Below are 56,371 nucleotides of genomic sequence, written 5' to 3'. Positions count from 1 at the left end.
GATGTCCGGCATGGACTCCTGACGGATGAGCGTGAGCTCGTCCTCGACCGTCAGCGGGTAGTGGGTGCGGATCTCGGCGCCGAACCGGTCTTTCAGCGGCGTGATGATCCGGCCCCTGTTGGTGTAGTCCTCGGGGTTGGCGCTGGCGATGAGCAGGATGTCGAGCGGCAGGCGCAGGTTGTAGCCGCGCACCTGGATGTCGCGCTCCTCCAGCACGTTGAGCAGCGACACCTGGATGCGCTCGGCCAGGTCGGGCAGCTCGTTGACGGAGAAGACGCCCCGGTTGGTGCGCGGCACGAGCCCGTAGTGGACGGTCTCGGGGTCGCCGAGCGTGCGCCCTTCGGCGATCTTGATGGGGTCGACGTCGCCGATCAGGTCGCCCACGGAGGTGTCGGGCGTGGCGAGCTTCTCGCCGTAGCGCTCGTCGCGGTGCTTCCACGCCACCGGCAGCTCGTCGCCCAGCTCCCGCGCCAGCGTCTGGCAGCGCGTGCAGACCGGCGCGTACGGATGGTCGTTGATCTCGCACCCCTCGACCACCGGCGTCCATTCGTCGAGCAGACCGGTGACGGTGCGGATGAGCCGGGTCTTGCCCTGGCCGCGCTCGCCGAGGAGGACCAGGTCGTGCCCGGCGAGGAGAGCGCGCTCCAGGTGCGGCAGGACCGTGTCGTCGAACCCGACGATCCCGGGGAACCTCGGCTCGCCCGCCCGTAGCCTGGTCAGCAGGTTTTCCCTGACCTCGGCTTTGACGGTGCGATGAACGTGGCCGCTCTCTCGCAGTTCGCGGAGAATTCGTGGCTGTGGCTGATGCACGGGATCGAGACTACGTCCCCTGCGTGGAATGTGGCAGAGAGTTTCGCATCTGGCGGAGATTTCGGATCTTGACTATTGCGTGACGGTTCGTGCGCGTGCTTGTCCCTTTAGTGGGGAGAATCGGGCCTAGGGAACTTGGACATGTCGAGGGAGGCGAGACGCGTGGCCTTGATGACAAGCCGCTTCGCCGACGGCCTCGCCGTGGGTTCCGACCTGGTGGAGGCCGCGCAGAACGCCGTCGGCCAGGCACTGTCGAGGCTCAGCGGCCAAGCCGACCTGGTCTGCTTCTTCATCTGCGGTGACGATCCCGAGGACGTCGCGAGGGCCGGACAGGCCGCGATGAAACTCGCGCCCGAAGCGCACGTGATCGGATGCAGCGCCACCGGAGTGATCGGCGACGGACAGGGAGTGGAGCTGACGCCTGCCGTGAGCGCCTGGGCGGCGACCCTGGAAGGGGCGCGGCTGACCACGTTCGCGCTGGAGACGCTGGCCGCCGAGGACAGATTCGTGGTCGTCGGGCTGCCCGAGCGCAGCCCGGATGATCACGTGGCGATCCTGCTCGCGGATCCGTACACCTTCCCGACCGACGCGTTCGTCGAGCGCTCGGTCGACGTGCTCGGCGAGCTGCCGCTGATCGGCGGGCTGGCCAACGGGCTGCAGGGGAGGGGCTCCGTACGGCTCTTCGCCGACGGCGAGATCTACACCGAGGGTGCGATCGGGGTGCTGCTCAGCGGCCCGCTGAAGGTCAGCACCGTGGTCAGCCAGGGTTGCCGGCCCATCGGGCCGAGCATGGTCGTCACGGCGTCGGAGGACAACCTGTTGCTGGAGCTGGCGGGCCAGCCCGCGCTGGCTCGGTTGGAGGACATCGTCAGCGAGCTGGACGAGGACGATCGCGAGCTGGTCGCCGCCGGTCTCCAGATCGGCGTGGCCATGGACGAGTACGCCGAACGCCACGAACGAGGCGACTTCCTGATCCGCGGCGTCATCGGCATCGACCCCGAACGCGAGGCCGTGGCCATCGGCGACATCGTGGAGATCGGCAGGACCGTGCGCTTCCAGGTTCGCGACGCGGCCACCGCGGACGAGGACCTGTACGACACGCTCGACGCCCACCGGGAGCGGCTCGGGAAGGTGGACGGGGCGCTGCTGTTCTCGTGCAACGGGCGGGGCTCGGCCATGTTCGGCACCGCGGACCACGACCCGGTCGCGCTGCGGGACACGCTGGGGCCGATCGGTGTGGCGGGCTTCTTCGCCGCCGGCGAGGTCGGCCCGGTCGCCGGTCACAACCACGTGCACGGCTTCACCGCCTCCGTCCTGGTCTTCTCCAGCACCACGGGTACGGCGGAGCGCCCGTGATCCTCGCCATCGACGTCGGCGGCACCAAGATGGCCGCCGGCCTGGTGACCCACGACGGCACGGTGGCGCGTTCCGCGCGCGTCGCGACGCCGCAGGGTGCGGACGCCGAAACGCTGTGGAAGACGCTTGCCGCGCTCGTCGAGCCCCTCGCGGAGGGCGTGGACGGCGTGGGGGTGGGCTGCGGCGGGCCCATGGCCTGGCCCGGCGGCGAGGTCTCGCCGCTGAACATCCCCGGCTGGCGCGGCTTCCCCCTGCGCGCCCGGCTGGCCGGGCGTTTCCCCGGTCTCCCGGTACGCCTCCACAACGACGCCATCTGCCTGGCCGTGGCCGAGCACTGGAAGGGGGCCGGGCAGGGGAGCGCGGACATGCTCGGCATGGTCGTGTCCACGGGCGTGGGCGGCGGTCTGATCCTCGACGGGCGCCTGGTCAACGGCGGGACGGGCAACGCCGGGCACATCGGGCACGTGGTGGTCGAGCCGGAGGGCGGGCCCCGGTGTGGCTGCGGCGGTCACGGCTGCCTGGAGGCGGTGGCCCGCGGCCCGGCCCTGACCTCCTGGGCCCTGTCCCAGGGCTGGATCCCGAGCACCACGTCCTCCCCCGAACCGGCACCGATCTCCCCGGCGCCTGCTGCGACGGCGAGGGCGGTCGCGGAGGCCGAGGCGGGTGGGGCGGCGCCGACCGCCACCCTTCAGGCCGCCCCTGGGACGGCCCCGCACTCCGGGTCGCCCCTTGCCGCGCATGCGATGCCGGGCGCCGCCCCGCAGCCCGCGCCGGGGTCGGAGGTGCGTGGTGAGGCGGAGGTTCAGGACGACGGCGCGTATCGGGGCGAAGGCGTGTATCAGGACGACGAGGCTTACCGGGAGGATCGGCCTGTTACGGCGCGGATGCTGGCGGCCGACGCGCGGGCCGGGGATCCCGCCGCGGTGCGGGCCATGCGCAGGGCCGGGCGGGCGCTCGGCATCGCGATCGCCTCGGCCACCCACCTGTGCGATCTCGACGTGGTCACCATCGGCGGCGGCCTGTCGCAGGCGGGCGAGCCGCTGTTCGGCCCGCTGGACGAGGCGCTGCGGGAACACGCCAGGATGGGGTTCGCCCGCCGGGTCAAGGTCGTGCCCGCCGCCCTGGGCCAGGAGGCGGGTCTGATCGGCGCCGCGGCGCTGATCCTGGCGGGGGAGAGCTACTGGACCCCGGCCCGCGACCACTGAACCCGGACGCGCCCCCTGAACTCGCGCGCGAAACGGCGAAGGCCCGGCGCCGCTGCTCCGGATGGAAACGGCGAAGGCCCGGCGGCCCCGCTGCTCGGGAGGGCCGCCGGGCCGTGCGGGCCGGCGATGCGCGACGTGAGGAGGGATCGCCCGCCCCAGGAGTGCTACTGGGTTTGCTGGTTCAGGCTGGGACCGGTGTCCTCACCGTCCGTCTTGGAGTCGAGCCCGGACTCGGGGGCGCCGTCGCCACCGCGGCCATCGGCCGGCGGCTGCGGCACCGCAGTGACCTCGCAGTCCGCGACCGCCCCCTTCACGATCTCCAGCGACATCGCGAACGGCGCTTTGTCGTCACCGTCCTTGCTCTTGGACACGGCCAGGACGAGCGTCTCGCCCGCCGGGACCTGACCCTCCTCGATCTTGAACGAGATCCCGTTCGCTTCCTTGGTGAGGCTCGTCGAGAACTTCCCGCTCGCGCTCCCCTGCTGACCGCGCGGCGACTTGCAGATCTGCCCCTCGGGCAGGTAATCCACGACCGCCTTGACGCCCGCGTCGGCCAGCTCGGCCTCGAGCCCCTCGGGATCGGTGAACGCGTTGATCTGCACGCTCACCGAGCCGTCCGTGCTCTTGGTGACCGCGTACGCCGGGGCGCCGGCGACCCCGTTGAGCACCACCACCGCGGCCGTGGCGGCCGCCGCGACCCCCGCCGCCGCGGCGGACAGCCCTACGAAGCGCCGCCGTCGCGAGCCGCGCTGATCCGGTGTCACAGTGGTCGTCATCCTGTCCTCCGCCGTTCTCGTCGTGATCTCTTCCTTGAGTGCACTGAGAAGGCGCTCTTCGAAATTGCTCATGCCTGTCCTTCCACGTACACAGCTGCCGGCGAAGCGACTGTCTCCAGGGTTTTCCGGGCTCGGTGGAGTCTGACCCGCGCGGTGACCTGCCTGATGCCCAGGGCCGCGGCGGCTTCGGCGACGGTGAGCTGGTCGATCGCCACGAGTTCCAGCACCGCGCGCTCGCCTTCGGGAAGCTCGGCCATGGCCTCCAGGGCACTGCGCATCCGGCGCTCGGCGTCGATCCGCTCCTCCATCCTGACGAGATCGTCGTCGTCCATCAGCCGGCGACCCGCGACGCGGCCGGTGGCCCGCGCCTCCCTGGCCGCTTTGCGGTGCTGGGCCGACACGACGTTGCGCGCGACGCCGTACAGCCAAGCGATCTCGCTGCCCCGGCCGGGGACGTAGGTGTGAGCCGAGTCCAAGACCGCCAGGAAGATGTCCGCCGTGAGGTCCGCGGCGAGATGAGGGTCGCTCACCCGCCGGGCCACGAATTTCAGTACGGCATCAACGTGGCGGCGATAAAAGGCCTCAAAGGCCGCAGGGTCTTCGTTGAGGCGCATCGCCTGCAATCCCTTTCGTCGTTCGCCTTACACCCCGTACTTGGACCGAGCGACGAAAAGCGTTTCCGCACGGGTCAGGACGGCTTGCGGGGCTGGAAGAGCCAGGCGTCGAAGAGGGCGCCGAGCTCCTTGCCCGACATGCGCTCCGCGAGCTCGATGAACTGGTCCGTCGTGACGTGACCGTAGCGGTGGTCGGCGGCCCATGTGCGCACCAGCGCGAAGAACGTCTGGTCGCCGACGGCCTTGCGCAGGGCGTGCAGGGTCATGGCGCCGCGTACGTAGACCGACTGGCTGAACAGGTCGTGCGGCCGGGCCCGGCCGGGCGGATAGGCCCACATCGGGTCGTCGGCCGGGCGCTTGGCATAGTCGTCGAACGTGGCCTGGGCGGTCTTCCTGCCCTTGTGCTCGGCCCACAGCCACTCCGCGTACGTGGCGAATCCCTCGTTGAGCCAGAGGTCCTTCCACAGCTTGATGCTCAGGCTGTTGCCGAACCACTGGTGGGCCAGCTCGTGCGCGATGATGCTCTCGTCCGGGTGGAAGCCCCCGTAGAGCGGCTTGGTCTGGTTTTCCAGCGCGTATCCGGCGGCGAAGTCGTCGATCACCCCGCCGGTCGACCCGAACGGGTAGGGACCGAAGACCGTGGCCCAGTGGTCGGTCACCTCGGCGGAGGTCTTGTAGAGGCTGTCGAGCGAGGACTTGAACCTGGGGTCGGCGGCCGCCAGGTTGGGGATCCCGCCGGGCGTGCGGCCCTCGCGCAGCTCGAACTTGCCCAGCGTGGCCGTCGCGAGATAGGTCACCATCGGGTGCCGCTCGCGCCACCGGTAGGTGGTCTTCCCGCCCGAGCACGCGGGCCGCCCGGCCATCTCCCCGTTGGCCAGTGCGGTCACCCCGGCGGGCACGGTGATCGTGAAGTCGAACGTGGCTTTGTCGGCGGGGTGGTCGTTGCTGGGGAACCAGGTCTTGGCGCCATTGGGCTCGGCCGCCACGAAGGCGCCGTCGCCCGTGGGCATGAAGCCGTATGTGCCCAGGCTGCCGGCGTCCTTGATCGGCTTCGGTACGCCGGAGTAGGACACTTTGACGGAGAAAACGGCGTCGTCCGCGATCGTCCCGGCGGGCCGCACGGTCAGCTCGTCGCCCTGACGGCTGAAGGTGGCGGAGGCGCCGTCCACGGTGATCGCATGGACGTTGAGCCCGGCCAGGTCGAGGTTGAACGCCGACAGGTCCTGGGTGGCGGCGGCCCGGATGGTGGTCACGCCCACGAGCCGCTTGCCGGCCGGGGTGTAGTCGATGGCGACGTCGTAGTGGGCGACGTCGTAGCCCCCGTTGCCGTCCTTGGGGAAGTCGGGATCGCCGATGCCGGGCGCGCCCACCATGGGCTCGCTCGCCGCCGATGAGCAGCCGAACACGGTGACCAGCGCCGCCAGCGCCGCAAGCCGGCGCCTGTTGGAACGCATTGGCGAGAACAGCCCCCTTCGATGAGTGACCAGAATATTACGCTGGGTCATGCTCTCACGACGAGCGTCCTCACGGGCGCGCGGCGGCGGCGCGTCCAGGCGAAGGGGCGGAGACGAGGCTGATGACCAGCCCCGGCCGCCCCGCCGGCTCCGGTGGTGGCGATCCCATGATGTCCTGATCGCCCCCACCGAGTCGGAGCAAACTAAAGGTTGCCCCTGCGTTCCTGCTCGCGCTCGATCGCCTCGAACAGGGCCTTGAAGTTGCCCTTGCCGAATCCCAGCGACCCGTGCCGCTCGATCAGCTCGAAGAAGACCGTGGGCCGGTCCTGCACCGGCTGGGTGAAGATCTGCAGCAGGTAGCCGTCCTCGTCCCGGTCGACGAGGATCCTGCGCTTCTTCAGCTCCTCGATCGGCGCCCGCACCTCTCCGATGCGCGCCCGCAGCTCGGGATCGTCGTAGTACGAGTCCGGCGTGTCCAGGAACTGGACCCCGGCCGCCCGCATGTGGTCGACCGTGGTCAGGATGTCGTTGGTGGCGAGCGCGATGTGCTGCACGCCCGGCCCGCGGTAGTACTCGAGGTACTCGTCGATCTGCGACTTCCGCTTGCTCACGGCCGGCTCGTTGAGCGGGAACTTGACCTTCCGCGTCCCGTCGGCCACGACCTTGGACATGAGCGCCGAGTATTCGGTCGCGATGTCGTCGCCGATGAACTCGGCCATGTTGGTGAAGCCCATGACGTTGCGGTAGAACGCCACCCACTCGTCCATCTTGCCCAGCTCGACGTTGCCCACGCAGTGGTCGATGGCCTGGAACAGCCGCCCGCCCTTGGTCGGCGGCGGCGCGACCAGCGGCTCGGCGGGCACGTACCCGGGCAGGTAGCGGCCGCCGTAGTTGGACCTGTCGACCAGCGTGTGCCGCGTCTCGCCGTAGGTGGCGATGGCGGCGAGCTGCACCTTGCCGTGCTCGTCCTCCATCGTGTACGGCTCCGCCAGTCCCTTCGCCCCGTGCGCGACGGCGTGGGCGTACGCCGCCTCCACGTCGGGCACCTGGATGGCCAGGTCGATCACCCCGTCACCGTGCTCGGCCACGTGCCGCGCCAGGTCCGTGCCCGGCCGCAGCGAGGCCCGGAACTCGAACGTGGCGGCGCCCGAGGTCAACACGTACGCGGCCTGGTCGCGGCTGCCGTTCTCCGGCCCGCGGTAGGCCACCAGCTTCATACCGAAGGCGGTCGAGTAGTAGTGGGCCGCCTGCTTGGCGTTGCCCACGGCGAACACCACGGCATCCATGCCGTTAACCGGAAAGACATCACTCATACCTCTAACTCTCGATTTTCCTGGACGAGTTGCGCAAGAGTTACTTCAAGCAGTGCACAATCTGCCTAGTAATCGCGCGAAATATCAGGTACTTCTGTACAGCATGACGATCGACGATCTCGACGCCCGGCTGATCTCCCTGCTGACCGCGGAGCCGCGCCTGGGCGTGCTGGAATGCTCGCGCCGGCTCGGCGTGGCCCGCGGCACCGTCCAGGCCAGGCTCGACCGGCTGGTCGCCAGGGGAGTGATCACCGGGTTCGGGCCCGACGTGTCGCCCGCCGCGCTCGGCTACGACGTCACCGCGTTCGTCAGCATGGAGATCAGGCAGGTCGCCGGGCACGACCCGGTGGCGCACCAGCTGGCGCGCATCCCGGAGGTGCTGGAGGTGCACACGATCACGGGCGACAGCGATCTTCTTTGTCGAGTGGTGGCCCGGACGAATGCCGATCTGCAGCGCGTCATTGATCAGATGGTCGATGTTCAGGGCGTGCTCAGAACTAATTCGATCATCGCGCTCGACACTCCCGTTCCCTATCGGGTGCTGCCGCTGGTCGCCGATGTACCGCGCCGTGAGAGGCGAGCGCCGTAGTATCGCTAAGGGACGAGGCACCATGGTCGATCCTTTACCCTTGGCATTTGCCCAGCTCGCGGGGTTGGACGACGTTTGACGAGGGGGGTCGAGGGTGCGAAGCGGCGGTGGAAAAGGGATGAGAAAGCGGCGGATTCTCCGACTTCTGCTCATTGCCTTCGGCGCAGGAATCCTCGTGCTGGTCGGCCTTTTCGCAGTCGCGTGGGCCATGACCCCCATTCCCGACACCACCCAGAAGCAGGCCACCGCGCAGGGCTCAGTGATCTATTACCGCGACGGCAAATCCGTGCTGGCGCGCAAGGGCGTCGACCGGAAGGTGGTCGAGCTGGCCAAGGTGCCCATGCACGTGCGCCAGGCGGTCATAGCGGCGGAAAACCGCTCGTTCTACGATGACGCCGGCGTCTCTCTCAAGGGCACCATGCGGGCCGTCTGGTCCACCGTCTCCGGGCAGCAGCTCCAGGGCGGCTCGACGATCACCCAGCAGCTGGTCCGCAACTACTACAGCGGTCTCAGCCAGGAGCGCTCCGTCACCCGCAAGTTCAAAGAGATCCTCATAGCGATGAAGGTCGACCAGTCCAAGTCGAAGGACTGGGTGCTGGAGCAGTACCTCAACACGATCTACTTCGGCCGCGGCGCCAACGGCATCCAGTCGGCCGCCCGCGCCTACTTCGGCAAGGACGTCGGCGAGCTCACCGTGTCCGAGGGCGCCTACCTCGCCGCGGTGATCCAGCAGCCCAGCCGCTTCGCCGACCCCAAGGGCGCCGACCTGGCCGCGGCCGAGCAGCGCTGGCAGTGGGTCATCAACGCGATGGGGCAGACGGGCGCGCTGACCCCCGAGCAGGTGGCCGCCGAAAAGTTTCCGCAGCTGGCGGCGCCGAAGAGGCCGTTCGAGCTCAAGGGCCAGGCCCACTACATGGTCGAGCAGGTGACCGCCGAGCTCAACCGGCGCGGCTACACCGACGAGGACATCAACGGCGGCGGGCTCAAGGTCGTCACCACGTTCGACAAGAAGCTCATGGCGGCGGCCGCGCGGGCGGTCAAGGACGTGCTGCCCGACGACACGCCGAAGAAGGTCCGCACCGGGCTGGCCGCCGTCGACCCCGCCACCGGCGAGGTCGTCGCGTTCTACGGCGGCGATCCCGACCGCTACGAGTACGACAACGCCTTCTCAGCCAAGGTGATGGCCGGCTCGACGTTCAAGCCGTACACGTTGGCCGCCGCGCTCGACAACGGCTTCGACCTGTCCACCAGGGTCAACGGCAACTCGCCGCTGCGGGTGGCGTCCGCGCCGGAGGCCATACCCAACGACAGCGGGCGCTCGTACGGGCCGATCGACCTGGTGCGGGCCACGCAGTACTCCGTGAACACCGCGTTCGTCGACCTCGGGCAGAAGGTCGGGCTGGACAAGGTGGCCAAGACCGCCGAGGCCGCGGGCATCCCCGCCGACCAGCTCACCCAGCAGACCGCCGCCTCGTTCCCGCTCGGCGTGTCCTCCGTCAGCGCCGTCCAGAACGCCTCCGGCTTCTCCACGTTCGCCAACAAGGGCGTCCACATGGAGGCCCACGTGATCAAGTCGGTCACGGACGCCGCGGGGCGCAAGGACGTCATCAAGCCGGCCTCGACGCGGGTGGTCAGCGAGCAGGCCGCCGCGGACACCACGTACGCGATGCAGCAGGTCGTGAAGTACGGCACCGGCACCGCCGCCCGGCTCTACGACCGCCCCGTGGCCGGCAAGACGGGCACCACGGACCTGTCGAAGTCGGTGTGGTTCAACGGGTTCACGCCGCAGCTGGCGGTGGCGGTCGACATGTTCCGCGACGACAACAAGACCGTGCGGATCCCGGGGTACGGCACGCAGTTCGGCGGGTCGCTGCCGGCGCAGATCTGGCGGGCGTTCATGACGGAGGCGATGGCCGGCAAGCCGGTCGAGGAGTTCCCGAAGCCGTCCGACTACGGCTACGGCTACTCGCCGGACTACTCGGCGCCGGACCGGGACGTGCCGCAGCAGGAGTACACCCCGCCGGCGAACCCTGACGAATGGGACAACACGCCCCAGCCTGAGTCCACCCAGCCGCCTCTCACGGATCCGCCGGTGACGGACTCGCCGAACGACAACCCCCGGAACGACGGCCAGCCCCAGGAGACGGGCCCACCGGTCACCCAGGAGCCGGCCCCGCCGTCCACGGATCCCGACACCAACGGCGACACCGACACCGGCCGCCGATCCCCCACGGGCTGACCCACCCGACCGGCCCACCGCCTCTCAGAGAGCCCGGCGGTGAGCCCCGCCCTGGGCTGTCCATCCTTCCGGGGCAGGCGCGCCCTTGGAAGCAAGAACTGCCCCACGGAGCTTTGTCCGCCCGGAGCCTGCCCGCCGCGGTAGGCCCGTCCTCACGGGGAAATGCGTGCTCGAGGGAGGCGCGTCGCCCGGAGGGAGGCAGGGCCTTGGGGAGCCGCGCCTGCGAGCGACGGTGTCCCTGGGAGCGCGCCATGCGATGGCCCGTCACGGGCGCGGCCCGTCGTGGGCGGCCCATGGCCGTCAGGGTGTTGTCAGCTCGGCTCGGAGCGCGTCGACCGTCGTGACCGGCATCCGGCAGGTGAAGCCCCTGCACACGTACGCCGCCGGCGCGTCGCCGACCGTGCCGCGGCCTTCGAGCAGCGCCGGGAACACCCCGTCACCGGGAACGAGCGGATCGCCCGAGATCCCCCGGGTCGCGGCGTCGCCGGAGCCGAGCGCGACCACCAGCCCGGGCACGTCCGCCAGCAGCGCCGCCCGGTGCAGCGCCGCCGTGCGCGGGTCGTCGGGCGGCCCGACGACGGCCACCTCGACCGGCCCGTCCAGCGCCGCCCGCGCCACGGCGAGCCCCCAGCCGGCGAACCTGGCATGCCCCCTGGCCAGCACGGACACGGTGCCGAGCGCGGCGTGGGCGGCCTCACGGTGCCTGGCCGAGCCGGTCAGCGCTCCGTAGGAGAGCAGGGCGCCCGCGGCCGCGTACTGGCCGGACGGGGTGGCGTTGTCGGTGGGGTCCTGCGGCCGCTGGAACAGCCGCTCGGCGTCGTCCGCCGTGTCGTAGAACCCACCCGCCCCGTTGGCGAAGCGGTCGAGCACGACGTCCAGCAGCGAGCCCGCCAGCCGCAGCCACCGGGCCTCGCCGGTGACGCCGTAGAGCGAGATCAGCCCTTCGGCCAGGTTCGCGTAGTCGTCGAGCACGCCGGCGTTCGCGCCCGCCCGGCCGTCCCGCGACGTACGCAGCAGCCTGCCGTCCACCAGATGCGTCCCGGCGAGCAGCTCCGCCGCGTCAGTGGCCGCCGCCACGAGGTCGGGCCGCTCGAAGACCACGCCGGTCTCCGCCAGAGCGGCGATGGCCAGGCCGTTCCACGAGGCCACGACCTTGTCGTCGCGCCCGGGACGTACGCGCCGCTCCCGGGCCCCGAGCAGCCGCTCCCGGACGCTCGCGTAGCGTTCGGCGTCCTCGGGGTCGCGCAGGAGCTGCAGCACGGACGTGCCGTGCTCGAACGTGCCGGTGACCTCGAAGAGGCCGGCCGCCCAGCGCCCGTCGTCCGCGCCGAGCACCTCCTGCAGCTGCTCGGGCGTCCAGACGTAGAACTTGCCCTCCACGCCCTCGCTGTCGGCGTCCAGCGCCGAGGCGAACCCGCCTTCCGCGGTGCGCAACTCGCGCAGCATCCAGTCGGCCGTCTCCAGCGCCACCCGGCGCGCCAGTTCGCCGCCGCCCGCCTTCCACCAGTGGGTGTAGACCCGCAGCAGGAGCGCGTTGTCGTACAACATCTTCTCGAAATGCGGCACGACCCATTCCGCGTCCACGCTGTAGCGCGCGAACCCGCCGCCGATCTGGTCGTACATGCCGCCGCGGGCCATCGCCTCGAGCGTCTTGCCGCTCATCTCGCGCTCGCCCGAGCGCAGCAGGAACTCCAGCACCATGGACGGCGGGAACTTCGGCGCTCCGCCGAACCCGCCGTTCACCGGATCGAAGGACTCCCGCAGGTTCCGCATGGCCAGGGCCAGCGTCTCCTCGCTCGGCAGGGGTCCGCTGGGCAGCATGGTGTGCGCGTTGAGCGCCTCGACCACCTTCGCGCCCTGCTTCAGCACCGACTCCCTGTCGCCCCTCCACACGTTGTGGACCTCGGTGAGCAGCCGTTGGAAGTGAGGGCGCGGGAAGTAGGTGCCGCAGTAGAACGGGTGGCCCTCCGGCGTCGCGAACACCGTCATCGGCCAGCCGCCCTGGTTCGTCATGGCCTGTGTGGCGCCCATGTAGACGGCGTCCACGTCGGGCCGCTCCTCGCGGTCGACCTTGATGTTGACGAAGTGCTCGTTCATGAGGCGAGCGGTGTCGGGATCCTCGAAGCTCTCATGCGCCATGACGTGACACCAGTGGCACGCCGAGTAACCCACGCTGATGAGCAGCGGCACGTCGCGGCGCCGGGCCTCCGCGAACGCCTCCTCGCCCCACGGGTGCCAGTCCACGGGATTGTCCGCGTGTTGGAGCAGGTAGGGGCTGGTGGCGTCTTTCAACCGGTTCATCACGACCTCCTCGATCCACCCTAAACCGCCCGCCGGCCTCGCCCTCCAGCCAGGTGCCCGGACCACACGGCACATCCGCCGGCCGGTCCCGCCCCACGGCCCGTCGACGTGCTCCGCCCCCATCTCACGCGACGGGTGCGCGTGCGCCGCGGTCCAAGGGGACGGCGGGACGCGTTCGGGGGTGATCTACCGGGCCTCCGGCTGACTTGGCGGGGTGGGACGGCGTAGGTTACGGAACGTGGATATGCAGTTCGTCTGCGCCCACGCCGGGCGACCGGCGACCGCCCTCACGCGCAGGGACGTGGCCAGGGCGCTGCTCGACGTGCCCTCGGGCGTGGCGCTGGTGGCCCTGCCCGACCTGCGGCGCGCCATGATGGCGGCGGGCAACCCGCTCTCGCTCGCGTTCTGGGAGTCGGCCAAGGCGACGCTCCGCTCCATCGAGGCGGGCGTGGCCACGGTCGGCGACGTGCAGCGCTGGGTCGAGTCCACCGGCACGGAGCCGATCCTCATGACCCCCGGCTACTTCGTCTGGCCGGAGGAGGACGAGCGCGGGCCGGTGGCCGCGGAGATGTTCGCCCGACTGGTCGCCTACCTCGAGGAACGCGTGCGATCCGGGGAGATCGACCCCGACGCGCTGGCGGGCGGCGACCCTGAGGCGCGCCATGCGTACGAGGAGCTCCAGGAGCGCTGGCTCGCCACCCCGCTCCCCGACGGCCGGATCCCCGGCCAGGCGGTCAACGAGGAGCAGGACGAGGAGCTGTTCGCGGCGTGGGACGAGGAGGAGGCGTTCGCGCTGTCGGAGCTGCGGCGCATCGTCGCCGAGCTGCCGAAGCAGCCCGCGCTGCCCGCCGCCGAGCTGGAGGCGGCCGCGGCGCGCCTGCGGGCGCTGCTCGCGCTGCCCGGCTACCCCGCCAGCGTGCTGCGGGCCTGCGCCGGGTTCGACGACCGGCCGATGCCGGACGACGACGAGGAGCTGTGGCTTGCGGTGGCGGCGGGCATCGCGGGGCCGATCTCCGACCTGACGGAGAACGGCGACGTGCTGGAGGAGTTCGCCGACCTCGAGAGAGAGCTGAGCGAGGAGGACGCGGCGCTGGCCAACCTGTGCGCGATCCAGCACGCCGATTGGCTGGCCGCCGTGGCGGCGCTGGCCAGGATGGGCCCCGGGGTGCTGGCCTCGCCGGAGCGGATGGCGCGGCTCATCGCCGAGTCGGAGGACATCGAGATCGACGACCAGGACCAGGACGACCTGGACGCCACCGAGGGGTTGTTCGCGTCCGTGGTGGCGCTGTGGAGCTGTCTCGGCATCGTGGACGAGGACGAGGTGCTCACGCCCTTGGGCTGGTGGGGGCTGCCGAAGGCGCTGGAGCGCGCCTGGTCGCCAGCTCCCGAGTGATCACTCCTCGGTGGAGTTGACCAGCTCCTGGAACTCCGGGTGGCGTTCGATGTATTTCGCGACGTAGGGACAGACGGGCACGACGCGCAGCCCGGTGTCGGCACTCGCCTGGAGCGCGTGCCGGACCAGCTTGCTCGCCAGCCCCTGCCCCTCGTAGTCGGGCAGCACCTCGGTGTGCGTGAATACGATCTTGGTGGGCAGCAGGCGGTAGTCGGCGAACCCGGCGACCTTGCCGTCCACGAGCACCTCGAAACGGCTCTCCGTCGAGTTGTCGACGATCTCGATCGCCATCTACTCGGCCTTCTTGTCGTCCGCGTCGCCCTCGTGCGGCACCTGGATCTTCGACATCTGCTTGTTCATCGACTTGATCAACAAGTAGAGGGCCAGCCCCAAGAGGGCCACGACGACGAAGCCGAGCAGTCCCGGGCTCACATCACCAGCTGCTAGAAGGGTCACACCTCCAGTTTGCCACCGGGTTCGCGTGGTCCCGTCAGTGGCAGGCGGGGGAGACGTCCTCGGCGTGGATGCCGGCGAACAGGTCGTCCTCGGGGAGCTCGGTGTCCACCAGCGAGCGCGCCAGGTGGTAGTCCTCCGTCGGCCAGATCTCCTGCTGCAGCTCCCGCGGGCAGACGAACCACCAGCTGTCGGGGTCGACCTGGGTGGCGTGCGCCTTCAACGCCTCGTCCCGGATGTGGAAGTACTCGCCGCAGGGCACCCGCGTGGTGACCGGCCACTTGGCCGGGCGGTCCTCCCAGCGGGAGATCCAGTCGGCGTACGGGGAGCCGAGCCCTCGCTCGGTCATGGCCTCGTGCAGCGCCTCGAACCGCTCCTTGGTGAACCCCATCTGGTAGTAGAGCTTCAACGGCTGCCACGGGTCGCCGGTGCCCGGGTAGCGGTCGGGGTCGCCGGCCGCCTCGAACGCCTCGACGGACACCCGGTTGGTCATGATGTGGTCGGGGTGCGGGTACCCGCCGTCGTCGTCGTACGTGATGATCACGTGCGGCCGGAACTCGCGCACCGCGGCCACCAGCGGCCGGGAGGCGTCCTCCAGCTTCTGCAGGGCGAAGCAACCCTCCGGCAGCTCCTCGTCCTCGTTCTCCGGCAGCCCGGAGTCGACGAAGCCCATGAAACGCTGCTCGACGCCGAGGATCTCGCGGGCCCGCGCCATCTCCGCCCGGCGGACCTCGGCGATGTTGGCGACGATCTCAGGCCTGTCCATCTTGGGGTTGAGCACGGAGCCGCGTTCACCGCCCGTGAGGGTACACACCAGCACTTCCACGCCTTCGCGCACGTAACGCGCCATCGTCGCGGCGCCCTTGCTCGACTCGTCGTCGGGGTGGGCGTGGACGGCCATCAGCCTCAGCGGTGCACTCACGGGCTCGATGTCTCCTCAGTCGGGCGGGTCACTTAGTTTGTCTGCGGGCGGTCGTGAGGGTCAGGTCTTGTACCGGGACCCCCGCGGGCGACAATTGTCTCGGATAACGCCGAGGGAGTGCAGGGAGATTCCGCCATGGTCACCAGAGATGTCGAGAACGGACCCGTTCTCGGCACACCCGATGACTTGCCCGATCGTCCGCGGCGTGGCGGCAGGCTCGTCGTCCACGTGGTGATCGGCGTGCTGGTGGCCATCATCGCCGGTGGCTGGGGCTACGTGATGTGGTCGATGACGGCCGGCGGCTCGGAGGCGCCGGCGCAGGTGGTGACGTTCAGCGTCGAGAGCCCGACACGGGCCGAGATCACCTTTGAGGTCTACAAGCCAGACGATAGGGTGGCTGTCTGCCGCATCAGGGCTCTGGACGCCAATCATGCGGAAGTAGGCAGCAAGGAAGTAAGAATCCCGGCTGGTGGGGGTACGAAGCAGCTCAAGGAAAACCTCGACACCAGTGGTCAGGCCTCTTCCGTCCACGTCCAGTACTGCAATCTCGTATAGTGAGACATTTGGGGAAGCGTTCGAGCGGTTAAGTTGTTAGCCTTTCGCAATTCAACCGTTGGAAACCTCAAGTGATCTCAGGGCCCCCTAGGCAAGCAAGGAGAACCCGTGGCCGACTCTCGCGATGAGAACGTCACATGGCTGACGCAGGAGGCGTACGACCGCCTGAAGGCGGAGTACGAATATCTCTCTGGCCCCGGGCGCGTCGACATCGCCAAGAAGATCGAGGCCGCCCGTGAAGAGGGTGACCTGCGCGAGAACGGCGGCTACCACGCCGCCAAGGACGAGCAGGGCAAGATGGAGGCCCGGATCTTCCACCTCCGGCAGATCCTCGACAACGCCCAGGTGGGCGAGGCGCCCAAGGCCGAAGGGGTTGTTGGCCCCGGCATGACCGTGACCATCCGGTTCGTCGGCGACGATGACGAGGTCACCTTCCTGCTCGCCTCCCGCGAGGAGAGCGGAGCGCCGATCGACGTCTACTCGCCCAAGTCCCCCCTCGGGGCGGCGATCAACGGTAAAAAGATCGGTGAGAAGGCGACCTACTCCCTTCCCAACGGTCGCCAGAACACCGTCGAGATCCTGGAGGCAGTGCCGTACATCGGCAACTGACACCCTTGGACAACGACCGCCGGGCCCACGCTGGCCCGGCGGAATTCGTGCATGGCTCCGGAATCCGACAAGACCTCAGTTTTCTGGTCAAGTCGCCTAGACGGCGTGACACTTTCAAACTGGTGCCGTTCATCGTGGTGGCGCTGGTCGCGGTGCTGACCGCCGACGTGCTGCTGCTCGTGCAGTCCGGCGAGCGGCTGCGGCCCGCCGCCACGCGCCCCCAGCCCACGCCGAAGCCGTCGCTGATGGCCCAGCACCAGCAGCAACAGCGGCCGGCCGAAACGGCCGAGCCGGTGGCGCCGCTGAAGAAGCTGCACAAGCCCCATCTGTTCGTGCTCACCCGCAAGCCGTTCACCAACGAGCTGTTACAGAAGGTGGCCAAGCTGCGCGGGGTGCGGGCGCTCGAGCTGGCCGACGCGGCGTCGATCACGCTCGACGGCAAGCGGGTGCAGACGCTTGCGGTCAACCCGTCCACGTTCCGCGCCTACACGCCCAAGGTGACCGCCTCGTCCGACGCGCTGTGGCAGAACGTCGCGGCCGGCGACGTCGCGGTCTCCTTCGTGCTGGGCAACGACGGCGGGCTGTCCCTGCACCGCAAGGTGGCGGGGCCGGCCGGGCCGCTGCGCATCGGCGCGTACGCCACCACCGGCTTCGGCGCCGTGGACGCCGTCGTCTCCAAGGACGTCGGGCGCACGCTCGGGCTGCCGCACGACAACGCGCTCATCGTCAGCGCCCCCGACGTCGACTCCGAGGCGCTCCGCAAGAAGATCCTCCGGGCGCTGCCCAAGGGCACCCAGGTCGCTCCGGTCAACCCGGTGCTGCCGCAGCCGCAGCAGAAGGTCGTGCAGAACTGGCCGGCGGGCTCGTTCATGACCGCCGACCAGATCACCGTGGCGCTCAAGGCCGCCGCCTCCAAACTGGGCCGGCCGTACGTGTGGGGAGCGGAGGGCCCCGACACGTTCGACTGCTCGGGGCTGGTCCAGTGGGCCTTCGCCCAGGCGGGCGTGCGGATGCCCCGGGTGACCCACCAGCAGTGGGTGACCGGCCCGCAGGTGCCCCTGTCGCAGGCGCAGCCGGGCGACCTCATCTTCTGGCGCCTCGACCCGACGAACCCCGGCTACATCTCCCACGTGGCGATCTACTGGGGCGACGGCAAGATGATCCAGGCCCCGCGCACCGGAGACGTCATCAAGATCTCCCCGGTGCACACGCGCGGCTTCGCCGGCGTCGTCAGGGTCAGCCCGATCGCCGCGGCCAAGGTCCGCTAGCCCTCAGCCGGCCGCCTTCTTCAAGCGGCGCCTTCGACCACCGCCTTCGCCGAAGCGCCCTGCGCCGGTCGCCGCTTTCTCCGAAGTCTCCAGAAGGCCCCACACCGAGCCACCCCCGTCTCCGGAAGGACCCACGCCGAAGTGTCCGCGGAGAGGAACCCAGACCGGGCGCCGCGACGCGCGGAAACCGGGGCCTGGCAGTGTTCCTTCACGCGACACCTTCCTTCCCCTCGGTAGCGCTTGCGGTGCAACTATGTAATGTTGATTACATGACAACAGACGAAATGGCAGCGCAGGTCCGCGGCTGGTTCACCGGACGCCTCCCGGAGGGCTGGTTCACCGGCGCCCCGGAGATCATCAGGGACCGCGAGGAGATCGCGGTGCTCGGCGCGCTGCCCGACCCGCCCGAGGACGTCCCCGAGGCCGAGCGGTCCGCCCTGATCGAGGGCCTGGCGAGGAGGTTCAGGGAGGAGACCCGCGAGCGGCGCATCGAGATCGCCAGGGAGGCCGAGCGCAAGTTCCGGCAGAAGGTCTCCTGGGGCGTGGTCTGCGGCGGCGAGACTGTGATGTTCACCACACTCTCCGTGCCCGTGATGACCCGTTTGCGCCAGTCTGAGCGGCAGGTCCTCGACACCCTCGTGGCCGCGGGAGTGGCCAGAAGCCGCAGCGACGCGCTGGCCTGGTGCGTACGCCTGGTGGGCAAGAACGCCGACACGTGGCTGGCCGAGCTCCGCGACGCGCTCCAGCACGTCGACAGAGTTCGCTCCACGGGGCCCGACGTCAATTCCTGAGACCACGCAGCCAAAACGGCGCGCGCAATGGACTAAACCACTGCGAAAATTGGTTTAGACCACCTTAATTGGACTGGACCACTCTGTGTTAAATCTCTTTTAAATCCGCTCGGCATGGGTAGGCTCCCCCAATCCGCAGGGCCTCTGCCTGCGACGACGGCCAAGCCAATAGGTCTATGCCAATTGGCTTTCCGGCCACTTCGTCGTTAATGATGACTGGGCCCTGAGAGAGTGGAGGAGTCACCGTCGTGTCCGTTTCCGTGGAAGTGCCCGCACCGACGAGCAATAGCGAATTGGCCGCCTGGGTCAACGAGATCGCCGCACTGACCCAGCCAGACCGGATCGAGTGGTGCGACGGGTCGGAGGAGGAGTGGACTCGCCTGACCAACCTCCTCGTGGAGCAGGGGACGTTCACACGGCTCGCCGCCCGTCCCAACAGCTTCTACGCCAAGTCCGACCCCAGCGACGTGGCCAGGGTGGAGGACCGCACCTTCATCTGCTCCGAGCGGGCCGAGGACGCCGGCCCCACGAACAACTGGATCCCGCCCGTCGAGATGCGCCAGACGTTCGGCCGGCTGTTCAAGGGCTGCATGCGCGGCCGGACGATGTACGTCGTGCCGTTCTGCATGGGCCCGCTGGGCGGCGAGATCTCCCAGCTCGGCGTCGAGATCACCGACTCGGCGTACGTCGCCGTCTCCATGCGGATCATGACCCGCATGGGCGAGCGGGCGCTGCGCCTGATCGAGCAGCGGGGCGACTTCGTCAAGTGCGTCCACTCCGTGGGCGCCCCTCTCGAGCCCGGCCAGGCGGACGTGCCGTGGCCGTGCAGCTCGACCAAGTACATCAGCCACTTCCCCGAGACCCGTGAGATCTGGTCCTACGGCTCCGGGTACGGCGGCAACGCCCTGCTCGGCAAGAAGTGCTACGCCCTGCGCATCGCCAGCGTGATGGCGCGCGACGAGGGCTGGCTGGCCGAGCACATGCTCATCCTCAAGCTCACGCCGCCCTCCGGCGAGACCCGCTACATCGCCGCCGCCTTCCCGAGCGCCTGCGGCAAGACCAACCTCGCCATGCTCCAGCCCACCATCCCGGGCTGGAAGGTCGAGACGATCGGCGACGACATCGCCTGGATGCGCTTCGGCGAGGACGGCCGCCTCTACGCGATCAACCCGGAGGCCGGCTTCTTCGGCGTCGCGCCGGGCACCGGCCAGGTGACCAACGCCAACGCCATCAGGACGCTCTGGGGCAACAGCATCTTCACCAACGTGGCCCTCACCGACGACGGCGACGTGTGGTGGGAGGGCCTGACCGACGAGCCGCCGGCGCACCTGACCGACTGGAAGGGCCGCTCCTGGACGCCCGGCAGCGACGAGCCGGCCGCCCACCCGAACGCCCGCTTCACCACTCCCGCGTCCCAGTGCCCCACCATCGCACCCGAGTGGCAGGACCCCAAGGGCGTGCCCATCTCGGCGATCTTGTTCGGTGGCCGCCGCGCCACCGCCGTTCCTCTGGTCACAGAGTCGCTGAGCTGGGAGCACGGCGTCTTCCTCGGAGCCAACGTCGCCTCCGAGAAGACCGCCGCGGCCGAGGGCAAGGTCGGCGAGCTGCGCCACGACCCGTTCGCCATGCTGCCGTTCTGCGGCTACAACATGGGCGACTACTTCGGCCACTGGCTGGAGATCGGCCGTCGCGAGGGCGCCGTGCTCCCCCGGATCTACTACGTCAACTGGTTCCGCAAGAACGCCGACGGCCAGTTCATCTGGCCCGGCTACGGCGAGAACAGCCGCGTGCTCAAGTGGATCGTGGAGCGGCTCAACGGCGAGGCCAAGGCCGTGCCCACGCCGATCGGCCTGCTGCCCGCCGAGCTCGACACCGAGGGCCTGGACCTGTCCGAGGAGGACCTGCGCACGCTGCTGTCGGTCGACCGCGACGTATGGCGTGAGGAGGCCGCGCTGATCCCGGCCCACTTCGAGACGTTCGGCGCCCACCTGCCGAAGGAGCTGTGGGACGAGTACAACGCCCTGCTCGATCGGCTGGGGTAGGCAGAAATCCCTCTTGTGCGGTACGGCGGCGCGGCCTTTAACTGGGCGCACCGTCGTACCACGAAGGGGGTTTCGTGGATTTCATCCTGCTTTTGGCTGGGATGGGCATGCTGTTTCTCGTCAGCATGATCGAGCAGTCGGTCGGCAAGGCGCGCAGGAAGGTCAGTGAGGTACCGCCGAGCGGCGTGCCGCACCGGCTGGACTCGTACGAGCTGGCGTATTTGTCCGGCGGTCCTCGTAGGACCATCAACACGGCGCTGGCCGTCCTCGCGACGGCCGGCGCCATCCGTGTGTCGAGGGGTTCCCATGTCACGCCGGTCCACGGCGCGCCGCCCTCGCCGGTGCCGATCGAGCGGGCCGTGCTCACCGCGCTGGCGGCGCGGCCGGGGGGCTACCGGGCCGCCGAGCTGCGGCGGGCGCTCCAGACGCATCCCGCGCTGACCGACCTCGCGAGCGGGCTCGAAGGACGCGGGCTGATCATGCGACAGCACGCGTTCGCCGCGGCGTGGAAGCGCAGAGAGCTGCTGCAGGTCGCCGGGATCCTGGCCGTGGGCTTCCTCGTCCTGCTGGTGGCACTGGTCGTCATCGGCGAGGCGAACATCGCCCTCGGGTGGGTGGGCGCGATGGTCTTCGGCCTGGTCGCCGTCATCTCCGCCTTCGCCGGCTACGCCAAGCACGGCAGGCTCCTCCGGAACGTCGTCACACGCGAGGGACGTGAGGTGCTCCGGTCGGCCCGCCTGTACCACCCGCGAGGCGTGCGCAACCAGAGCTCCCTGTCCATGGCGGTCGGGGTGCCGGTCGCGCTGTACGGCCTGGCCGACGTCGGCGACCCGATGCTCTGCGACGAGTTGTCAGCCGGCGACCCCGGCGGCGACTGCGCGGGGGCCTGCGGGACCTACAGCGGGGGCGGCGAGTCCTACGGCGGCTCGGACTTCGGCGGCGGTGACTCCTACGGCGGCTCGGACTTCGGCAGCGGCTCGTCGAGCTGCGGCGGGGGCTCCTCCTCCAGCTGCAGCAGCTCTTCGAGTTCGAGCTGCGGCGGTGGCGGCGGATCCAGCTGCGGCAGCAGTAGCTGAGGGACGCGAAACTCTATCCGCCGAGACGGAACCTTTACGCGGGCTTTATACGTCATTTGGGTACCCAGCCTGTCGGCTGCGCGGAGGGGAGGCCTGGATGGAGCTGATCCTGCTGATCGTCTCGGTGGCGCTGGCGGCGCTCTCCTACGCCGCCGCCTCCGCGATCAAACACGAGCACGCCGCCCTCCGCGCGGCCGCCCCGGCCTCCCGCCCCCGCGCGCTCGGCCACTACGAGCTCGCCTACCTGGCGGGAGGCCCGGACCGGGCCGCCGGCACGGCGATCGCGCTGCTGGCGGAGTCCGGGCATCTGCGCGTGTCCCGCGGGGGCCGGGTGCATCAGGTGCATGCGGGCGCCGTCTCGCACGACCCCCTGGAGGAGGCGGTGCTCGGCGTCATCGCCTCCCGTTCGGGGCTTCCCGCGGTCGCGCTCAGGATCGAGACCACACGGACCCTGGCCATGGACGCGCTCAAGCGACGCCTCACCGAGCTGGGGCTGCTCCACCCGGACGACGCCTTCACCAGGGCCGGCAGGCTGAGCGGTCTGCTGCGGGCGCTGTCGGTGGCCGCGTTCGCCTGTGGCGTCCTCGCGGCGGTGACGATGCTGGTCCTGAACGTGACCCTGCTGCCGTCACTCGCGCTGGTCGTGCTGGCGCTCACGGGACTCGGCGGGCTGGTCGCGATCATCCGGCACCGGAACGCCGCGATGGTGAGGCTGACGCCGTCAGGCCGGGAGACCATCGAGGCGGCCAGACGGGACAACCCCTTGGGCGCCGCCGAAGGTCCCGTCGCCGTCGCGCTTTACGGCCTCGGCGAGCTGCGGGATCCCGACCTCCAGATGGAGCTCACCGAGAGCCACGGCCGCCGCCGGGGCGGGGGCGCGTACGTGGGCGGCGCGTCCTCCTGCGGCGGAGGCGGCGGCGCGCCACCCGCCAAGTCGACCGGCGACGGCTCGCCGGGCTGCGGCGGGGGAGGCTGCGGCGGCGGTTGCGGGGGCGGGGGCTGACCCGCCGGCGCCGGAACACCTGATCAAGAGAAGGACCACAGGAGCGAGATGACGGGGAGCGGGGACATGGCGGGAGCACGGAGGCCTGAGATGGCCGAGCTGGGCGTGGGGATCGGCTGGCGGGCGGAGCTGGACCTGACGATCGAGCGCATGGACGGCGTCGACTTCGTCGAGGTGATCGCTGAGAACCTCAAACCGGGCGACCTGCCCGAGTCCTTGCGCGTGCTGCGGGCCAAGGACGTGCCGGTGATCCCGCACGGCGTGTCGCTGGGCGTCGGCGGGGCCGAGCCGCCGTCGCCGGCCCGGCTCGCCCACCTGGCCGCGTGCGCCGAGGCCCTGGACGCGCCGCTGGTCAGCGAGCACCTGGCGTTCGTCCGCGGCGGCGGGCTGGAGGCCGGCCACCTGCTGCCCGTCCCGCGCACCCGCGAGTCACTGCGAGTGATCACGGAGAACGTGCGCCGGGCCCAGGACGCGCTGCCCGTCCCGCTGGCGCTGGAGAACGTCGCGGCCATCTTCGGCTGGCCCGACGACGAGCTGACCGAGGGCCAGTTCCTCGCCGAGCTGGTGGAGAGCACCGGCGTCGGGCTGCTGATCGACGTGGCCAATCTCTACACCAACCAGTTCAACCTGGGCCTGTCGGCGGTGGACGCGCTCGACGCGCTCCCGCTGGAGCACCTCGCGTACGTGCACGTCGCCGGGGGCTACGAGCACTCGGGCATCTGGCACGACACGCACACCATGGCCGCGCCCCAGCCGGTGCTGGACATCCTCACCGAGCTGTGCGCCCGCGCGACCCCGCCGGGCGTGCTGCTGGAGTGGGACGACGACTTCCCGAGCGACGCGGCGCTGGCGAACGAGCTGTCCAGGATCCGGGCAGCGATGTCCCTGGCGGGTGAGGTCCGATGACCGACGTGCGGCCGGAGCCGCCCGAGGCGCGTCAGCGCCTGGCGGAGGCGCAGGCGCGGCTGGTCGCCGCCCTCGTGGCCGGGGGCGACCTCCCTGAGGGCTTCGACGGGGAGCGGATGCGGGCGCAGGCGGCGAGCCTGGTCGCCAAGCGGCGCGGCATCGTGGCGAGGATCCGGCCCGACGCGGCCATCGCGGCCGGGGCCGACCTGGCCGCCGAGTTCGCCGCCTACGCGCGTTCCCGCAGCGCGCCGCCGTCCAACTATCGCACCGACGCCGACGACTTCGCCGCCTGGCTGCGCGAGCGCGGCCGGATGCCCGCCGAGCCGCCCCGCCGCAAGGCGCGCTGGTGGTCTCTGCTGCGGTAATACAGCGCCCTGCTGATCCCGTGACGGCGGGTTTAGTCCACATTCGCCGGGAAACGGAGGGGAAATGGGGGGACTGCGCTGCGTCGATGGATCCTATCTCACCGTCACGCCCGTCGCGTGCCGGGACAGCGTGGGCACGCCGTACGAGGTCACCCTGGAGCTGCGTCGTGACGGCACCCCGTACGGCATCGTGGGCGAGCGATGCGGCTGGCTGCTCGCCCGCCTGGCGGACGGCGTCGACGAGGCCCGCCGCGGCTGTGGAGCGGCCAGACGATGGGCCGACCCCGACGACAGGTTCCCCGGCGAGGAGCCGGACGACGAGCTGTTCTCCTTCCGCTATCGCAGCAGGTCCGGCCTGGTGGGCGGGGGCGAACTGTGCTGCAGGCTCAGGACGATCCCGCTCTGGGAGCCCGGGCGGCGCGGCGGGCGCGGCCGGTGGCGGCTGACCAGGAGGGCCTACGTGGAGGCCTGGGGCGCCACGGGCGTGGGCATGCGGGCGGTGCTGACGTCCGCCGAACTGGCGGCGTTCGTGCGGGGCCTCGTCGAGGAGGCCGAAGGGTGTCTGCAGGGCAGAGATCTGGTGAGGAATCCGATAGAGGGAGCAGGCACGGGCGAAAGGCGGTGATAATTGCGTGTTGGGTCATTGACCGAAGGCACAGCACCGCTGGGGAGGACACTCCGTGGGCCTGCGCGACCTGGTCTACCGGCTGTACGAGCGCCGGCTGGAGGCCAAGCTGTCGAAGGACAGCATCCCCCGGCACGTCGGGGTCATCATCGACGGCAACCGCCGCTGGGCGCGCGCCATGGGCATCAGCGACGTCTCCACCGGCCACCGCAAGGGCGCGGACAAGATATCCGAGCTGCTCACCTGGTGCCGGGAGACCGGCGTCGAAGTCGTCACCGTCTGGATGCTCTCCAGCGACAACCTCAACCGGCCGAGGGAGGAGCTGGAGCCGCTCCTGCGCATCATCGAGGACGTCACGCAGGAGCTCGTGGCCGAAGGCTGGCGGATCAGCCCCGTCGGCGCGCTCGATCTGCTCCCCGATCGCACCGCGAATGTCCTGAAGAATGCAAAAGAAGCGTCATCACACCGTCCCGGCCTGATTGTGAACGTTGCAGTTGGGTATGGAGGAAGACGTGAGATTGCCGATGCGGTGCGCTCACTGCTCCAGGAGCACGCGAGCAAGGGGGCGAGCATCGAGGACCTCGTCGAGGTACTCGATGTCGAGCACATCGCGGAGCATCTCTACACTCGCGGCCAGCCCGACCCGGACCTCCTCATCCGGACCTCGGGCGAGCAGCGCTTGTCCGGCTTCATGTTGTGGCAGAGCGCTCATTCCGAGTTCTACTTCCACGAGGCCTACTGGCCTGACTTCCGCAGGGTCGACTTCCTGCGGGCGCTGCGCGACTACGCCGCGAGACACCGACGTTACGGTTCTTAGCACGACAAACGGGCATCAAGGACGTAACGTTGGAAGTGTCCGACCACAGGTCGAACACTCCGGAGAGGGCCCGCCTTTGCACCAACACTTGCCGAGGGGGCCGGAACCCGGCACCGACGGCAGTTCGCGGTCGGGGAACGCGGGTCCGGTCCGATTCCCGCCTCGTCTGCAGGGTGCCCGATCGCATGGGCGCCCGGGGGAGAACGTGTGGCAGTGTCCTCGAGCAACCCTACGACCAAGCCGGCCAAGCGCACCTATGTGCTGGACACCTCGGTTCTGCTGGCCGACCCGGCGGCGATGACCCGCTTCGCCGAGCACGACGTGGTCCTCCCGATCGTGGTGATCACGGAGCTGGAAGGCAAGCGGCACCATCCCGAACTCGGCTACTTCGCGAGGAAGGCTCTCCGCTACCTCGACGACCTGCGGATCCAGTACGGCAGGCTCGACGAGCCGATGCCGACGGGGGACGGCACGATCAGGGTTGAGCTCAATCACAGCGATCCGTCCATCCTGCCCGTGGGCTTCCGTCTGGGCGACAACGACACGCGCATCCTGACCGTGGCGCGCTCGCTCGCCGCGGAGGGTTGCGACGTCGTCCTCGTGTCCAAAGACCTGCCCATGCGGGTCAAGGCGGCCTCGATCGGCCTGGCGGCCGAGGAATACCGGGCCGAGCTGGTGCACGAGTCGGGCTGGACCGGGATGGCCGAGGTCCAGGTGACGACCGACGACATCGAGGGGCTCTTCGAGCACGGCACGGCGGACCTGGAGGAGGCCAGAGATCTGCCCACGCACACCGGGCTGCGGCTGCTGTCGGCCAAGGGCTCGGCGCTCGGCCGGGTGCTCCCCGACAAGTCGGTGCGCCTGGTGCGCGGCGACCGCGAGGTGTTCGGCCTGCACGGCCGCTCCGCCGAGCAGCGCATCGCGCTCGACCTGCTGATGGACCCGGAGATCGGCATCGTCTCGCTCGGCGGCCGGGCCGGCACGGGCAAGTCGGCGCTGGCGCTCTGCGCGGGCCTGGAGGCGGTCCTGGAGCGCCGCCAGCACCGCAAGGTGGTCGTCTTCCGTCCGCTCTACGCCGTGGGCGGCCAGGAGCTCGGCTACCTGCCGGGCACCGAGGGCGAGAAGATGGGCCCGTGGGCGCAGGCGGTCTACGACACGCTCGGCGCGGTCACCACTCCCGAGGTGATCGAGGAGGTGCTCGACAGGGGCATGCTGGAGGTGCTCCCGCTGACGCACATCCGCGGCCGCTCGCTGCACGACGCGTTCGTGATCGTGGACGAGGCCCAGTCGCTCGAACGCGGGGTGCTCCTCACCGTGCTGAGCCGGATCGGCGCCAACTCGCGGGTCGTGCTCACCCACGACATCGCCCAGCGCGACAATCTGCGGGTCGGCAGGCATGACGGCGTGGTCGCGGTGGTGGAGAAGCTCAAGGGCCACCCGCTGTTCGCGCACGTCACGCTGACGAGGTCCGAGCGCTCTCCGATCGCCGCGCTGGTGACGGAGATGCTCGAGGACATCACTGTGTGATCAGTCGAAGGAAGTCACCGCAGGTATACCGCCCCTCGTCCTTCGAGGGGCGGTTCTGATTGTCACGGACGATCTTCACCTGAACGTACGCCGCGTCCTGCTGGGCCGTGCAGACGATCTGCGCCTTTCCGAGATCGCTCAGCGTGCCCTCGCCGCTGATGTAGACCGTCAGCGTCGAGGTACGCGGAAGCCGGACCTCGTCACGCTGCACGGGGTTGAGCGAATCCTTGATCCGCAGGTACGTGAACCCGCGCAGCGCCGTGTCGCGGCCGTCGAGCGCCTGCGTGGAGGCGGCGAAGAGCGCGCCGAGCAGGCTCTCCACGGTGTCGTCCTCGACGTCGGCCGCCTCCAGCGTGAGTTTGCCGTCCCTGAGCAGGTAGATCGTCTTGGACGGGGGCGGGATCCTGGCGGTGGGCGCGTTCTCCCGGTCCCGGACGTCGGTGGGCGAGATGCCGCAGGCCGCCACGGCCAGGAGCGCGACGGTGAGTGCGGCGAGGGAGCGCCGTCGCCTGGAGGAGGAGCGACGAAGGAGCGACGGGGGAAGGCGGCGGCATATGGCGAGCGAGCCCGCCTCACGGAGTGAGGCCATGAACACAGTGACTCTCATGAGTGTGGGAGCCAGACCGTGAAGAGGGTGCCGGGGTCCTGGGCGCGCACCGAGATCGTGCCGCCGTGCAGGTGCACGTTGGCCCTGGCGATGGACAGGCCCAGGCCGCTGCCCTGGCTGCGGGACCGGCCCGCGCCCGCCTTGAAGAAGCGGTCGAAGACGTGGGGCAGCGCCTCTCGCGGGATGCCCTTGCCGTGGTCTCGCACCTTCACCTCCAGGCCGTTCTCCGTGCTCCTCGCTTTGACCACCACCGGGGGCAGGCCGTGTTTGAGCGCGTTGCCGACGAGGTTGGCCACGATGACGTCGAACCTCCTCGGGTCGAGGTTGGCCGTCAGGCCCTGGGAGGCGTTGACCTTGACCTGGTCGGTCCAGCCGCGGGTCTCGAGGCAGTCCGCGATGGCGTCGGCCACGTTGACGGGCTCCAGGTTGAGCGTGGCCGTGCCCGCGTCGAAGCGGCTGATCTCGATGAGGTGCTCGACCAGCTCGCGTAGGCGCTCCACCTCGCTGAGCACCAGCCGCACGGCCTCCGCCGGGGCCTCGGGCAGCCGGTTGGCCTCCTCCGAGAGCACGTCGGCCACGGCCGTCATGGCGGTCAGCGGCGTGCGCAGCTCGTGGGAGACGTCCGCCACGAACCTGCGTGACATGGCCTCCAGCGAGCGCAGCTCGGACACGCTCAGCTCCAGCGCGGCCGCGGCGTCGTTGAACCTGGCCGTGAGCCCCGCCAGCTCGTCCTGCCCGTGGACGGGCAGCCGCGTGTCCAGCTTGCCCTCGCCGAGCGCCTGCGCGGCCGCGCTCAGCCGCCGTATGGGCAGCAGCACCTGGCGGGCCGACAGCAGCGCCACCACCAGGGCGATCGCCACGATGGCGATGCCGCCCTGGAAGAGCCGGGCCCGCAGCGCGTTCAACTCGCTCACGTCGGCACGCATGGGGAAGAAGACGAAGGCCCGCAGCCCCGTGGTCTCGGGCTTGCCGGCCGCGTCCCGATAGACCTCGGCGCCGACGATGAACCACAGCTCGTTGCGGATCACACGGCGCTGGGTGACGACGCTCTGCTTGGCCCGGCCGTAGAGCTCGTTGGGCACGTCGCTCATCGTCATGGGGCCGTTCATGGAGACCAGGTCGCCGTACTCGACGATGACCCCGCGGCCGGGCGCGCTCAGCGCCTGGGCCAGGCGGTCCAGATCCTTGGGCCGCGGCTCGGCCTCACCCGGCCGCAGCTTGCCGACGGGGAAGTCGATGCCGCTCAGCTCGCGGGTCACCAGGTCGAGCGACGTGGTCTCGGTCCTGTTCACCAGCGCCGTCTTGGCCAGCTCGAACCCTATTGTGGCGACCAGCATCGAGGCCGTGACGGCCACGAGCGTGAAGGTGATCACCAGACGCGCGCGCAGACCTGTGGGCTTCACGGGGGGCTGAACCGGTAGCCGAACCCGCGCACCGTGTGGATGAACACGGGCTCGGCGGGCTTCGGCTCGATCTTCGCGCGGACCCGCTGCACACAGGCGTCCACCAGCCGGGAGTCGGCGATGTGCGTGTGGTCCCAGACGGCCCGCAGCAGGTAGCGGCGGTTGAGCACCTGGCCGGGGTGGCGGACGAGCTCCAGCAGCAGCCGCAGCTCCGTTGGCGTGAGGTGGATCTCCTTGCCGGCCAGCGTGACCTTGAGGGCTCCCCGGTCGATCACGAGGTCGCCGAACGTGATGCGGTCGGAGGCGGCCGACTCGGCCCTGCGCAGTATGGCGCGGATGCGCGCGTCCAGCACCCGCGGCTCGACCGGCTTGACCACGTAGTCGTCGGCGCCTGCCTCGAGCCCGACCACGATGTCGAGGTCGTCGCCCCTGGCCGTGAGCAGGATGACGGGCAGCTGGTCGAGCTTGCGCACGCGGCGGCAGACCTCGACGCCGTCGATTCCGGGCAACATGACGTCCAGGATCGCGATCTCGGGGCGGCGGGCCCTGATGTGGTCCAGAGCCTCCTCGCCCGTCGCGTAGGACGTCACGGAGTGCCCCTGCCGGGTCAGCGCCAGCTCGAGGGCCGTGCGGACCGAGGGGTCGTCTTCAACAAGGAGGATGCCTGCCACGCGCACATTATTATTCCATGTCCCGAATATCCGGGTTGTGTCACCAAACTGTGACGTACCGCTAATTGGATCCCGAAGAACCCGCGCAAGGCTTGAAGCGGCGCTTCCCTTCGGTAACGGGCGCCCGAAGGGGAGCGCATATGCTGTGACCAAAATCACAGTATTCCGAAATGCCATGCTAACGGCCTGGTTGCCCAACGGGACGCCAAGCGATTACCGCGTTTCGGTTGCGGAGCACCCCCCAGGACAGGGCAAGCTCATGGATCGTGAGCCCCGGTCCGCGTGTGAGTGAGCGCCCCCCGACAGAAGATGTCCCCACGGCGCGCAGGCCTTCGCGCTTCACGCCGAAGCGCATCGTCATCACCGCCCTTTCTCTGGTGATCGTCGGCGGCGGTGGCGGGTTCGTCGCCTTCCGCGCCATCGAGAACGCCAACACCCCGGTCGAGGAGGCCTTCACCGCCGAGGACATGGGCAGGATCGCCAGCGGCAAGCTCTTCGAGCCCGATCCCGAGACAGACGCGCTCAAGGCCGCCGCCGAGCAGGCGTACCGGGCCGACCAGCTGGAGAAGGGCCGCTCGGCGGCGGGCAAGGGCGACGACCCCGACTTCGACTGGATCATCCCCAAGCAGGCGCCGTCCGGCGACGGCTTCCCTCCTGTGAACTTCCCGCCGGGCAGCGACCCCTCGCCGGGCAGCAACAAGGCCACCGCCAAGGCCATGCTCGGCCAGTTCGGCTTCGGCGAGGACCAGTGGGGCTGCCTGGAGCGGCTCTGGACGAAGGAGAGCGGCTGGAACGAGCGGGCGATGAACCGCTACTCCGGCGCGTACGGCATCCCGCAGTCGCTGCCAGGCAGCAAGATGGCCAGCGCCGGCGCCGACTGGCAGACCAACGCCGCCACCCAGATCAAGTGGGGCCTGGGCTACATCAAGGGCCGCTACGGCACCCCGTGCGCCGCCTGGGGCCACTCGCAGCGGGTGGGCTGGTACTAAAGGGGCACAGGACCAGGTCAACTTTCCTTCTGCAATCGGCAAGCCGCCGCGCCCGAAACGTGTAGACGGGCGCAGGCTGACCGCATGGGTGTGAAGGTCAGTGTGATCGTCAATGTCCACAAACCGGGTGACACCGTCGACGCGTGCCTCCGCTCCGCCCTGGAGCAGACGATGCCCGTGGACGAGTACGAAGTGATCCTCGTGGACGACGGGCCCACGGACGGGCTCGCGCAGCGCCTGGACGCCATCGCGGCGGCCCGCGACAACGTGCGGACGTTGCACCTGCCGTTCACGGGCTCGCCGACGCGCGGCCGCAACGTCGGCCTGGCGGCCGCGCGCGGCGACTACGTCTTCTTCATGGACCCCGGGGACCGGCTCGAACGGGACGCCATCGCGCGCATGTACGACCGCGCCGTGGAGACCGACGCCGACGTGCTGATCGGCCGTCTGGTGCGCGACCACGGGCCGCCGATGATCGCCTTCGCCCGCAGCACCGCCCGCGCCGACATCCTGCGCGACCGCCTGCTCTGCCTGCTCGGGCCCCAGCAGCTCTACCGCCGGGCCTTCCTGGAGGAGCACGAGCTGGGCTTCGGCATGCCCGGCGGGCGGCTGGCCGAGCAGGCGTTCGTGATGCGGGCGTACCTGCACGCCAAGGTCATCGCCGTGCTGGCCGAGCACGTGTGCTGCCACCTCGGCGAGCGGCCGAAGGCCGAGGAGGACCCCCGGACGATGGTCAAGGAGCTGCGCGGGCTGCTCGACGACATCGACACCTACGTCGGCAGGGGCCGCCAGCGCGATCGCATGTACGCCTACTGGTACCGCTACGCCGTCCTCCGCCCGCTGCTGACCAGCCGGTTCGCCGACTCCTCCGTGGACAGGGGCCTGCACTTCCGCCTCGTCCAGGAGCTCATGGCCGAGCGCTTCCCCGAGGCGCTCGACCGCTATCTGCCGGTCCAGCTGCGCGCGGTGGCCTCGTTCGTCCGCAGGGGGCGCCTGGACCAGATCGTGCTCCTGTCCAACTGCTCCAGGCGGGGCGGGCTGCGTGCCGAGCTCACCGAGGTGCGCTGGGACGCGCACGTGCTGGTCCTCGAGCTGACCGTGGAGTTCGAGGGGGGCGACGGCCGGCCCGAAAGGTACCGTTCCGAGGACGGGCGCCTGCACTGGATCCCGCCGCGCGCCATCGACGACAAGCTGCTCGACGAGCGTGTCACCGACGTGAGCGAGGCCGTGGAGCGGGCCCGCATCGAGGTCTACGTGCGGCACGCCGAGACCGGCGTCATCCACTTCCTGCCGCTGGCCCAGCGCGTGGAGGTGGTCGAGGACGGCCACCGCCTCGTCCGGGTGCAGATCAAGGGCGAGACCAGGATCGACGTGACCACCGCCGCGCTCGGCGAGCCGCTCCGGCAGGGCCAGTGGGAGGTGCACGTCCGCATGTTCGGCGGCGCCAACCAGGCCAGGAGTCGGGTCAGCAGGCCCGAGGGCCCGCTCAACTGCCTGGGCGTGCTGGCCCAGCGGCCCAGGCTGCGTCTGGTGGTGCCGTGCTGGTCCGACTCGGGGGAGCTGGGACTGGCCGTCGAGCCGCGCTCGTTCCCGGAGTCGATCGCGCTGGTGTCCCCGGGGGTGGAGGTCAAGCAGGTCGACGGGCACGCGTACGTCGTCTTGCCGGTCCCGTACGTGCCGCCGAGCGGCGGGCCGCCGCTGGAGCTGGTGCTGCGCAGCACCGGGCGGCGTCCCCGCGAGGTGTGCGCCCCCGCGCTGGCCGAGGCCGGGCTGCCCGGCAAGCTCGCCGGGCAGCTCGTGGCCAAACTGCCGGTCAAGCGGCTGCCCGGCGAGCACGAGCTGGGTTCCGGCGGCTGGCTGGCGTTCCTGCGCTCGCCGGAGCAGGAGGTCGGGCTGCGGTTCGCGCTGGAGGTGCGCAGGGGCCGGGTCGAGGCGCGCCCCGCCGCCGCGGTCGACCCCGAGCGGCGCTCGCCCCTGGGCAGGGACACCGTGCTGCACCGGTTGGGCCGGCGGCTGCCAGGCGCGCGGCACATCGTGCGCCTGGCGCGCGCCGGCAGGCACCGCTACCTCAGCTGACCCAGCCCTCCAGCTCCGCGAAGGCGTTCCTGAAGACGGGGAGCATCGGCTTGAGACGGTCGGGGTAGACGTCCACCAGGCTGTCCAGGTGGTTGCCGCCCTCGACCCGGTAATACCGGAACGGGCGGTGCGGTCCGACCATCTCCGCGTAGACGTCGGAGTCGCGGGAGATCGGCAGCAGCGTGTCGAGCGTCCCGTGGATGGTGATCAGCGGCTTGGTGATCCTGCCGGTCAGTGCGATCTTCGCCACGGCGGCGTAGGGCCGCCGCTCGTCGTAGTCGTAGTCGGCCGCCGCGCCCTCGTAGGACGGGTCCAGCTCCTTCTGGTAGAGCTGCTGCGTGAGCTCCCAGTAGTACTGCCGGTGGAACGGCCACAGGAACTCCGAGCCCGCCGCGAATCCGGCCGCCCGCATCCCGGCCTCGTCCGGGTACGCCTTCAGCGCCGGCGGCAGGAAGGTCAGCAGGTTGTCGCCCTTGACCCGCCAGAGCGTGCCCTCCCAGTCCACCCCGCCGTCGTAGAGCCATCCGCGGTTCTCCAGCTGCCACCTGACGAGGTAGCCGCCGTTGGAGATCCCGGCGGCGAACGTGCGCTCCGGTTTCCTGCCGTAGCGCTGCTTGACCACGGCCTTGGCGGCCACCGTGAGCTGGGTGACGCGGTGGTTCCACTCGGCGATGGCGTCGCCGGGGCTGCGGCCGTCCTCGTGGAAGGTCAGGCCGACGTTGCCCTTGTCGGTGGAGGCGAACGCGTACCCCTTCGACAGGACCCAGTCGGAGATCGTGTAGTCGTTGGCGTACTGCTCCCTGTTGCCCGGGGTGCCGCTGACGACCAGGCCGCCGGTCCAGTCGTCCGGGAGCCTGATCACGAACTGGGAGTCGTGGTTCCAGCCGTGCGTGGCGTTGGTCGTGGAGGTGTCGGGGAAGTAGCCGTCGATCTGCGTGCCGGGCACGCCTGCCGGGTTGACGGTGGCGGCGGAGTGGAGGCCGGCCCAGTCGGCGGGGTCGGTGTGGCCGGTCTTCGCGGTGCCGGCGGTGGTCAGGTCGTCGAGCCGGGCGATCACGGTGTGTTCCGCGCCCGGGACGGCGAGCTGCGGCACGGGCGTCAGCAGGCTCGCCGCCAGCGTGAGGGCGACCAGCATCACGCCCTCCCGAGGTGCTCGGCCAACAGGCGCCGGAACTCGTCCGGGTGCTCCAGGTGCGGGCTGTGGCCGCAGTCGGGGAGCACGACCTCGCGGTACGGGCCGTACCGCTCCAGGACCGCTCTGGTCTGGCTCACCATCGGCTGGGCCGGCGTGCCGGGGGAGCCGGGCACCACACCGAGCGCGCCCAGGTGGGCCAGGTCGAACAGGGACGTGTCGGAGACGATCACGTCGTCGGCGCCCCTGATCCACAGGATCGGCGGCTTGGGGTCGATCTCGTGCAGGTCGTCGAGGCGGAAGTGGGTGGGGGCGATCGCGTTGAGCACGCCGTGCTTGCCGGGGGCCACGTGCGGCCAGGTGCCGGAGGTGGCCGCGTCGCCGGGGTAGTGGGCCTCGCCCACCTGAGTGGTGAGCATGGACCGGAGGTAGAAGTCCTCGTCGGGGACGTCACGGTTCTTCACGTAGGCCGACCGGAAGACGTTGCGCGGGGACGTGGGGGATTCGTCTGACATGTCGCCCGCCTTCAGGCGGGCCACGAAGTCCGGGTTCGCGGCCCCGGCTCCCGAGCCCGTGCCGTCGGGGTGGCTCAGCCGGCCCTCAGAGCCCTCCGTGCCGCCGAAGCCGTACGGGGAGATGGGATTGACCAGGGTGACGCTCCCGACGACTGCCGGGCGGTCGCGCAGCGCCTGCAGGACCACGCCGCCGCCCAGGCTCCAGCCGACGAGGTGGACCCCGTCCAGGCCCAGCTCCTCGATCAGCTCCAGCACGTCGTCGGAGTAGTCGCGCAGGCCCCGCGTGGCGTCCACCGGCTCGGGGTCGGTCTCGCCGAAGCCGCGCAGATCGACCGCGAGCGGCCGGCAGCCCTCCGGCAGCGCCGCCATGCTGTCGCGCCAGAAGGCGGCCGAGGAGACGTTGCCGTGCACGAACAGCACGGGCTCGCCGACGTCCCTGCCCTCGACGGTCAGGACGTTCTGGGTGAGTCTCCGCGTGGTGACCTTCATCGGGCGTGGATCCTTTCAGCCAGGTCGCGGCCCTGGGTCTCGCGTGCGGCGTAGACCGCGGCCAGGGTGAGCAGCGCTGCCAGACCAAGGTAGACGGAGATGGGCACGCTGCTCGAGAAGCGCTGCAGCAGGGCGACCGCGATGATGGGGGCCAGCGCGCCCGCCACGATCGCCGACAGCTGCGCCCCGATCGACACGCCGGTGTAGCGCATCCTGGTGCCGAACAGCTCGGAGAAGAAGGCCGCCTGCGGGCCGTACATCATGCCGTGGAAGAGCAGGCCGACCGTGACGGCGAGGGTGATCGCCAGGAAGTTGCCCGTGTCGACGAGCGGGAAGAAGGCGAAGATCCACACTCCGATGCCGGCGGCGCCCGCCAGGTAGATCGGGCGGCGGCCGACGCGGTCGGACAGCGCGCCCCACATCGGGATCGTGACGAAGTGGATCCCGGAGGCGATCAGCACCGCGTTCAGCACCGTCGAGTTGGGGATGCCGTTCGTCTTGGCGTAGGTGATGACGAAGACGGTCAGCAGGTAGAAGGAGATGTTCTCGGCCAGGCGCGCGCCGATCGCGGTGATCACGTCCTTCCAGTGGTCGCGGAGCACGCCGACGATCGGCGCCCGCTCCTCCGGCGGGGCCTGCTGGAACACCGGCGACTCGCTGATCGACAGCCGGATCCACAGGCCGATCAGCACCAGCACGCCCGACAGCAGGAACGGCACCCGCCAGCCCCACGACAGGAACGCCTCGTCCGGCTGCCAGGCGGCCAGCGCCGCCAGCACGCCGGTGGCCAGCAGATTCCCGCCGGGAGCGCCGGCCTGCGGCCAGGACGCCCAGAAGCCGCGCCGGCCGTTGTCGCCGTGCTCGGAGACGATCAGCACCGCGCCGCCCCACTCGCCGCCCAGCGCGAAGCCCTGCACCAGCCGGAGCGCCGTCAGCAGCAGCGCCGCGGCCGGGCCGAGGGTCTCGTACGTCGGCAGGCAGCCGATGAGGAACGTGGCGGCGCCCATCAGCAGCAGGCTGACGACCAGCAGCGTCTTGCGGCCCACGCGGTCGCCGAAGTGGCCGAAGACCAGGCCGCCGAGCGGGCGGGCGACGAATCCGACGGCGTAGGTGAGGAACGACAGCAGTGTGCCGGTCAGCGGGTCGGACTCGGGGAAGAAGAGCTTGTTGAACACGAGGGCGGCTGCCGAGCCGTACAGGAAGAAGTCGTACCACTCGATGGTGGTGCCGATCAGGCTCGCGGCGACGATCTTCTTGATGGAAGTGGCCATGCCGGTCACGCTAAAGAGTGACCGGCATCACTCATATGGAGTCGGGGCCCACAGTCTGTGGTGTGGATGTGTGGCCGAGCCGGTGCAGGCGCAGCGCCAGCTGGATCTCCAGCGCCCGCTCCGGCTCCAGCCAGCCGTCGCCGAGCAGCTTGCCGATGCGGTCGAGGCGCTGCGTGACGGTGTTGACGTGGATGTGCATGGCCTCGGCCGTACGGGAGGGCGAGCCGCCGGTGCCGAAGTACGCCGACAGCGTGTCGGCCAGGGCGGTGCCCCGGCGCGCGTCGTAGTCGATCACCGCGCCGAGCACCCGGTCGACGAAGCCGCCCACGTCGCGGCCGTCGCCCACGAGCAGCCCGACGAAGCCCAGCTCCGCCGCGCTCGCGCCGTCACCGGCCCGCCCGAGAGCGATCAGCGCCTCGGCGCACCGCCGCGCCTCCTGGTAGGCGGCGGCCACACTGCCGTCATCGGCGCCGCCCACGCCCGCCTCCGCCCAGTGTCCGCCCTCCACCGCCTGACCCGTTCCCACGCCTCCGACCGGGTGCCCCGGCCTCGCACCGCGGCCCGTTACCGCGCCGCCTGCCGCGTGCCCCGGACTAGCGGCGCGGCCCGTTCCCAGGCCGCCTGCCGCGTGCCCCGGTCCTGCGCCGCGGCCCGTTCCCAGGCCCTCTGCCGCGTGCCCCGGTCCTGCGCGTCCTGCTGCCCGGCCGATGCCTGTGGTCGGCGTGGTGGATCTCAAACCGCTCGCGTCCGCTCTGGCCGCGCCCGCCGTCGCCGGAGCGCCGAGTGAGGCGCTGAGCTCGGCCGCCACCCGCTGCGCGATGGCGCCCGCGTTGTCGCCCGGCAGCAGCAGCACCACCTCGCCCGCCCGGCCGGCGGCGAGCCCGTGCCGCAGCGCGGCCTGCGACGACGCCCAGAATGCGGCCCGCTCCCGCTGCCCGTCGTGCCGCGCCACCACGACGACGTGCGGCGCGCCGAGGTCGACCCCGAGCCGGCGCGCCCGATCGGCGAGCCCGGGAGAGTCCGGCCGGGAGATCAGGTCGTCGAGCAGCTCGCCCCTCACCCGCCCCTCGGCCTCCGCCACGCTCCTGCGGAACAGCAGCAGCAACGCGCACACCAGCGCTGCCCGCTCCAGGATCCGCTCGTCGGCGTCGTCGCTGCGCAGGATGAGCGTGCACAGCGGCTCCCCGCCGACGTCCACGGACGCGATCAGCAGATCGCCCCGGCGCACGGTGCGCCCCAGCGCCCTGGACGCCTGCGCCGCCTCGAACACCCCCGAGTCGAGCTCGCCCACGTCGCCCGTGAGCGGCCGCCCCAGGTCGTCGAGCACGGCCAGCGACCCGCCCAGCACGTCGGTCACCACGGCCGCGACGTCCTCGATCCCTCCGCCGCGCAGCACCAGAGACGTCATCCGGTCGTGGGCCAGCGCCGCCCGCTCCACCGCCTCCCCGTGCTCCCTGGCCGTCTTGTGGGCCTGGGACAGCTCCTCCAGCGCGTTCCTGGTCTCCTGCAGCAGGCGGGCGTTGTCGATCGCCACCGCGGCGTGCGCGGCCAGGCTGGCCAGCAGCGACACCTCCTCCTGGTGGAACGGCCTGGCGCTGCGGTTGGCCGCCATCAGCACGCCGATCACCCGCTTGCCGAGCCGCAGCGGCACGCCGAGGATCGCGACCAGGCCCTCCTCCTTGACGGCCACGTCGATGTGCTGCTCGTGCCGGAAGCGGTCGTCGGCGAAGTAGTCGGCCGTCGAGTACGGCGTCGCCGTCAGCGCCACCAGGCCGCCCAGCCCCGCCCCCAAGGCCAGCCGCAGCGCACGGAACTTGGCCGAGATCGACCCGTCGGTGACCCGCATGTACGTGTCGCCCCGCTCGGGGTCGTGCAGCGTCATGTAGGCCACGTCGGTCGCCAGCAGCTGTCTGGCCCGATGCACGATGGCCTCCAGCACGGCGTCCAGGTCGCGCAACGCCGCCAGGTCGCCCGCGGTGTCGTACAGCGCCGACAGCTCCGCCTCGCGCCTGGCCCGCCGCTTGAGCAGGGCCCGCACCTTCAACGCCTCGACCTTGGCCTGCTCCAGCTCCTCGATCTCGGCCGGATCGGCGCCCCGCGCCCTGGCCTCGATGATCGGCCCCTCGAACTCGACCGCCGACGCCTCCCTGGCCAGCAGCTCCAGGTAGCGCGTGCTCATGGCCTCACTCCGTTCGGCGGCCCGGTCGCCACACGCCGCCGCCCTCCCCCGTCGCTCCTTCGTCGCTCCTCCTCCATGCGACGGCACTCCCTCGCGTGGTCATCTAGCGCGCCGTCCAGCCGCCGTCGACCGGCAGCGACACGCCGGTGATGAACGAGCCGGCCGGCCCGCACAGGTAGGCGACCAGCTCGGCCACCTCCATCGGCTCGATGAGCCGCTTGATCGCGGCGGGCTGCAGCATGATGCTCCCGACGACCTCGTCCGGGTCGATGCCGTGCACTTTGGCCTGGTCGGCGATCTGCGCCTCGACCAGCCCGGTCCGCACATACGCGGGGCATACGCAGGTCGAGGTCACCCCGTGGGGCGCCCCTTCCAGCGCCAGGGCCTTGGAGAAGCCCTCCAGCGCGTGCTTGGCCGCCGTGTACGCCGACTTGAACGGCGAGGCCCGCAGCCCGTGCACGGACGAGATGTTCACGAACCTTCCCCAGCCCCTGGCGTACATGCCGGGCAGCACCCGCCGCGCGATCAGGAACGGCGCCTCCACCATGACCCGCAGCATCGTGGCGAACACCTCGGGCGGGAACTCCTCGATCGGCGCGACGTGCTGGAACCCCGCGTTGTTCACGACGATGTCGACGGGTTCGTCGGGCAGTGCGGCCACGAACCCGGGATCGCTCAGATCGGCCACCACGGCCGTGCCGCCCAGCTCGGCGGCCACCTTCTCGGCGGGCTCGGCCCGTAGGTCGACGACCAGCACCCTGGCCCCGGCCGCGGCCAGCCGGCGGGCGCAGGCCGCCCCGATGCCGGCTCCCGCCCCCGTCACCAGCGCGGTCCGCCCAGTCAGCTCCTTCGCCATACACCGAACCCTAGGCGGTCGCCGCGCCGGGACGCATGGGTGCCGACGACATAGATCGGTGCTTCGCTATGTGGATCAACGAGTCTGCTATCTTTGGACACATGATCGCGTATTCGCTTCAGTGGTGGCCCGCCTCCTAGGGCGGACCTCCCAGCGCATACGCACACCGGCCGCCTCGACGAGGCGGCCGTCGGTATCCGCACGCGCCCCCGTCGAGCTCTGATGAAAGGGGCGCTCCTCGTGACCGACGACACCATCACCACGACCTGGGCCGAGCTCCTCAGCCTGCTCCTCGACGGCGTGTCGCTCACCTCCCGCCAGACCGCCTGGGCCATGGAACAGATCATGTCGGGAGAGGCGACGAACGCCCAGATCGCCGCGTTCGCCGTCGCCCTGCGCGCCAAGGGCGAGACCGTGGAGGAGGTGTCCGGGCTGGCCGACGGCATGCTGTCCAGATCCGCCGCGATCCGGGTCTCCGGCGATCCCGTCGACCTCGTCGGCACCGGCGGCGACCAGGCCAACACCGTGAACATCTCCACGATGGCCGCCATCGTGGCCGCCGCCGTGGGCGTGAAGGTCGTCAAGCACGGCGGCCGGGCCGCCTCCTCCCGGGCGGGCGCCGCCGACGTGCTGGAGGAACTGGGCGTGGTCATCGACCTTCCGCCCGCCGCGGTCGTGGACATCGCCGACGAGATCGGCATCACGTTCTGCTTCGCGCCGGCGTTCAACCCGGCGTTGCGGCGGACCGCGGGGCCGCGCCGCGAGCTGGGCGTCCCCACGGTCTTCAACTTCCTCGGCCCGCTCACCAACCCGGCCCTGCCCCCGGCGCAGGCCGTGGGCGTCTTCCATCCGGGGCTGGCGCCCATCATCGCGGGCGTCCTGGCCGAGCGCGGCGGCTCCTCGCTGGTCTTCCGCGGCGACGACGGGCTCGACGAGCTGACGACCTGCGGCACCTCGACGATCTGGGTCGTACGCCGTGGCACCGTCACGCGCACCTCCTTCGACCCCGCCGACCTGTCGATCCCGCGTGCCCGCCCCGACGACCTGCGCGGCGGCGACGCGCGTGACAACGCCGCCGTGGCGCGGACCGTCCTGGCGGGCGAGCGGGGCCCGGTACGCGACATCGTGCTCCTGAACGCCGCCGCCGCCGTCGTGGCCGCCGAGGGCACGCCGCTCGCGGACGAGCTCACGCCCGCCCTGGCCGGCGCCTACAAGCGCGCCGCCGACGCCGTGGACTCCGGCGCCGCCCTGTCCCTGCTCACCCGCTGGGGGCACGCCACGCGGTCGCTGCGCGGCTAGGCCCGTTTCCGCACGTGCCCGCTTCGTCCCACTCAGCGCCATGGGTGCCCGGTGCCCTTCGACTTCCTCTCCAGAAGGGACCCCGCCGAAGTGCGGGGGAGTCGTGGGGACGCGCGGAAAGCGGGGCTATGGGCGCGTCATCGAGAGCACGTCGAGTGCGGCGTCGAGCTGGTCCTCGGTCAGGGTGCCCGCGGCCACGTGGCCGCGCTCGATGACGACCTCGCGGATGGTCTTGCGCTCGGCGAGGGCCTGCTTGGCGATCCTGGCGGCCTCCTCGTAGCCGACGTACTTGTTCAGCGGCGTGACGATCGACGGGGACGACTCGGCGTACTCGCGCAGGCGCTCCTTGTTCGCCGTGATGCCGGTGACGCACCGGTCGGCGAGCAGGCGCGAGACGTTGGCCAGCAGCCTGATGGACTCCAGGATGTTGCGCGCGATGAGCGGCAGCTGCACGTTCAGCTCGAAGCTGCCGGACGCGCCCGCGAACGTGATCGCCGCGTCGTTGCCGATGACCTGGGCCGCGACCATGGCCGTGGCCTCGGGGATCACCGGGTTGACCTTGCCGGGCATGATGGACGAGCCGGGCTGCAGGTCGGGCAGGTTGATCTCGCCGAGGCCCGCCCGCGGGCCCGACCCCATCCAGCGGAGATCGTTGGCGATCTTGTTCAGCGCCACGGCCACGACCTTGAGTTGCCCGGACAGCTCGACGATGGAGTCCTGCGCGCTCTGCGCCTCGAAATGGTCGGGCGCCTCGACGAACTTGATGCCGGTCGCCTCGCTGAGCTTGGCGACGGCCATCTCGGCGAAGCCCGGCGGCGTGTTGATGCCGGTGCCGACGGCGGTGCCGCCGAGCGGCAGCTCCACCACGTGGACGAGCGCGCTCTTGACCCGGTTGACTCCGTGCTCGACCTGCGAGGCGTACCCGCCGAACTCCTGGCCGAGCGTGACGGGAGTGGCGTCCATCAGGTGGGTGCGTCCCGACTTGACGACCGTGTCGAACTCCATCGCCTTGGCGCGCAACGCGGTCGCCAGGTGCTGCAGTGACGGCACCAGGTGGTAGATGACCTCGGTGGCGGCGGCCACGTGAATCGAGGTGGGGAAGACGTCGTTGGACGACTGCGAGGCGTTGACGTGGTCGTTGGGGTGGACCGGCCGGCCGAGCCGCTCCTCGGCCAGCGTGGCGATGACCTCGTTGGCGTTCATGTTGGACGAGGTGCCCGAGCCAGTCTGGAACACGTCGATGGGGAACTGGTCGTCGTGCTCGTTGTCGGCCACGTCGGCGGCGGCCTGCGCGATGGCCTCGGCCATGTCCTTGTCGATCACGCCCAGCTCGCCGTTGACCTCGGCGGCGACCGCCTTGATCAGGCCCAGCGCGGCGATGTGGGACGGCTCGAGCGGCCGTCCGGAGATAGGGAAGTTCTCCACTGCCCGCTGGGTCTGCGCGCGCCACCTCGCACCGGCGGGCACGCGTACCTCGCCCATCGAGTCATGTTCTATTCTGAACTCGCTCATGACTTCCAGTCTGAACCACGGCCTCCGATGATCAGCGGGTGGTCGTCCGGCTGGATGATGGCCAGAGGTCGTCAGCTGGAGAAGAGCGCCACGATGAGCACGGCGATCACCACGGCGGCCGCGGCGGCCACCGCCATGAGCACCAGCATGCCGTTGCGGTTCCCCTCAGGCTTCTGCTCCGGCTGCCCGGCGATGGCGAACAGATCCGTCCCGAGCCCCTTGCCCTCGTGGACACCCTGCTGGCCCGGCTGGCCGGGCTGTTGAGCGCCCGGTGGCATGGCCTGCTGCTGCGGCATCCCGTGCTGCTGGTGCGGCATGGGCTGCTGCTGTTGGGCGGGGGGTGTGGGCAGCGGATAGACCTGCTGGCCAGGGGAGCCGCTCGGTGGCGTCTGGATGCGCATCGTGGTGATGGCGCCCTCGTCACCGGGCTGCTGCGGCGGCCGGTTCTGCTCCGGCGCCCCGGGGAAGGGCCCCTTGGGACGTGCGATGCTCACCGTCCGGTCGGGATCGTAGCCCTCCTCGGCCCCTGGATCGCCCGCCTGGCCCGGCCCACCTGCCTGCGGCAAGGGCGCGGTGCCCTGCTCGGCGAACCGGGCTCCCTGCGCCGCCTGCCCGGCGCCCGGCCTGCCTTGTCCCGCCCCGCCCGGTGCGCCGGGGCCGCGTCCGGCCGCGCCAGCGCCCATCGAGGGCGGCTGCTGTCCCTGCGGCGGGAGCCCGGGCGCGTTCTGCGGCGTGGTGGGCGCATTCGCCCCACGCATCGGCCCGTGCGGTCCCGACCCCTGTCTGTGGCCCTGCGGTCCCGACCCCGGTCCGGGTCCCTGCGGTCCTGACCCAGATCCGGGTCGCTGCGGTCCTGACCCGGGTCCGTGGCCCTGTGGCCCTGAGCCAGGTCCCTGCCCCGCTCCTCCAGGCATCTGAGGCCCGGATCCCGGCCCCTGTGCCGGGCGCTGAGACCCGGATCCCGGCCCCTGCATCGGTCCCTGCGGCCCGGGCACCGGCCGCTGCCCCGGCCCGCCCGTGCCGGGTCCCCCAACCCCTGGCGTGCCGGGCCCGCCCGCACCCGGTCCTCCGCGTCCTGCGGGCCCCTGAGCGGGCCCGCCAGGGCCGTGGCCGCCCGGCCCGACCGGACCGCCCGGTCCGGGCATTCCAGGCCCGCCAGGGCCGTGTCCAGGTCCGCCCGCGGGCCCCTGCGCTACCGGCCCGCCCGGTCCTCCTTGGGCTCCAGGGCCGCCGGGTCCCTGCGGGGCGGGGGTTTTCGGGGCGGCGAACGGGTCGGGCAAATCTGCCTCCTGCGCCATAAGAGCCTCGGCCGTGAGCACCGGCATCTCGCTCGTCGGGGTGTCGGCGACCATGCGCAGCAGGGTCTCCGCCTTGGCAGCGTTCAGCCGCTGCCGGTAGTCCTTGTTGAGCAGCCCGTTCAGCACGGGCCGCAGCTGCCCCGCCTGCGTGGGCGGGTCGGCGCTCTCGGTGAGCAGCGCCGCCAGCGTCTCGGCGATCGTGGACCGCTCGTACGCCGGCCGCCCCTCGACGGCGAAGTACAGCGTCGCCCCGAGAGACCAGATGTCCGACTCCGGGCCGGTGTACTCACCCCTGGCACGTTCCGGAGCCGTGTAGCCGGGGGAGCCGATCACCATGCCCGTCTTGGTCAGCCGCGAGTCGCCTTCGGCCTTGGCGATGCCGAAGTCGGTCAGCACCACGCGCCCGCTCTCGGTGATGAGCACGTTGCCCGGCTTGACGTCGCGGTGAGTGATGCCGCGCGAGTGCGCGGCCCGCAGGGCGCCGAGCAGGTCGACGCCGATCTCCGCCACGAGCCGCGGCGGCAGCGGCCCCTCCTCCTCGATGACCTGCTCCAGCGAGCGTCCCTCGATGAGCTCCATGATGATCCACGGACTGCCCTCGTGGATCAGCACGTCGTGGATGGAGGCCACGGACGGGTGGTTGATCCGCGAGGCGATGCGGCCTTCGCGGACCATGCGTTCGCGCAGCTCGGCCCGCTGTTCCTCGGTGAGTCCCGGGTCCTGGCGGATTTCCTTGACCGCCACCTCGCGCCCGAGCGCGCGGTCGCGAGCGCGCCACACGGTGCCCATGGTCCCCCGGCCGAGGGGGGCGATGAGCTCGTAGCGCTCCGCGAGCAGGCGTGTCTGCTGTTCCGGCATGAGAAGAAGATATCGATTCTCGCTTGGGAAGTGCTTTACCCTCGCTTGCGAAGTTCTCTTGGCCAGAACCGCCGAGGAAGGCACAACTTTATCACCGTCGCTTTGAAGCGGGCATATGCGGACGGCGTGGGGCGGGGTTCAACGCGCTTCCTGTGTACGCCCTCGCCGGGTTTGCGTTCTTGCCGGGGCGCGGGCACGGACATGCCCGTGGTGACGTCGGCTCGGTGCAGCCCGCGGTGCGCGGGCCTGCGTGTGAAAGACGGGGGCGTGATCACCGGCCCGGAACGTGCGGGTTTGCGCGGGGTCAGCGGCTCCTCGGCGGAGCCGCCCGCGGCCACCCTGGCCAGCATGAGCGAGGCGCGTACGGAGTCGAGCCTGGTCTGCGGGTCGATCCTGAGCAGCGCGTCGAGGACAGGGGCGAGCGGGCCCGCCTTGGTCATCGGGATCGGCTCGCCGCTGGTCAGCGCCGCCAGCGCGGCGGCGGCCGTACGGCGGCCGTGCAGCCCCTTGCCCTCGACGGCGGTGTAGAGGGTCGCCCCGAGCGACCACAGATCGCCCGCGGGGCTGGCCTTCGAGCCGAGCACCCGCTCGGGGGCGATGTAACCCGCGGACCCCAGGACGATGCCCGCTTGGGTAATGGAAACCTCACCTTCGAGCGCGGCCAGTCCGAAGTCGGTGAGCACCGCGCGGTCCTCGGTCACCAGCACGTTGCTCGGCTTGACGTCGCGGTGCAGGATGCCCTTGGCGTGCACGGCCCGCAGCGCGCCGAGGATCTGCCGGCCTATCTCGGCGACCCGGCGCGGCTCGAGCGCGCCCTCCTCCTGGATGAGCTGCTCCAGTGACTTGGCGCGGAGCAGCTCCATGACGATCCACGGCCGGTCGTCCTCGGTGACCACGTCGAAGACCGTGATGACGGACGGATGCGCGACCATCGCGGTCGCGCGGCCCTCGCGCTCGGTGCGCGCGCACAGCTCGGCACGCAGCTCCTCGTCGAGCACGGCGGGCAACCGCACTTCCTTGACCGCCACGTAGCGGTTGAGCAGCTCGTCATGCGCCCGCCAAACGGTGCCCATGCCGCCGCGACCGACCGGCTCCACAAGCCGATAGCGCGCGGCGAGTAGGTATCCGGAGGGCGCACGCATGCCTGGCAGCTTACCTATTTGTGTAAACCGACCAGTAGAGGCGCGGCCGATAATTTGTTGCGAACTTAAGTCAACCCGCCTGACTCGTCACGTCAGCAAACCTCCCGCCCCACATCGGTCCAGTTGATGTGGGCCATAGTTTCCCGGGCGCACGTTGCGATAGTCGCCTTCTCGGCCCCGCAGCCGGCTTGGACTGTCCAGTGTGCGGGTGACTTTCCGCCGCCGTCCCGTCCGGGTGTGCGAGGCGATCTCACAGGCCGCGTCGACGCTCACGTGCCCCCGTGACGCCGAGGCCCGGATGAGCGTCCGCGTTTCCGCAGGTCACCAGGGGTGTATCGGCCGGCACACACGCGCCGCGAGGAAATGTGCATGATGCCTGGTAGGGGCTTTCACGCGGACGGCAAGCCGACTGACAGGGAACCTCGGGGGCCCGTCAGCGAGTTGTAAGGGTGTCGTAAGGGGGCGGGGGCATGGTAGAGCCAAGAACAGAAGGCGATCACCCGGAGACGGCCGAAAGTGTCAGTGTCGAACGTCACACTGGGAGTACGCCAAGAGAGTTCGACAACTAACGACAGGCCATTGAAGGACGTGATGAAGATGCGCCAGACACAGGTTCGCCGCCGGCCGAGGAAGCCGAGCGGAGCCGCGCTGGACCTTCGCACGCCATCGGGGCGCAAGCTGCCCTTTTGACAAGCCGGAACCAGGAGCGTCATCTGAGAGGTGCGCGATGTGCAGTCACTACCCCCCTTGTCCCAGCGCCGACTCGCCCAACCGTGAGGCGTCGCACGTGATCTCGGCCCACCCCGACCAGGGCTGGAGCCTGCTGTGCAACGGTGTCGTGCTGTTCGAGGACACCGGTCTGCTGCTGCCCGACGGCACCGTCGTGGCCCCCCACCGGGCGCCGATGCAACTGGCCGCCTAGCAATCCCTCAGCTCATCCGATCCCCGACCCTCACCCGACGCCGGTGCCGAGCGGCGCGAACGACCACCCGGCACCCCATGGCATCGGCATCCCCTCAGCGGCGCCCGATCGTCAGCACCGGCCCCGTGCGATCGGTGAAGAAGTCGTCGCCCTTGTCGTCGACGACGATGAACGCCGGGAAGTCCACCACCTCGATCTTCCACACCGCTTCCATCCCGAGTTCGGGATACTCCAGGACCTCCACCTTCTTGATGCAGTCCTGCGCCAGCCTGGCCGCCGGACCGCCGATGGAGCCCAGGTAGAAGCCGCCGTACTTCTGGCAGGCCTCCGTCACCTGCTTCGACCTGTTGCCCTTGGCCAGCATCACCATCGAGCCGCCGGCCGCCTGGAAGCGCTCGACGTACGAGTCCATCCGCCCGGCCGTCGTGGGCCCGAACGAGCCGGAGGCGTAGCCCTCGGGCGTCTTGGCCGGACCCGCGTAGTAGACCGCGTGGTCCTTCATGTACTGAGGCATCTCGCCGCCGTTGTCGAGAAGTTCGGCGATCTTCGCGTGGGCGATGTCGCGGGCGACCACGAGCGGGCCGGTGAGGGACAGCCGGGTCTTGACCGGATATTTCGTGAGCTCGGCGAGGATCTCCTGCATCGGGCGGTTGAGGTCGATGTGGACGACGTCGTCCGACAGGTGCTCGTCGGTCGTCTCCGGCAGGAACCGCGCCGGATCCGTCTCCAGCTGCTCCAGGAACACGCCCTCCGGCGTGATCTTCGCCAGCGCCTGGCGGTCGGCCGAGCACGACACGGCGATGGCCACCGGGCACGAGGCCCCGTGCCGGGGCAGGCGGATGACGCGGACGTCGTGGCAAAAGTATTTGCCGCCGAACTGCGCCCCGATGCCGAGCTTCTGGGTGAGCTCGAAGACCTTCTGCTCCATCTCCAGGTCGCGGAAGCCGTGCCCGGACGGCGAGCCCTCGGTGGGGATCGAGTCGAGGTAGCGGGCGCTGGCGTATTTGGCGGTCTTGAGCGCGTACTCGGCGGAGGTGCCGCCCACGACGACGGCCAGGTGGTACGGCGGGCAGGCCGCGGTGCCCAGCGAGCGGATCTTCTCCTCCAGGAAGGCCATCATGCGCTTCTCGTTGAGCACGGCCTTCGTCTCCTGGTACAGGAACGACTTGTTGGCCGAGCCGCCGCCCTTGGCCATGAACAGCAGTTTGTACTCGTCCGGGTGGCCGTGCGGGTCCTCGGCGTACAGCTCGATCTGGGCGGGCAGGTTGTTGCCCGTGTTCTTCTCCTCCCACATGGTGAGCGGGGCCATCTGGGAGTAGCGCAGGTTGAGGCGGGTGTAGGCGTCGTACACGCCGTGGGCGATGTGCTCGGCGTCGCGCCCGTCGGTCAGCACGTGGCGGCCGCGCTTGCCCATGACGATGGCGGTGCCGGTGTCCTGGCACATCGGCAGCACGCCGCCGGCCGAGATGGAGGCGTTCTTCAGCAGGTCGAGCGCCACGAACCGGTCGTTGCCGCTGGACTCGGGGTCATCGACGATCTTCCTGAGCTGGGCGAGGTGGGACGCCCGAAGGTAGTGGGAGATGTCGTGGATGGCCGTCTCGGTGAGCAGCCGCAACGCCTCCGGCTCGACCTCGAGGAACGTACGCCCAGCCGCCTCGACCTTCCGCACCCCCTCCGTCGTGATCAGCCGATATTCCGTCTCATCGGCTCCCAGCGGCAGCAGGTCGGTGTAGTCGAACTCGCCCATGTCCATCCTTTCGATTTCCCTAGAGATTACGCGCCCGCACTGCCGCCTCAGTGCCGGCCGACGACCAGTTGGCGTGGAGCGCACCGGCGGTGAAGTCGTCGAGGGGATAGAACAACTCGATCGCCAGCTCCGACAGCGTGACATCGGCCGGCGCCCCGAACGTCGCCATGGTGCTGAACATCGCGAGCTCGCCGAACGGGGTGCGGATCCTCAACGGCACCTGGATCGGGGAGGACAGGTGCTCGGAGGGTACGTCCTCGTCCTGCGGCGCGGGGTAGGCCGACACTTCCTGGAAGAGCGCGCGCAGCTCGGCGTCGCCGGTGGCGTGGACCTGGCGCTGGAGTCGTTCGAGGAACAACGTCCTGACCTCGCCGAGGTTGGCCAGCCGCGAGGCCAGCCCGTCGGGGTGCAACGCCAGACGGAACACGTTCGGCCGCGGCTGCAGCAGGTGCGGCGGAATGCCCTCCATGAGCACGTCCATGGCGCGGTTGCCCAGCAGCACGTTCCACAGGCGATCGACCACCACGGCAGGGTAGGGCTCGTGCGCCGTCAGCATGGTGTCCAGGGCGGAGCGGATCGACGCCATGTAGCCGTCGTCAAGGCTGCTCTCCCGGTACGCGGGGGCGTAGTCGGCCGCCATGAGCAGCGTGTTGCGCTCGCGCAGGGGGATGTCCAGCGCGGCCGACAGGCGCAGCAGCATCGCCCGGCTCGGCCGCGCGCGACCGGTCTCCATGTAGGACAGGTGCCGCGCGGACGTGTCCGCCAGGTTGGCGAGATCGAGTTGGCTGAGCCGGCGCCGCTGCCGCCACTCCCTGAGCAGGCCCCCCACACGAGACGGACGTTGCAGATCCATGCCGAGGAGGATAAACGGCCACGAGCTTGCCGCTTGCATGACTTCGGAGGTTATTGAGGCCATTACCCGGCCGGTGACATGGTGCTGCTCCGGGGCCGGTCAGGCCCCCGTTCACCAGGAAGAACGAAGGAGAGCCGTCATGAACACCCCGACCCCACGCGTCCGGCGCCCGGTCGCGGACGGCAACGGATCGGACCTGTTGCGCCGGATCCTGCGGATCGACGGATGGAGCACCGCCGTCTTCGGCGTGGTCATGCTGGCCCTCGCCCAGCCGCTCAGCGGTCCGCTCGGCCTGCCGACGGCCTGGTCGATCCCGTTCGGTGTCGCCATGCTGGGCGGGGCGGTCGCCCTCGTCCTGATCGCCGGCTACCCGCGGATCCCGGCGCGTCATGTCGCCTTCGTGGTCGCGGGCAACGGACTGTCGGGTGTGGCGCTGGTGGCCCTGGCGTTCGCGGATGTGATCCCGCTCACCGGCTTGGGAGTCGCCTTCATGCTGGTCGGAGCACTGGTGGTGGCGGTCTACGCGGGACTGGAGCTCATCGGCCTGCGGCGCTCGCGTGACAGTCTGGCGGGATTGAGTCGTTGAACAGGGCCGGGCCGGTCGGCTTGCGGCGAGGTACGGCCCTTCAGCTGATGGCGCGGACGGAGCGGCGAGGTTGGCTCAGCCCTTGGGACGCTGCTGGAGGAGGGCGGCCAGCTCGGCGAGCTCCGGCCAGTCGGCCGTGCCCGTGATCACCAGGGTCACGTCGGGCAGGATGCGGACCAGCGTGCGCTGGTTCTTGTCCTCGCGGTAGCGCTTCTCCCACGTCACCTCGCCGACCTGCTGCGTGCCGACGGCTTTGTCGGAGTTGGCCATGCGGCTGGCGAAGCCGGCGGCCGGCTGCTCGTTGCTCTGCACGAACATCGCGTGCTCACGCTCGGCCGTGGCGTAGCCGAGGTAGAGGACCTGGGCGCCGTTCTCGCCCTTGGCGATCCTGTTGCTGTTGGGCACCCAGCCGGGCGGGTCCTGTCGCGGGGCCCACACGCCGTAGGGCACCGAGTGGCCGAAGTTGGCGACCGTGATCGAGTAGTCGCGCCGCGGGATGTGCTCGTCGCGGCCCTGCGGGGCGACCAGCAGGAACAGGCCGGCCCCCGCGAGGCAGACGAAGAGCGCTACCACGTAGCCGTAGAAACCTTGGGTGAACCCTCGCACAGTTCGCGAGGTTACCCGCTGGAGGAGGCGGTCGCCGACGCGGCCGGGCGGATCTGGCCGATGATGACGAGGACCTCCTCGGCCAGGGCGCGGTCGCCGGTGCGGACGACCTCGGACACGGCCGCGGCCAGCGCGCCGGTGATGACCACGGCCAGCGCGGGCTGGTCCTCGAACAGCGCCGCGTTGAGCTGCGCCCACTTGCGCAGCCGGTCGCGCATGACCACGTCGAAGCCGGGCGGGCCGTCGCCGCGCAGGAACAGCGCGGCCACCTCGCGCTCCTCCAGGCAGCCGTCGAGGTAGGCGCGGGCGGCGCTGATGAAGACGCTCATCGGGTCGCTCTCGCCGGCGGCGCGGGCCGCCCTGGCCGCCTGCTTGGTCCGCTGCGACTGCCGGGCCTGCCACTCCTCGAACAATGTGAGGTAGAGGTCGGCCTTGCCGGAGAAATGGTGGTAGAGGCTGCCCACGCTGGCGTCGGCCCTCGCCACCACGTCGGTCACGCCCGCCTCGGCGAAGCCCTTCGAGACGAAGACCTCCCTGGCGGCGGCGAGCAGCGAGCTACGCGTCGCCGCACCTCGTTCGGACGTGCGCGGCTGGGCCACCACGTGTTCGACATCGCTCATTCGCCCTCCTCCACGGCGCGGCGCCATGCTCCATGGTGGAGGAAAGATCCTTGACGCGCACCCGTTCTGCGACATGCAGGCGCAACTCGAAGCTTACGAGCTCCGCGGGGCACAGCACTAAGCCGAGCCAGGCAGATTATCCCCCTCTGACCGGGAAGAGAACGGCAACTACGATCGAGAGAGTTGTCTACGAGGAGGCCAATGATGTCCGATTCGGTACCGGCGCCGCTCGCCACCGGCGAGCACGCCCCTGATCGAAATCTGGCGATGGAGCTCGTCCGGGTCACGGAGGCGGCGGCGATGGCCGCGGCCCGGTGGGTCGGCCGCGGGGACAAGAACGGCGCCGACGGCGCGGCGGTGAACGCCATGCGCCAGCTGATCAACACGGTCTCGATGAACGGCGTGGTGGTCATCGGCGAGGGCGAGAAGGACCACGCCCCGATGCTCTACAACGGCGAGCGCGTGGGCGACGGCAGCGGTCCGGACTGCGACGTGGCCGTGGACCCCATCGACGGCACCCGCCTCACCGCGATGGGCATGCCCGACGCGGTGTCGGTGATCGCGGTGAGCGAGCGCGGCTCGATGTACGACCCGTCGGCCGTGTTCTACATGGAGAAGCTGGTCACCGGCCCGGAGGCGGCCGACGTGGTGGACATCGAGGCCCCCGTGTCCGTCAACATCAACGCCGTCGCCAGGGCCAAGCACTGCTCGCCCTCCGACGTGACGGTGGTCGTGCTCGACCGGCCCAGGCACGAGCGGTTGGTCAAGGAGATCAGGGAGACGGGTGCGCGCATCAAGTTCATCACCGACGGCGACGTGGCGGGCGCGATCATGGCGGGCCGCGCGGGCACCGGCATCGACCTCATGCTGGGCATCGGCGGCACGCCGGAGGGCATCGTGGCGGCGTGCGCGCTCAAGTGCCTGGGCGGCGTGATCCAGGGCAAGCTGTGGCCGCGCGACGACGCCGAGCGGGGCCGCGCCCTCGACGCCGGTCACGACCTCGACCGGGTGCTCACCACCAACGACCTCGTCAGCTCCGACGACGTGTTCTTCGCGGCGACCGGCATCACGCACGGCGAGCTCATGCAGGGTGTACGGTTCCGCGCCGGCTCCGCGGTGACGCAGTCACTGGTGATGCGGGGCCGTTCCGGCACGATCCGCAAGATCGAGAGCGAGCACCAGCTGTGGAAGCTGCGCGCGTACAGCGCGATCAACTTCGACACGGCAGGCTGAGCAACGCGCCGCGCAGGGCGGGTCGGGCAGCTTCACCGGCGGCCGCCGCGGCCGTCTGAGCTCGGCGGCGTCAGCGGCGGCGCCTGCGGCGGGGCGGTTCCTTGACCTTGACCTCGCCGGCGAAGTTCGTGGTGCGCACCTCGACCACGGGCGCGCCCGGCTCGGTCGGTTGTTTGGTCAGGCGGACCGTCTTGCCCTTGGCGACCCTGATGACCTCCAGGTCCTCCGGCACGTGGATCTCCAGCCCGCCGAAGACCAGCGTGGCGTTGATGATGATCCGGTGGTTCTGCAGGATCGCGTCGCGGAGGTCCAGCTTGGTGGTGCCGAACATGGCCGTCACCGTGAGCTCGGCGGGCACCACCCAGCGTCCGCCGCGCTGCTCCTTCTTGAAGAACGCCGAGACGGGCCGGTCGTCCAGGTTGAGCGGCTGCTGGTCGGCCGGCAGGAGGTCGCCGGTGAGCTGGGCGAGCTCGCCCAGCGTGCGGGCGGAGTAGAGGACGCCGAGCCGCTCCTCCAGCTCGTCGAGGGTGAGCCGGCCGTCGGCGTGCGCGTCCTGGAGGACCTGCGCGATGCGCTCGCGGTCGGCGTCTGACGCGCGTAGCTCATGCGGCTGCGGCACGTCGCTCGCGGCGGGTGAGCGGCGGGCCGACACGATCTCCTCGGCCAGACGCTCTCCGACTTCCTGCAGCTTCGGCAACCAGGATCCCGCGCGTTCGTTCACACTTCTGACGATATCCGGCGCCCGCCGGAATCGCTCGTCCTGAATCGGCCACTCCTAGCGAATTCGCCCCAGCAGCCCGGCTATATCCTCCGCCAGCGCGTCGTTCACCTCGGCGTGGCGGTTGAGCAGGCGGTACCACATGGCGCCGAAGACGAGATCGACGGCCAGCTCCAGGTCCACGTCGGCGGGCAGGGCGCCGCGTTCGAGCACGGCGCGCAGCGCGCGCCGGCGCGGCCCGATGATCTTCGAGCGGAGCTCGGCGGCCAGCCCGGGGTCGGACTGGGCGTCCGCCATCAGCCCCACGACGACCTGACCCGCCACGCCGTTGGCCAGGTCGAACGTCTGCCGCAGGAACGCCACGAGATCGCCGTCGGGCGTGGGCGGGACCTCCTCGGCCATGATGTCCGTCAGGGCCTCGAGGAGCACCTGCGCCTTGGTCTGCCACCAGCGGTAGACGGTCTGGCGGCCGCTGCCCGCGGCCTGGGCGATGCCCTTCATGGTCACGTTCTGGTACCCGTCGCGGGCGCACAGGTCGAGCGCCGCCCTGAGGATCGCCCTGCGCGCCACCTCGCTGCGTGGTCTGCCTGCCATGATGCCTCACTTTACAAGGCATTGTGTCTCGTTTTATATTCGAGGCAAGATGTCTCGAATTGGGGGAAGCGTGAGGACGATCCTGATCACCGGGGCCACCGACGGCCTCGGCAAGGAGCTGGCCCGCAGGCTCGCGGCCGCGGGCGACCGCGTGATCGTGCACGGCCGCGACCCCGAGCGGGTGCGCCGGGCGCGCGAGCGGGCCGGAGGCCTGACGGAGGGGATCCTGGCCGATCTGTCCGAGCTGCGCCAGGTCGAGCGGATGGCCTCCGAGGTGCTGGACCGGTTCGACCGGCTCGACGTGCTGGTCAACAACGCCGGGGTCGGGGGCGGCAGGCCGTTCTCCGGGCGGCAGGAGAGCGCCGACGGCATCGAGCTCCGCTTCGCGGTCAACTACCTGGCCGGATACCACCTGACCCGGCGGCTGATCCCGCTGCTGGTCGCCTCGGCCCCGTCGCGCGTGGTCAATGTGGCCTCCGCGGGCCAGCAGGCCATCGACTTCGCCGACCCCATGCTGACCGAGGGGTACGGCCGCCAGCGGGCCTACAGCCAGAGCAAACTGGCACAGATCATGTTCACCTTCGACCTGGCGGAGGAGCTGGCGGGCACAGGCGTGACCGTCAACGCCCTGCACCCGGCGACGTTCATGAACACCTCGATGGTCCGCGAGGCCATGGTGCCGCCGATCAGCAGCGTCGGCCAGGGCGCCGAGGCCGTGCTCCGGCTGGTGGACGAGCTGGACGGCGTCACCGGGCGCTACTTCGACCAGCGGCGGGAGAGCCGGGCCGACGTGCAGGCGTACGACCTGGAGGCCAGGAAACGACTGCGCCACCTGAGCGACGACCTCGTTCGGCGCGCGCTCTCATGAAATTCTAGGAATCACCACGCACACTCTCCCTGTTGAACCAGACACAGGGAGGTGTACGTGCATCAGCCGGCGCGATGGGGACTCGGCGTGGCGGGCACGGGCGTCGCGGTGATCGCGGGCCTGGAGCTGTCGAGCCTCGACGAGATGAATCTGATCAGGCGGACCATCAGCGAGCACGGCCTCGGTCCTGACGGCTGGATCTTCGGGCTGGGCGTCGGCCTGCTCGCGGCCGGATCGGTGGCCATCGGGGTGTCGCTGGCACGCAAGAAGCTCGCCGGGCCCCTCGGCACCATTGCCCTCATGGGGTGGGCCGTGGGGCTGTTCCTGGCGGCCTGGTTCGAGAAGACCGACTGGTCCGTCGGGCCCAGCCTGGGCGGCACCATCCACCGGTGGGGCAGCATCGTGGCCTTCCTGTGCCTGCCGCTCGCCGCGGTGATCATCGCCCGGCCGTGGCGGCACCCGGAGCGGTCGCGTGCCACCCTCGTGGCCTTCGGGTTCGGGGTGTTCTCGGTGCTGTTCATCGTGGGCATGATCGTCATGATGTGGTTCGGGGCCCAGGACGGGATGCCGTGGTGGCGCGTCATGCCGCTCGGGCTGGTGGAGCGGGGGCTCGCGATCATCGAGGTCGCCGCGCTGCTCGCCCTGGGCGTGTGGGCCGCGGCCAGGCGACTGGGCGACGACGAGGTGGCGGCCCCTCAGGGGGAGGTCGTCGCCGGGCGCAGCAGCGCGATGAGGTCGTCCACGTAACCGCTGAAGACGGCCGCCATGTCCACCTGGTCGGGGTCGATCAGCCACTGCGTCTGCAGGCCGTCCATCATCGCGATCAGCCGGTCGGCGTGCGCCTCGGCGTCCAGATCCGCCCGGAACTCGCCGCGTTCGGCGCCCTTGCGCAGCGCCGCCGCCACCTGCGCGCGCAGCCGGCGGTAGCGCTGCCTGGCCCACTCGTGCCCGGGGTGGTCGGGGGTCACGGCCTCGCCGCTGATCACGGAGAACAGCTGCACCAGGCCCGGCACGCGTGAGTTGTGCTCCACCAGTCGCACCAGGCCGCGCAGCGTGTTGATCCCGTCGGCCGGCTCCAGGCCCAGCTTGTGTGCGTCGAGCGCGTCACGGTAGTCGAGCACCGCGACGAGCAGCCGTTCCTTGCTCTTGAAGTGGTGCAGCAGCCCGGCCTGGGAGAGCTCGACGCGCTGGGCGATGCGGGCCAGCGAGGCGCCCCGGTAGCCGTGCTCGGCGAATTCCAGGAGCGCGGCGGCCATGATGCGCTCCTTGCGCGCCTCGCCCGACGCGTAGCTCCGTTTCACGTTCGACGCCTCCCCACAAGAAGCCTGCACAATCAGCCTGCCGCCCCGCTGTCCGGGCCGGGGGTCACCCTAGCGGCAGTCCCTTCAGCGGCTTTCTCATCGGGCTGCATCTGCAGGTGGCGCGACCGCCTGGCCTGGCGCTAACCTGACCCCGGCTCACGTTTGATCTTCCCCCCAATCAGGAGGCCGCCGTGCCGTCCCAACGTGATCGCCAGGCCCGCGTCGCCACGTACGTCGTCTACGCCGTACAGGGCCTGTCATTCGCCTCGCTGCTCATCCAGGTCGCCAACCTCCAGGCCAAGCATGGGCTCGACGAGGGCACGCTGACGTTGCTGCTGCTGATCGTGCCCGTGCTGGCGGGTGTCGGCAGCGTGGCGGCGGGCGCGTTCGCCGCCCGGCTGGGCAGCAAGCTGCTGCTCCGCATCGCGCAGCCGGCGGTCGCCGTCGCCGTGGTGCTGACCGGGCTCGCGCCGAACGTGCCGCTGCTGGTGCCGGTGCTCCTGCTGTTCGGGGTGGCCGTGGGTGCGGTGGACGCGGGCATGAACATGCAGGGCGTCGCGGTCGAGCGCAGGTACGGCGTCCAGGTGCTCAACGGGTTCCACTGCGTGTGGAGCGTGTTCAGCATGGCCGCCGCGCTGTGGGCGTCGGTCGCCGCCGGCCTGCCGTTGCCGCTCGTCATGGCGATCCCCATGGTCCTCGCGGTGGCCGGCTCCCTCTACGCCGGGCGGGATCTGTGCACGAAGGACGAGGAGAAGGCCGACAGCGTCGCCGCGCCGGCCGGCGGAAAGGTCCCGTGGCGGCCCATCATCCCGCTCTGCCTGGCCATGGCCTTCCTGTACGTCGGCGACGCCGCTGTCTCCAACTTCAACACCGTGTTCATGAAGGACGTGCTCGGGGCGAGCGCGAGTGTCATCCCGCTGGCCTATGCCGCCTACCAGGCGGCCACGCTGGCCGTCCGGCTCGGCGGCGACTTCGCTGCCAGGAGGTACGGCCCCGCCGCCATCGTCAGGGTCGGCG

Annotated in this window: 53 protein-coding genes (2 of these 53 cut by a window edge); 26 read left to right on the top strand and 27 right to left on the bottom strand. The window is 70.5% G+C overall.

Annotation, left to right across the window (positions count from 1 at the left end; all coding sequences use genetic code 11):
• On the bottom strand, nt 1–810 hold the 5' portion of the coding sequence (locus ID574_RS31425; RefSeq protein ID WP_188192598.1) for a sigma 54-interacting transcriptional regulator. Its footprint begins 588 nt before the window's first position; only the first 810 of its 1,398 coding nucleotides appear in the window; it begins with the start codon at nt 808–810; its stop codon lies beyond the left edge, outside the window.
• A gap of 171 nt (nt 811–981) precedes the next feature.
• On the opposite strand from ID574_RS31425, the gene ID574_RS31420 reads away from it, so the two are divergent.
• Both ID574_RS31420 and ID574_RS31415 read left to right on the top strand, forming a co-directional pair.
• On the top strand, nt 982–2,166 hold the full coding sequence (locus tag ID574_RS31420; protein WP_188192745.1) for an FIST signal transduction protein: 1,185 nt from the start codon (nt 982–984) through the stop codon (nt 2,164–2,166).
• Nucleotides 2,163–3,371 (top strand): ROK family protein, encoded by a 1,209-nt coding sequence (locus ID574_RS31415; protein ID WP_188192597.1) that lies wholly within the window; start codon nt 2,163–2,165, stop codon nt 3,369–3,371. The genes ID574_RS31420 and ID574_RS31415 overlap by 4 nt, the downstream gene beginning before the upstream one ends.
• A 164-nt stretch (nt 3,372–3,535) precedes the next feature.
• Here the strand turns inward: ID574_RS31415 and ID574_RS31410 are convergent, their stop codons facing one another.
• From ID574_RS31410 to hppD, 4 genes are all read right to left on the bottom strand, one after another.
• On the bottom strand, nt 3,536–4,147 hold the full coding sequence (locus tag ID574_RS31410) for a hypothetical protein (RefSeq protein WP_188192596.1): 612 nt from the start codon (nt 4,145–4,147) through the stop codon (nt 3,536–3,538).
• A gap of 68 nt (nt 4,148–4,215) precedes the next feature.
• Nucleotides 4,216–4,761, bottom strand: a complete 546-nt coding sequence (locus tag ID574_RS31405) for an RNA polymerase sigma factor (protein WP_188192744.1) — start codon at nt 4,759–4,761, stop codon at nt 4,216–4,218.
• 74 nt (nt 4,762–4,835) lie between these two features.
• On the bottom strand, nt 4,836–6,215 hold the full coding sequence (locus tag ID574_RS31400; protein WP_188192595.1) for a M1 family metallopeptidase: 1,380 nt from the start codon (nt 6,213–6,215) through the stop codon (nt 4,836–4,838).
• Nucleotides 6,216–6,418: 203 nt separating this feature from the next.
• Entirely contained in the window at nt 6,419–7,528 is a 1,110-nt protein-coding gene (gene hppD / locus ID574_RS31395; RefSeq protein ID WP_188192594.1) for a 4-hydroxyphenylpyruvate dioxygenase, read from the bottom strand.
• A gap of 103 nt (nt 7,529–7,631) precedes the next feature.
• Between hppD and ID574_RS31390 the strand changes: the two genes are divergently transcribed.
• Both ID574_RS31390 and ID574_RS31385 read left to right on the top strand, forming a co-directional pair.
• A complete protein-coding gene (locus ID574_RS31390) occupies nt 7,632–8,117 on the top strand; it encodes an Lrp/AsnC family transcriptional regulator (protein WP_188192593.1) in 486 nt (161 codons plus the stop codon).
• Between the two features lie 175 nt (nt 8,118–8,292).
• Nucleotides 8,293–10,356: a transglycosylase domain-containing protein gene (locus ID574_RS31385; protein ID WP_223167253.1), complete on the top strand. Its 2,064-nt coding sequence runs from the start codon at nt 8,293–8,295 to the stop codon at nt 10,354–10,356.
• Between the two features lie 300 nt (nt 10,357–10,656).
• Here ID574_RS31385 and ID574_RS31380 read toward each other — a convergent pair whose 3' ends face one another.
• Nucleotides 10,657–12,657, bottom strand: coding sequence for a thioredoxin domain-containing protein (locus ID574_RS31380; protein ID WP_188192592.1), 2,001 nt, complete (start codon nt 12,655–12,657; stop codon nt 10,657–10,659).
• 244 nt (nt 12,658–12,901) lie between these two features.
• On the opposite strand from ID574_RS31380, the gene ID574_RS31375 reads away from it, so the two are divergent.
• Entirely contained in the window at nt 12,902–14,050 is a 1,149-nt protein-coding gene (locus ID574_RS31375) for a hypothetical protein (RefSeq protein ID WP_188192742.1), read from the top strand.
• Here ID574_RS31375 and ID574_RS31370 read toward each other — a convergent pair whose 3' ends face one another.
• Genes ID574_RS31370 through mca form a run of 3 tightly spaced genes read right to left on the bottom strand, consistent with a single transcriptional unit; the run spans nt 14,051 to nt 15,425 of the window.
• Entirely contained in the window at nt 14,051–14,341 is a 291-nt protein-coding gene (locus ID574_RS31370; protein WP_188192591.1) for a GNAT family N-acetyltransferase, read from the bottom strand. It lies immediately after the preceding gene.
• The gene (locus ID574_RS31365) at nt 14,342–14,506 is read right to left on the bottom strand and encodes a hypothetical protein (protein ID WP_188192590.1); all 165 of its coding nucleotides are present in this window, start codon (nt 14,504–14,506) and stop codon (nt 14,342–14,344) included. It lies immediately after the preceding gene.
• 34 nt (nt 14,507–14,540) lie between these two features.
• A complete protein-coding gene (gene mca, locus ID574_RS31360; protein ID WP_188192589.1) occupies nt 14,541–15,425 on the bottom strand; it encodes a mycothiol conjugate amidase Mca in 885 nt (294 codons plus the stop codon).
• 135 nt (nt 15,426–15,560) lie between these two features.
• Here mca and ID574_RS31355 point away from each other — a divergent pair, with 135 nt between their 5' ends.
• The 12 genes from ID574_RS31355 to ID574_RS31300 all read left to right on the top strand — a co-directional run bounded on the left by ID574_RS31355 (nt 15,561) and on the right by ID574_RS31300 (nt 27,009).
• Nucleotides 15,561–15,980, top strand: a complete 420-nt coding sequence (locus tag ID574_RS31355) for a DUF4307 domain-containing protein (protein WP_188192588.1) — start codon at nt 15,561–15,563, stop codon at nt 15,978–15,980.
• A 108-nt stretch (nt 15,981–16,088) separates the two neighbouring features.
• Complete coding sequence (gene greA / locus ID574_RS31350; protein ID WP_043628806.1) at nt 16,089–16,589, top strand: transcription elongation factor GreA; 501 nt, start codon at nt 16,089–16,091, stop codon at nt 16,587–16,589.
• Between the two features lie 122 nt (nt 16,590–16,711).
• A complete protein-coding gene (locus tag ID574_RS31345; RefSeq protein ID WP_223167252.1) occupies nt 16,712–17,857 on the top strand; it encodes a C40 family peptidase in 1,146 nt (381 codons plus the stop codon).
• Between the two features lie 269 nt (nt 17,858–18,126).
• On the top strand, nt 18,127–18,648 hold the full coding sequence (locus tag ID574_RS31340; protein ID WP_188192587.1) for a hypothetical protein: 522 nt from the start codon (nt 18,127–18,129) through the stop codon (nt 18,646–18,648).
• A 248-nt stretch (nt 18,649–18,896) separates the two neighbouring features.
• Nucleotides 18,897–20,690 carry a phosphoenolpyruvate carboxykinase (GTP) gene (locus ID574_RS31335; RefSeq protein ID WP_188192586.1) on the top strand — a complete coding sequence of 598 codons (1,794 nt, stop codon included), beginning with the start codon at nt 18,897–18,899 and terminating at the stop codon, nt 20,688–20,690.
• 74 nt (nt 20,691–20,764) lie between these two features.
• A complete protein-coding gene (locus ID574_RS31330) occupies nt 20,765–21,766 on the top strand; it encodes a TIGR04222 domain-containing membrane protein (protein ID WP_188192585.1) in 1,002 nt (333 codons plus the stop codon).
• A gap of 97 nt (nt 21,767–21,863) precedes the next feature.
• Nucleotides 21,864–22,769, top strand: a complete 906-nt coding sequence (locus ID574_RS31325; protein ID WP_188192584.1) for a TIGR04222 domain-containing membrane protein — start codon at nt 21,864–21,866, stop codon at nt 22,767–22,769.
• Between the two features lie 90 nt (nt 22,770–22,859).
• A complete protein-coding gene (locus ID574_RS31320; protein WP_188192583.1) occupies nt 22,860–23,675 on the top strand; it encodes an MbnB/TglH/ChrH family RiPP precursor modification enzyme in 816 nt (271 codons plus the stop codon).
• A complete protein-coding gene (locus ID574_RS31315) occupies nt 23,672–24,040 on the top strand; it encodes an SCO6045 C-terminal-like domain-containing protein (RefSeq protein WP_188192582.1) in 369 nt (122 codons plus the stop codon). Before ID574_RS31320 ends, ID574_RS31315 begins: the two co-directional genes overlap by 4 nt.
• Before the next feature lie 64 nt (nt 24,041–24,104).
• Nucleotides 24,105–24,665, top strand: coding sequence for a hypothetical protein (locus tag ID574_RS31310; RefSeq protein WP_188192581.1), 561 nt, complete (start codon nt 24,105–24,107; stop codon nt 24,663–24,665).
• Between the two features lie 55 nt (nt 24,666–24,720).
• Nucleotides 24,721–25,482 carry an isoprenyl transferase gene (locus tag ID574_RS31305; protein WP_188192580.1) on the top strand — a complete coding sequence of 254 codons (762 nt, stop codon included), beginning with the start codon at nt 24,721–24,723 and terminating at the stop codon, nt 25,480–25,482.
• 207 nt (nt 25,483–25,689) lie between these two features.
• Nucleotides 25,690–27,009: an RNA 5'-3' helicase PhoH2 gene (locus ID574_RS31300; protein WP_262496073.1), complete on the top strand. Its 1,320-nt coding sequence runs from the start codon at nt 25,690–25,692 to the stop codon at nt 27,007–27,009.
• On the opposite strand, the gene ID574_RS31295 is transcribed toward ID574_RS31300, so the two are convergent.
• Genes ID574_RS31295 through ID574_RS31285 form a run of 3 tightly spaced genes read right to left on the bottom strand, consistent with a single transcriptional unit; the run spans nt 26,999 to nt 29,690 of the window.
• A complete protein-coding gene (locus ID574_RS31295) occupies nt 26,999–27,598 on the bottom strand; it encodes a hypothetical protein (RefSeq protein WP_188192579.1) in 600 nt (199 codons plus the stop codon). The two genes, ID574_RS31300 and ID574_RS31295, sit on opposite strands and share 11 nt — an antisense overlap.
• 14 nt (nt 27,599–27,612) lie before the next feature.
• Nucleotides 27,613–29,019, bottom strand: coding sequence for a sensor histidine kinase (locus ID574_RS31290; protein WP_188192578.1), 1,407 nt, complete (start codon nt 29,017–29,019; stop codon nt 27,613–27,615).
• Entirely contained in the window at nt 29,016–29,690 is a 675-nt protein-coding gene (locus ID574_RS31285; protein ID WP_188192577.1) for a response regulator transcription factor, read from the bottom strand. Before ID574_RS31285 ends, ID574_RS31290 begins: the two co-directional genes overlap by 4 nt.
• Nucleotides 29,691–29,974: 284 nt before the next feature.
• On the opposite strand from ID574_RS31285, the gene ID574_RS31280 reads away from it, so the two are divergent.
• Complete coding sequence (locus ID574_RS31280) at nt 29,975–30,679, top strand: aggregation-promoting factor C-terminal-like domain-containing protein (protein ID WP_223167251.1); 705 nt, start codon at nt 29,975–29,977, stop codon at nt 30,677–30,679.
• Between the two features lie 84 nt (nt 30,680–30,763).
• Nucleotides 30,764–32,755, top strand: a complete 1,992-nt coding sequence (locus ID574_RS31275; protein WP_188192576.1) for a glycosyltransferase family 2 protein — start codon at nt 30,764–30,766, stop codon at nt 32,753–32,755.
• Here the strand turns inward: ID574_RS31275 and ID574_RS31270 are convergent.
• From ID574_RS31270 to ID574_RS31250, 5 genes are all read right to left on the bottom strand, one after another.
• Entirely contained in the window at nt 32,748–33,890 is a 1,143-nt protein-coding gene (locus ID574_RS31270; RefSeq protein WP_188192575.1) for a tannase/feruloyl esterase family alpha/beta hydrolase, read from the bottom strand. The two genes, ID574_RS31275 and ID574_RS31270, sit on opposite strands and share 8 nt — an antisense overlap.
• Entirely contained in the window at nt 33,890–34,891 is a 1,002-nt protein-coding gene (locus ID574_RS31265) for an alpha/beta fold hydrolase (RefSeq protein WP_188192574.1), read from the bottom strand. The genes ID574_RS31270 and ID574_RS31265 overlap by 1 nt, the downstream gene beginning before the upstream one ends.
• Entirely contained in the window at nt 34,888–36,162 is a 1,275-nt protein-coding gene (locus ID574_RS31260) for an MFS transporter (protein ID WP_188192573.1), read from the bottom strand. Before ID574_RS31260 ends, ID574_RS31265 begins: the two co-directional genes overlap by 4 nt.
• 31 nt (nt 36,163–36,193) lie before the next feature.
• Nucleotides 36,194–38,341 (bottom strand): helix-turn-helix domain-containing protein, encoded by a 2,148-nt coding sequence (locus tag ID574_RS31255; protein ID WP_188192572.1) that lies wholly within the window; start codon nt 38,339–38,341, stop codon nt 36,194–36,196.
• Between the two features lie 103 nt (nt 38,342–38,444).
• Entirely contained in the window at nt 38,445–39,197 is a 753-nt protein-coding gene (locus ID574_RS31250; protein ID WP_188192571.1) for an SDR family oxidoreductase, read from the bottom strand.
• 240 nt (nt 39,198–39,437) lie between these two features.
• Between ID574_RS31250 and trpD the strand changes: the two genes are divergently transcribed.
• On the top strand, nt 39,438–40,496 hold the full coding sequence (trpD, locus tag ID574_RS31245; RefSeq protein WP_223167250.1) for an anthranilate phosphoribosyltransferase: 1,059 nt from the start codon (nt 39,438–39,440) through the stop codon (nt 40,494–40,496).
• Between the two features lie 126 nt (nt 40,497–40,622).
• Here the strand turns inward: trpD and ID574_RS31240 are convergent, their stop codons facing one another.
• The 3 genes from ID574_RS31240 to ID574_RS31230 form a co-directional block, all read right to left on the bottom strand.
• Nucleotides 40,623–42,008, bottom strand: a complete 1,386-nt coding sequence (locus tag ID574_RS31240; RefSeq protein ID WP_188192569.1) for a class II fumarate hydratase — start codon at nt 42,006–42,008, stop codon at nt 40,623–40,625.
• 71 nt (nt 42,009–42,079) lie between these two features.
• Nucleotides 42,080–44,164, bottom strand: a complete 2,085-nt coding sequence (locus ID574_RS31235; protein ID WP_188192568.1) for a serine/threonine-protein kinase — start codon at nt 44,162–44,164, stop codon at nt 42,080–42,082.
• A gap of 35 nt (nt 44,165–44,199) precedes the next feature.
• Nucleotides 44,200–45,306 (bottom strand): serine/threonine-protein kinase, encoded by a 1,107-nt coding sequence (locus ID574_RS31230; RefSeq protein WP_188192567.1) that lies wholly within the window; start codon nt 45,304–45,306, stop codon nt 44,200–44,202.
• A 727-nt stretch (nt 45,307–46,033) separates the two neighbouring features.
• Between ID574_RS31230 and ID574_RS31225 the strand changes: the two genes are divergently transcribed.
• On the top strand, nt 46,034–46,228 hold the full coding sequence (locus ID574_RS31225; RefSeq protein ID WP_188192566.1) for a DUF5999 family protein: 195 nt from the start codon (nt 46,034–46,036) through the stop codon (nt 46,226–46,228).
• Nucleotides 46,229–46,322: 94 nt separating this feature from the next.
• Here ID574_RS31225 and ID574_RS31220 read toward each other — a convergent pair whose 3' ends face one another.
• Nucleotides 46,323–47,975, bottom strand: a complete 1,653-nt coding sequence (locus tag ID574_RS31220; RefSeq protein ID WP_188192565.1) for a fumarate hydratase — start codon at nt 47,973–47,975, stop codon at nt 46,323–46,325.
• A gap of 19 nt (nt 47,976–47,994) precedes the next feature.
• Complete coding sequence (locus tag ID574_RS31215) at nt 47,995–48,828, bottom strand: helix-turn-helix domain-containing protein (protein ID WP_188192564.1); 834 nt, start codon at nt 48,826–48,828, stop codon at nt 47,995–47,997.
• A 139-nt stretch (nt 48,829–48,967) separates the two neighbouring features.
• On the opposite strand from ID574_RS31215, the gene ID574_RS31210 reads away from it, so the two are divergent.
• Entirely contained in the window at nt 48,968–49,414 is a 447-nt protein-coding gene (locus tag ID574_RS31210; RefSeq protein ID WP_188192563.1) for a hypothetical protein, read from the top strand.
• A 75-nt stretch (nt 49,415–49,489) separates the two neighbouring features.
• Here ID574_RS31210 and ID574_RS31205 read toward each other — a convergent pair whose 3' ends face one another.
• Complete coding sequence (locus tag ID574_RS31205; protein WP_188192562.1) at nt 49,490–50,020, bottom strand: DUF4245 domain-containing protein; 531 nt, start codon at nt 50,018–50,020, stop codon at nt 49,490–49,492.
• An 11-nt stretch (nt 50,021–50,031) separates the two neighbouring features.
• Entirely contained in the window at nt 50,032–50,640 is a 609-nt protein-coding gene (locus ID574_RS31200) for a TetR/AcrR family transcriptional regulator (protein WP_188192561.1), read from the bottom strand.
• A gap of 204 nt (nt 50,641–50,844) precedes the next feature.
• Here ID574_RS31200 and glpX point away from each other — a divergent pair, with 204 nt between their 5' ends.
• Nucleotides 50,845–51,873, top strand: a complete 1,029-nt coding sequence (gene glpX / locus ID574_RS31195) for a class II fructose-bisphosphatase (protein WP_223167249.1) — start codon at nt 50,845–50,847, stop codon at nt 51,871–51,873.
• A 70-nt stretch (nt 51,874–51,943) separates the two neighbouring features.
• Here the strand turns inward: glpX and ID574_RS31190 are convergent, their stop codons facing one another.
• Nucleotides 51,944–52,594, bottom strand: a complete 651-nt coding sequence (locus tag ID574_RS31190) for a DUF1707 SHOCT-like domain-containing protein (protein WP_188192559.1) — start codon at nt 52,592–52,594, stop codon at nt 51,944–51,946.
• A gap of 54 nt (nt 52,595–52,648) precedes the next feature.
• Nucleotides 52,649–53,185: a TetR/AcrR family transcriptional regulator gene (locus ID574_RS31185; protein ID WP_188192558.1), complete on the bottom strand. Its 537-nt coding sequence runs from the start codon at nt 53,183–53,185 to the stop codon at nt 52,649–52,651.
• A 70-nt stretch (nt 53,186–53,255) separates the two neighbouring features.
• On the opposite strand from ID574_RS31185, the gene ID574_RS31180 reads away from it, so the two are divergent.
• Both ID574_RS31180 and ID574_RS31175 read left to right on the top strand, forming a co-directional pair.
• The gene (locus ID574_RS31180; RefSeq protein WP_223167248.1) at nt 53,256–54,053 is read left to right on the top strand and encodes an SDR family NAD(P)-dependent oxidoreductase; all 798 of its coding nucleotides are present in this window, start codon (nt 53,256–53,258) and stop codon (nt 54,051–54,053) included.
• 57 nt (nt 54,054–54,110) lie between these two features.
• Nucleotides 54,111–54,800: a DUF998 domain-containing protein gene (locus tag ID574_RS31175; RefSeq protein WP_188192556.1), complete on the top strand. Its 690-nt coding sequence runs from the start codon at nt 54,111–54,113 to the stop codon at nt 54,798–54,800.
• On the opposite strand, the gene ID574_RS31170 is transcribed toward ID574_RS31175, so the two are convergent.
• Entirely contained in the window at nt 54,749–55,354 is a 606-nt protein-coding gene (locus ID574_RS31170) for a TetR/AcrR family transcriptional regulator (protein WP_223167247.1), read from the bottom strand. The two genes, ID574_RS31175 and ID574_RS31170, sit on opposite strands and share 52 nt — an antisense overlap.
• 191 nt (nt 55,355–55,545) lie before the next feature.
• On the opposite strand from ID574_RS31170, the gene ID574_RS31165 reads away from it, so the two are divergent.
• Nucleotides 55,546–56,371: the 5' portion of an MFS transporter gene (locus tag ID574_RS31165; protein WP_188192555.1), read on the top strand. 344 nt of this gene lie beyond the right edge of the window; the window shows 826 of its 1,170 coding nt (coding positions 1–826); the start codon lies at nt 55,546–55,548; its stop codon lies beyond the right edge, outside the window.

Origin of the sequence: Nonomuraea sp. SYSU D8015, from assembly GCF_008065375.1 — a bacterium.
Classification (GTDB): domain Bacteria; phylum Actinomycetota; class Actinomycetes; order Streptosporangiales; family Streptosporangiaceae; genus Nonomuraea.
This window is presented reverse-complemented; position numbering and strand designations above follow the sequence as displayed.

What these genes read in the sequence shown, in the direction of transcription:
- ID574_RS31255 (WP_188192572.1), bottom strand. Translation starts at nt 38,341, where the DNA reads ATGAGCACGCGCTACCTGGAGCTGCTGGCCAGGGAGGCGTCGGCGGTC.
- ID574_RS31265 (WP_188192574.1), bottom strand. Translation starts at nt 34,891, where the DNA reads ATGAAGGTCACCACGCGGAGACTCACCCAGAACGTCCTGACCGTCGAG.
- hppD (WP_188192594.1), bottom strand. Translation starts at nt 7,528, where the DNA reads ATGAGTGATGTCTTTCCGGTTAACGGCATGGATGCCGTGGTGTTCGCC.
- ID574_RS31315 (WP_188192582.1), top strand. Translation starts at nt 23,672, where the DNA reads ATGACCGACGTGCGGCCGGAGCCGCCCGAGGCGCGTCAGCGCCTGGCG.
- ID574_RS31370 (WP_188192591.1), bottom strand. Translation starts at nt 14,341, where the DNA reads ATGGCGATCGAGATCGTCGACAACTCGACGGAGAGCCGTTTCGAGGTG.
- ID574_RS31275 (WP_188192576.1), top strand. Translation starts at nt 30,764, where the DNA reads ATGGGTGTGAAGGTCAGTGTGATCGTCAATGTCCACAAACCGGGTGAC.
- ID574_RS31225 (WP_188192566.1), top strand. Translation starts at nt 46,034, where the DNA reads ATGTGCAGTCACTACCCCCCTTGTCCCAGCGCCGACTCGCCCAACCGT.
- ID574_RS31220 (WP_188192565.1), bottom strand. Translation starts at nt 47,975, where the DNA reads ATGGGCGAGTTCGACTACACCGACCTGCTGCCGCTGGGAGCCGATGAG.
- ID574_RS31340 (WP_188192587.1), top strand. Translation starts at nt 18,127, where the DNA reads ATGACAACAGACGAAATGGCAGCGCAGGTCCGCGGCTGGTTCACCGGA.
- ID574_RS31310 (WP_188192581.1), top strand. Translation starts at nt 24,105, where the DNA reads ATGGGGGGACTGCGCTGCGTCGATGGATCCTATCTCACCGTCACGCCC.
- ID574_RS31375 (WP_188192742.1), top strand. Translation starts at nt 12,902, where the DNA reads ATGCAGTTCGTCTGCGCCCACGCCGGGCGACCGGCGACCGCCCTCACG.
- ID574_RS31400 (WP_188192595.1), bottom strand. Translation starts at nt 6,215, where the DNA reads ATGCGTTCCAACAGGCGCCGGCTTGCGGCGCTGGCGGCGCTGGTCACC.
- glpX (WP_223167249.1), top strand. Translation starts at nt 50,845, where the DNA reads ATGTCCGATTCGGTACCGGCGCCGCTCGCCACCGGCGAGCACGCCCCT.
- ID574_RS31295 (WP_188192579.1), bottom strand. Translation starts at nt 27,598, where the DNA reads ATGGCCTCACTCCGTGAGGCGGGCTCGCTCGCCATATGCCGCCGCCTT.
- ID574_RS31355 (WP_188192588.1), top strand. Translation starts at nt 15,561, where the DNA reads ATGGTCACCAGAGATGTCGAGAACGGACCCGTTCTCGGCACACCCGAT.
- ID574_RS31230 (WP_188192567.1), bottom strand. Translation starts at nt 45,306, where the DNA reads ATGCGTGCGCCCTCCGGATACCTACTCGCCGCGCGCTATCGGCTTGTG.
- ID574_RS31185 (WP_188192558.1), bottom strand. Translation starts at nt 53,185, where the DNA reads ATGGCAGGCAGACCACGCAGCGAGGTGGCGCGCAGGGCGATCCTCAGG.
- ID574_RS31270 (WP_188192575.1), bottom strand. Translation starts at nt 33,890, where the DNA reads ATGCTGGTCGCCCTCACGCTGGCGGCGAGCCTGCTGACGCCCGTGCCG.
- ID574_RS31420 (WP_188192745.1), top strand. Translation starts at nt 982, where the DNA reads ATGACAAGCCGCTTCGCCGACGGCCTCGCCGTGGGTTCCGACCTGGTG.
- ID574_RS31325 (WP_188192584.1), top strand. Translation starts at nt 21,864, where the DNA reads ATGGAGCTGATCCTGCTGATCGTCTCGGTGGCGCTGGCGGCGCTCTCC.
- ID574_RS31250 (WP_188192571.1), bottom strand. Translation starts at nt 39,197, where the DNA reads ATGGCGAAGGAGCTGACTGGGCGGACCGCGCTGGTGACGGGGGCGGGA.
- ID574_RS31240 (WP_188192569.1), bottom strand. Translation starts at nt 42,008, where the DNA reads ATGAGCGAGTTCAGAATAGAACATGACTCGATGGGCGAGGTACGCGTG.
- ID574_RS31410 (WP_188192596.1), bottom strand. Translation starts at nt 4,147, where the DNA reads ATGACGACCACTGTGACACCGGATCAGCGCGGCTCGCGACGGCGGCGC.
- ID574_RS31215 (WP_188192564.1), bottom strand. Translation starts at nt 48,828, where the DNA reads ATGGATCTGCAACGTCCGTCTCGTGTGGGGGGCCTGCTCAGGGAGTGG.
- ID574_RS31235 (WP_188192568.1), bottom strand. Translation starts at nt 44,164, where the DNA reads ATGCCGGAACAGCAGACACGCCTGCTCGCGGAGCGCTACGAGCTCATC.
- ID574_RS31390 (WP_188192593.1), top strand. Translation starts at nt 7,632, where the DNA reads ATGACGATCGACGATCTCGACGCCCGGCTGATCTCCCTGCTGACCGCG.
- ID574_RS31210 (WP_188192563.1), top strand. Translation starts at nt 48,968, where the DNA reads ATGAACACCCCGACCCCACGCGTCCGGCGCCCGGTCGCGGACGGCAAC.
- ID574_RS31200 (WP_188192561.1), bottom strand. Translation starts at nt 50,640, where the DNA reads ATGAGCGATGTCGAACACGTGGTGGCCCAGCCGCGCACGTCCGAACGA.
- ID574_RS31405 (WP_188192744.1), bottom strand. Translation starts at nt 4,761, where the DNA reads ATGCGCCTCAACGAAGACCCTGCGGCCTTTGAGGCCTTTTATCGCCGC.
- ID574_RS31320 (WP_188192583.1), top strand. Translation starts at nt 22,860, where the DNA reads ATGGCCGAGCTGGGCGTGGGGATCGGCTGGCGGGCGGAGCTGGACCTG.
- ID574_RS31380 (WP_188192592.1), bottom strand. Translation starts at nt 12,657, where the DNA reads ATGAACCGGTTGAAAGACGCCACCAGCCCCTACCTGCTCCAACACGCG.
- ID574_RS31260 (WP_188192573.1), bottom strand. Translation starts at nt 36,162, where the DNA reads ATGGCCACTTCCATCAAGAAGATCGTCGCCGCGAGCCTGATCGGCACC.